Source organism: Lutibacter oceani (assembly GCF_003384935.1).
Lineage (GTDB): Bacteria > Bacteroidota > Bacteroidia > Flavobacteriales > Flavobacteriaceae > Lutibacter > Lutibacter oceani.
Window position 1 is genome coordinate 173,015 of sequence record NZ_QTTQ01000012.1, and the last position, 57,671, is coordinate 230,685.

Consider the following 57,671-nt stretch of genomic DNA (forward strand, 5'->3'; position numbering starts at 1 on the left):
GTGCACATATAGTTATTACTTCAAGAAATATTGAAAAACTAAACAATGCTAAAATTGAATTAGAAGAAAAAACTGGAGGAAAAGTTTTAGCTGTACAATGTGATGTTAGAAATTATAATGAAGTTGAGGTTGTTTTAGCTGAAACGCTTAAAGAATTTGGAAAAGTTGACGGACTTTTAAACAACGCTGCTGGTAATTTTATAAGTCCAACCGAACGTTTATCGGCAAATGCATTTGACACTATAATTGATATTGTTTTAAAAGGAAGTAAAAATTTCACCTTGGCTTTTGGTAAACATTGGATTAACACAAAACAAGAAAAAGCAACTATTTTAAATATTGTAACAACTTATGCCTGGACTGGCTCTGCTTATGTAGTTCCTTCTGCAACGGCAAAAGCTGGCGTATTAGCAATGACACGCTCCTTAGCTGTTGAATGGGCTAAATATGGAATTAGATCAAACGCAATTGCACCTGGTCCATTCCCAACTAAAGGTGCTTGGGATAGATTATTACCCGGAGATTTAAAAGATAAGTTTGATATGAAAAAGAAAGTTCCAGTTGGCAGAGTTGGTGTACATCAGGAATTAGCTAATTTAGCTGCTTATTTAATGAGTGATTTTTCGGCATATGTTAATGGTGAAGTAATTACCATAGATGGCGGTGAATGGCTAAAAGGTGCAGGTGAATTTAATATGCTTGAAGAAATCCCTCAACAAATGTGGGATATGTTGGAAGCTATGATACGGAACAAGAAAAAAAAGTAATAGCACTATTAATAAAAAGCTAACTTTAGTATAGTTTGATTAATAATAATTAAAACTAATTAGTTACTTTAATAAACAGCAAGCAAAGAGAAACTTGCTTTTAAAATACAATCGCAACACAATGAAATAAATGAATATAACACCCGTTAAATCCTATTTTTCAAAATATATACCCTTGAATGAAGATGAAATTACATTTTTAGAAACAGTACTTATACAAAAAAATGTAAAAAGAAGACAATTTATACTTCAGCAAGGAGATATCTGCAAATACAATTCATTTGTTGTTAAAGGTTGCTTTAGAATGTATATGATTGATGATTCTGGAAAAGAACATAACCTACAATTTGCAATTGAAAATTGGTGGATTTTGGAAATGGATAGCTTTTATTCTGAAGAGCCAAGTCGATTGAATATAGAAGCGCTTGAAAACTCAATAATTTACCAAATTAAAAAGGAAGACCAACTTAAACTATTTTTAAAATTCCCTAAGTTTAATCACATTTTCAGGGTTTTATGTGAAAATGCTTTAATAACAAGTCAAAGAAGGGTTTTACAAAATATAAGTTCAACCACAGAGGAACGATATTTAGATTTCATAAATCGCTATCCCTTACTTTCCAATCGCATTTCAAATGTACAAATTGCTTCTTACCTTGGTGTAACACCTGAATTTCTTAGTGTTATTCGAAAAAGATTAGCAAAATCTTAAACTACATTAATATTTTTTCTTAATCTACCTTATAGGTTTCACCCTTAAAAGTACGCTAAATTTGCGCTGAAATTAATTTTGATTTCAATATTAAACAATTTACAATGAAACAATTATCTTTTACTTCCTCAATCCTATTAAAACCCCTAAATATTTTTGTAATGAAAAAAATTCAATTAATATTCATATTGTTTTTTTGTTTTCATTACGGATACAGTCAAAACCTTGTGCTTAAGAAGCAAGCTTTTGAACTTCATAACGTTACAGGTGAAATAATTAAATTTAAGGGTAAAAAAGTATTAAAAATTGAAAGAGATTTAAATGCCATTCCTTTTGATGTTAATAATCTGGAAGCAACTGTTGATGAACCACATTATGCAAGACTTGTTGATTTAAATGACTTTGAAAATGGTACTATTGAAGTAAAAATGTACAGCCAAATTCAGAATCCACCTCCTTATTCTGGAGTAGCCGGATTTATTGGAGTTTTTTTTAGAGTTAATGAAGACGATACTGCTTTTGAGTCTATTTATCTTAGACCAAAAGTGGGACGAGTTGGTGACCAAAGACTTAGAAATCATACTGTTCAATATTTTTCCTATCCAAATGCTAAATTTGCAACCTTACGAAAATCAAACCCTGGCAAGTACGAAGGTTCAGCTCCGGTATCACTTAATGAGTGGATTACAATGCGGATTGAAGTAAATGGTGAAACCGCTGAAATGTTTATTAATAACTTAAAGTATTCTACTTTTATTGTAGATAAAATGTTAGGTAAAATTAAAAAGGGAGCTATTGGGCTTTATGTAGATATTGGTACAATAGGTTATTTTAGAGATTTAAAAGTTACCAAAAAACCATTAAAAGTTATTCAGGAAAATAGCGAAAAGGTAAATGACATTTAATCACGTTTAGAATAGAACACATTTATAAGTAGATTTCTTTATTTTTCAAGCATATTTAATCCTTCAAAATATAAAAATTTTGGAGGATTTTTTTTAAACTTCAAAAAAAGCAAACATTTAGTTTACCAAACTCTATAAAATAATATTTTAATAAAATTATTAAAACAAGTATTCAATTTAAAGCAATAATATATTCAAAATTAACCTCCCTATTCAAATTAAAGAAAAAAGGGTAAAAAAGCATATTTTTACACATAAATAGGTTAAATAATTACATATTTTAAAATTACTAATTTCTTAAATTAGCCGCTAATTTTGAAAACAAACAAAACTATGGTAAATGAATATAGCAAATGGCATCATCCATACAAGCCTGCCAAAAAATATGACAAAAAAGTAGCTTATTTTAGCATGGAGTTTGGTATTCACCAAGCTTTAAAAATTTATTCTGGTGGACTAGGATTTTTAGCTGGATCTCATATGCGATCTGCACATGAATTAAAGCAAAATATGATTGGTGTTGGGATGTTATGGAAATATGGATACTATGATCAGGCAAGAAATGAAGACCAAACACTAAGAACCGATTTCATAGAAAAAACTTATAACTTTTTAGAAGATACAGGAATTGAAGTTGAAGTACCTCTACACGATAATCCCGGAGTAAAAGTAAGAGCCTATATTTTAAAACCTGAAATTTTTGGTTGTGTACCAATGTATCTTTTAAGCACAGATGTTGAAGGTAACGATCATATATCAAGAACTATTACAAATCATTTATACGATGCAAACGAGCTTACAAGAGTGTCGCAAAGTATTATATTGGGTATTGGTGGTGCAAAAGTAGTTGAAGCATTAGGTGGTGCTGATGTATACCATTTAAATGAAGGTCATGGGCTTCCTGCTTTTTACTATTTAAGAGATCAAGGTGTAACAAAAGAGCAATTTGCTTTTACAACTCATACTCCTGAAAAAGCTGGAAATGAAGAACGTGACGCCAGACATTTAAACAGATGTGGCTTTTTTGGAAGAACACTTTCTGAAAATGAATTACGACAAGAAATGGTAAATGATGGTATGATTAATTATACTGTTTCCGCTTTAAGAATGGCTAAAAAATCGAATGCAGTATCAAAATTACATGCAGTAGTTTCAAATGATATGTGGAAAGGTTTTGAAGGAATTAGTGAAATTATTCCAATAACAAATGCACAAAATCAAAATTTCTGGCAAGATGATGAAATAAAGAAAGCCTGGAAAACTAAAAGTGCCAAGAAATTTAAAGACCGAAAAAAAGAGCTTAAAAATGACTTGTTTGATGTTGTACTGAATCAAACTCAAAAAAGATTTGATCCTAATGTAATAACAATTGTTTGGGCAAGACGCTTTGCTGGGTACAAAAGAGCCGATATGTTTTTATATGATCTTGAACGATTTGAAAAGTTGCTTTCTAATGAAAAATACCCAGTACAAATTATTTGGGCAGGAAAACCTTACCCTTACGATTTCTATGCAATTGATATTTTTAATCATTTAGTGAATTTTTCTAAAAACAGAAAAAACTTGGCGGTATTAACTGGTTATGAAATTGATTTATCTAAGAAGCTTAAATGTGGTTCAGATATTTGGTTAAACACACCAAGAATTACACGTGAAGCTTCAGGTACAAGTGGTATGACAGCTGCATTTAACGGCTCTGTAAACGTTTCAATTAATGATGGCTGGATTCCAGAATTTGAAAAAAATGGTAAAAACTGCTTCGTACTTCCTGAACTGGATTATAAACGACCTGTTTGGGAACAAGACGAAGAAGATTGTGCAAATCTTTTTGATATTCTTGAAAATAAAGTATTGCCAACTTATTACGAGAAACAAAAAAAATGGCAAGAAATTGTTTTCGATAGTATTACAGATGTAATTCCTGAATTTACTAGTCATAGAATGGCTGAACAATACTACAAAGAACTTTATTAAATGTAATACTATTTAATAAATTAGTAAACTAATATTAAAAAAGAGGCTGTTTTACAATTGTAAAATAGCCTCTTTTTTAATAAACACTTCTTAAAAAATTATTCTTCGTAATAGCGTCTTCTTGTAGGTGGGTTGTTAAATAAAACACCTCCTGCAGCTTCAAACTCTTTTTCAAGTTTTGGAATTTCAACTTCATATAAATTAGTTAATTCTGATATTTGACTATCAAAATCTTTAGTTGCAATATCAAATTGTTCTTTTTGAGCTCCTGTAATATCAACCTGTGCTGAATATGTAGTATATAAAGCGTATCTTAATCTACTCGCTACTGAATTTTTAGCTCCAAATCCACCAATAATTACTTTAGCAACAGCATCAACTTCATCTTGCAAACCATTAATTTTATTTACAAGTATATTTCCTTCAACAGGTGTATTTTCAAGTATTGTTTTCATACTTTTTAAACCCGTATTCATTGCATCTATTTTTCCTCTTACAGAAGTTACCTGGGCGTTTAAATCGTATACACCTTTTAAAAAATTAAAATTTGCTTCATAATTTGGTGTTCCAAGTGCATTTGGTAATGATTTAACAGTGAATTCCTGTGGATCAACCAACCTTGTAAAAACGCCATTCATATTTTTATCAATTGCTACTTTATAAGTTCCTGGCGGTACTTTTGTTCCTCGATTTGTTAAATAACTTAAATCCCAAGTTGTACTACCGTAACCTTTTTTTAGTGGAACTGAAATTTTTCTCATAATAGCACCATCGACGTTATAAATTGTAAAAATTAAATTTGGTTTTACTTCATTACCCTCAGCTAATAATTCTTCTTCAGTAGGATAAATAAATTTAGCACCTGCTTTTTCAGCAGCATCCATTCTTTTGATGCGTTTTTGTTTTAAACTTTCAAATCCGTTTTTAATAAAATATTCAAATTTTACAGCAGGGGTTGGATTTGGTGTTCTAAAGTAAACATCTCCCTGATAATTTAAATTGCTTGAAGGGAAGTATAACAAAGCTTCATTAACATCAAATAAATGTGCTTCTTTTTTTGAAATATCTTCACTTAAAGATCTTAATGAAGAATAATTATCTAACACATAAAAACCTCTACCAAAAGTTGCTACTACTAAATCATTTTCACGTTTTTGAATTGTTAATTCTTTAACCTGAATTGTTGGAATTCCTTTTTTAATCTGAACCCATTTTTTACCACCATCAATACTTGTCCAAACTCCCCATTCTGTTCCGATAAACAATATATTTGGATTTATATGATCTTCTTGAATACAATAAACTGTTCCTGAAGGAAGGTTTGAAGCAATAGAAGTCCACGTTTTTCCTTTATCAGTACTTTTTAATAAATAAGGTGTAAAATCACTGCTATTTTTTCTTCCATCGAAACAAGCATAAACAACATTTTCATTGTGTTGTGAAGGTGTAATATAATTTACAAATGTCATATTTGGCACAGTAGGAAAAGTATCAAAACGATCCCACTTTTCACCATCATTTTCAGAAACCCAAATTAATCCGTCATCAGTTCCAACATAAATTAAGCCTTGTTTTAATGGAGATTCTGTTAAAGCAAAAATATTTCCAAATTTTGAAGTTGACATGTTTTTAGCAACTGCTTCAGGTGGCCACATTTTACCCATCATAGGTAATGTATTTTGATCAATACCACGAGTCATATTTCCACTTACTTTTTTCCAAGTTCCACCCATATCAGTACTTTTTAATACATACTGACCACCAACATATAGTGTTTTTGAGTTGAATGGACTAATAAAATATGGTGTATTCCAGTTCCAGTTATATTCTTCATCTGTAGTAGGTTGTGGTTGAATAGAAATACTATTTCCAGTAGTTCTATCATAACGTCTTAAACCACAATACTGAGATTCACAATAATGAATATCTGGATTACTAGGATCTGGAATAGATAAATAACCATCACCACCAATTGTATATGTCCAATCTGAATTTACAAGTGATCGCCTATGCGTTTGAGAAGGTCCAAACCAAGAACCATTATCCTGAGCTCCTCCATAAACATTGTAAAAAGGATATTCATTATCAGTTCTTACGTGGTAGTATTGAGTTATTGGTAAATTACTTTTAAATTGCCACGTTTTAGCACTATCAAAAGTTTCATAAATTCCACCATCGCAACCTGCTATATAATGGTTTGTATCCGATGGATCTATCCATAAAGCGTGGTTATCAACGTGTTTATTACTTCCCTCAATATTTTCCCATGTTTTTCCTCCATCATTTGAACGTCCGTTATAGGTATCCATTAGAATTACCCTATCTTGGTTTATTGGGTCTGCATATACTTCATTATAATATTGTGGACTACTCGAAACCTTATCGCTTCTTTTTTCCCAACTCTCTCCCATATCAGTGGATCTATAAAACCCACCTTTATTACCTGGTAATTCAATAACTGCATAAATAATATTTGGATTAGCAGGAGAAAGCGCCAAACCTATTCTACCAACATCCCCTTTTGGCAATCCTTTTGTTTGCTTTTTCCAAGTTTTTCCGGCATCTTCAGATTTATAAATAGCCGATTCTGGCCCTCCATCAATTTTTGAATAAACTCTTCTTTCACGTTGATGTGAAGTAGCATATAAAATATCTGGATTTCTAGGATCCATTTCCATATCTGAAACACCTGTGTACTCACCAATTTCAAGAATTCTATTCCAAGTTTTCCCTCCATTAACTGTTTTATACAATCCACGTTCTCCTCCTGGCCCCCATGCTTGCCCTTGCGCAGCAATATAAACCACATTGCTATTTCTAGGGTCAATCATTATTTTGCCAATTTGAGAACTTGTTTTTAAGCCCATATTTGTAAAGGACTTACCACCATCAGTAGTTTTATAAACACCATCACCATAAGCTAAATTTCGCTGAGAATTATTTTCACCTGTACCCACCCAAACAACATTGGAATTATTTGGATCCATAGCTAAACAACCAATTGAATAAACTTTTTGGTCATCAAAAATTGGTTCAAATGTAGTACCGTGATTTATAGTTTTCCATAAACCACCTGAAGCCACTCCAACATAATATTCTGAAGTATTATCTGGGTTTACTGCTAAATCAGCAATACGTCCTGAATAAGCTGCTGGCCCAATACTTCTAAAGCTAAACATATTTAACATTTGATCATTCAACTCAAACTGTTTAGCATTTTTAGTTGATTTCTTTTTTTTACTTTGAGCAATTGTGTTTTGAGAAATAACCATAAAAAGTATGGTTAGGAAGGATACTAGAATCCGTCCATTTTTTTTTATTTTATACATGAAATTATATTTAAATTATTGAATTTGATAAGATTGTTAAAAATAAACATTTTTTTTAAAGATTTTCCATACTCAGTTAATATAGAATAATACTAAATTAATATAAACCTATAGAATATATACAAATTGAAAATAAAACTATATGGAACGGATCTTAACTATAAAAACGGACTCAAAATTTTGCTTATTAGAACAAAAATCATAGTATATTTACAGAAGCCTTGTATAAAAAGAATATTTAATTATTGTGAAAAAATCGATTGTTACTGCCAAATGGCTTCATAGAAATTTAAAAACCCCACATTTAATTATTCTTGATGCCAGTCAAACTGAAAATAAATCCAATCTTAAAACCAAACTTGAAGGTTTACAAATTAAAAATGCTCGTTTTTTTGATTTAAAAAATACTTTTAGTGATAAACATTCTAATTTACCAAATATGCTTCCACTTCCAAAAGAATTTGAAAAGGAATGCAGAAAACTTGGAATAAATAAATCAAGTAAAATAGTTGTTTATGATAATTTAGGAATATACACCAGCCCAAGAGTTTGGTGGATGTTTAAAATTATGGGACATAATAATATAGCTGTTTTAAATGGAGGACTTCCAGCTTGGAAAAATGAAGGTTTTGAATTAGAGCATATTCAAAATAAGGTATATAAATCTGGAGATTTTGAAGCCATTTTTAATCCAAATTTGGTTAGAAATATAGACGAAATAAAATCTAATTTAACAAAAAAAAATGAGCTAGTTGTTGATGCAAGATCCGAGGGAAGATTTAACGGTACAACTCCTGAGCCTAGAGAAAGTTTAAAAAGTGGGCATATTCCTAACTCTATAAATTTACCGTATACTACTGTTTTAAATAATGGTAAATTCAAATCAAAAGAAAAATTAACCGAAATTTTCAAAATTCCTGAAATTGCAAATAAACCTTTAATATTTACATGTGGTTCGGGCATTACAGCTTGTATATTAATGCTCGCAAGTGAAATGGTTATTGAAAATAAAAAATCTGTTTATGATGGTTTCTGGACTGAATGGGCAGCTACAAAAAACTTACCAATACATACAAAAATTTAAATATTAATATCATGAAAAAACTTAGCGCTATTTTAATTTTAATGCTTTTAACTTCTTCAATTTCTTTTTCGCAAAAAGGGAAAGTTTTTGACAATTTAACTTTAAAAAGTACAATTTTAAAATCTGAACGCAAATTTGCAATTTATTTACCACCAGATTATGAAACATCTGAAAGAAGTTACCCTGTTTTATATTTACTACACGGTATGGGAGATGACCAAACTGGCTGGGTTCAATTTGGAGAAGTTTTAAGAATTACAGATGAAGCAATTAAAAACGGAACTGCTACACCAATGATAATTGTAATGCCTGATGCAAATACTGAAAAAATAGGATATTTTAATACAATAGATGGTAATTGGAATTATGAAGATTTCTTTTTTAAAGAATTATTACCTTATGTTGAAAAAACATATCGTATAAAAAGTGAAAAAAGGTTTAGAGGAATTGCAGGTCTTTCTATGGGAGGTGGCGGATCTTTTATGTATGCTTTGCATCACCCTGAACTTTTCTCATCAGCCTGCCCTTTAAGCGCTTATGTTGGAGAACTTTCTATTGATAAATTTAAACAACGTTTTTTAAAAGGTACTAAAACTTACAAAGAAGAAACAATTCAGGAATATTTTGAAAATCACAATGCCATTTCATTAATTAATAAATTAGACAGTGAAAAAGCAAAAAGCGTAAGATGGTATATAGATTGTGGAGACGATGATTTTTTATTTGAAGGAAATAGCCTTGTTCATATAGCAATGACTAAGAAAGGTATTCCACACGAATATAGAGTTAGAGATGGAAGACATAGCTGGACTTATTGGCGAGCATCATTGCCAAAAGTATTGGCATTTGTTTCCGATGCATTTCATCAATATTAAAAGGCTAACCTGTTGAAAAATGCCTTATTAAAAAGTTGTTATTTCTTACTATTTATTAACTCCGTTTTTTGTTTTTCACAAGAGTGGAAAAATTTGAAAATTTACAAGAAAGAAACTGGAAATTTAATATTAAAAGAAGGTTGCTGGTTAAAAAAAGATAGAACTAAAAATACGACAACTTGGGAAAGTGCAAACAAATTTAATTTAAAAAATAACGCTTTCTCAAAATATAAAACTATTCATCAAATCCGTGATTTTTATCATTTTATGCAAATTGAACTTGATAAAAAGGGACATGAAATTAAATGGACTCATGCAGCCTTTTTAGTTGCAAATCAACTTTCAAAATTAGAAATTGATTTTATTCGTTTAGTTATTGTTAGAAATAAAGAAGTCGTTCAATTTGCACATGAAGGATCTAAAAAAGTATTTGAATATTCATTTCCAAAATTAAAAGAACTTTATTTTTCAAAAGAACTTTTAAAAGAATCTGAAGCTGAAAATTGGGATAAGAATCAAACGGTTATAGAGCAATGTGAAATATTGGATCCTTTGTATAATAATCTTTCAAAAAAGGCATTGAAAAAACTAAATAGAATGGCTAAGGGAAAAGGAATTTATAGTTTAGGTGTTGTTAAAGGAATAAGATATGAAGGTGAAATTATTAATTGTAATACGCGATATTATTATAGTATTAACAAATTAATTCCTTATTGTAATTCTACTAAATAGTTGGTTAATTATAAATATTTTCAATTAGTTTTATAGCCAAATTAACCTAAAACCGCTTTTTTAAGCTTCTTATTAGATTTATAAGTAATGAAATTAAATTTAAACTGTAATGTTGAATATTTAAAATCTTTTATTTCTGAAAAGGAAGCTAACAATTTGTATACGTATTTAGTCAATTTAAAAAAACTTAACACATTAGCAGAAATTGAAACTTTTTCTGGAGAAAAATTCTATCAAGATTATGGCAAATTAATGTTTATTACAAAAAACTTATTCGACAAAAATAAATTTGATGAACGTATTTGGGGAAATACAATGGTTTGGCCTAATGATTTATTATTTTTAAAAGAAAAAATAGAACATTTAACAAATATTAAATTTGATGTTGGTGTTTGTATTTTCTATCCAAATGGAAATTCTGGGGTAGATTACCACTCTGATTATATTGCCTTTGGAGATACAACCATTATTCCTTCAATTAGTTTAGGAGAAATTAGGCAATTTAATTTAAGAGAAAAACAAACCTTAAAAGAACATAAAATTAACTTAAATAACGGTAGTTTAATAATTATGGGAGAAAATTGTCAAGAGCTATATGAACATAGTTTACCTGTAAATGAAAACTACAAAAATGGACGTATAAATATTACTTTTAGAAAATATGGGTTTAATTAATTTTTTACAAGAAGCTAATAGTAACATTTATTTATAAAACTGAGTAAGTTTTAAATAAATTTTAATAAAACTTACTCAATTTTAAATTTAAACAACCTTTAAGTTTTAAATTAAACTTCAGCTTTTTCTTTACTTCTTTCTGTAACAATTTTTTCAACTAAGTCAGGTACTTTTTCAAATAATGCAGCTAGCCCGTGAGTTTTTCCTGCTTCAAGGAAAGAAATATGATCTCCTTTTGTTACTAAAAAACCAATTGGTTCTATACCAACTCCTGCTCCAGCACCTATACCTTCACCTTTTGCTTCTTTTTTAGTGCGAGTATCTCCACCACCAGATCCAAATCCCATACCTACTTTAATAACTGGTACACACTTAAATTCACCTAAATCAAATTGTTTACCAACAACAGTATCGGTATTCGCTTCAGTTTTCATAAAGTCTGTAATTTGTTTTAATAATTCTTCAAAATGTAATTCCATAATCTTGATTTTTAAATGTTAATAAATGATTTAATTATATTAAATGGCCTGTTCTGCATATACAATACCATTTGATTTCTACCTTCAAAATTGATACGAAAGTTTCCGAAATTATAATTTAATAATGCAAATACTGGGTATAATTTTGCGTTCATTATACAATCTCCGGTGTCAATTTCTACTACTATTTTTTTTACCTTAAATGATTTTAAAATCCGTATCCCCTTTTTTAAATTTCCTATCTTATTAGTTTTTGTATTTTTTTTTGTTTTAACGGTGCCTTTTTGCTTTATACTCTTTAATTTTAATGGGTAGAAATAAAAATTAAAAAAAAGCACATTCAATTTTAATTTTAAAATTTCCTTTTTATCACCTTCTATACTTGCCTTTGCCAAACCCAAAAACTGTATAAAATACTTATTTGTATTTGTGTTAATACAAAGCACTATTGGCATCCATAATAGATAAACAATAAAGAGTAAAAGCAATACAAAAAAAATAGTTAAACCCATTTTTTAATTTTATTTAAAGGAAAAAATAATTGGGTATTTATGCAATGATGTGCATCATTTAAAAGGATGTAACCTTCCAAAAAAATAATGATTTTAATCAGTTAAAAAATAATTTGTAGTCTATGATTTTTAGATTTTAACTTTTAAACATTATATAATTGTGAATTTTATAATTACACTGAAAAGGATAAACTAAAAAAAGTAGTAAAAATTTTAAAAATAAACCTCACTTATTTAGGCTATCTCAGTTATTGGCATCATCTTTGCAATTCAAAAGATAATTAATATAAAATTTTTAACATGAGTAAAGGAACAGTAAAATTCTTCAATGAAACTAAAGGTTTCGGATTTATAACAGAAGAAGGTTCAAACAAAGAACATTTTGTTCACATTTCTGGATTAATTGACGAAATTCGTGAAGGCGATGAAGTTGAATTTGATTTACAGGAAGGTAAAAAAGGATTAAACGCAGTAAATGTAAAAGTAATTTAATATATACTTCTTAATTTTTTACAAAAGCCTATCAATATTGATAGGCTTTTTTTATTTGAAAATTTAAAACATTATTTTACAACAAAATCAAAATATTGATTTTTAAAAGGCTCGTTAAAAAGTGTAAAATGCCACCATTCCTTCGGGTAACTTACAAAGCCAAAATTGTTCATCACAGTTTTTAACAGCATCCTATTTTCCTTTTGTTGCTTTGTAATTATGTTATGTGTTACCCAGGATTCCTATCCAAAATAATCATAGGAAGCATCTATAATAGTTGGGGTTTCATCAGTAATATAAACAAACTTTTCTACTAATGAAGCCTGAATATTTATTGTATTAAATAGAACAGGAGTAGTAATTCAATATTAAATTTAATGCTTTTTAATAATTGTTAATTAAAACAATAAAATACATTTTCAAAATCATTTTAGCTAAGATATTTCATTATAAATTGATATATATCATATTAATATCTTAATTTTATAAAGCATTAGCCATTAATTGTATACCCCTTTTTTTTATCCTTAACTAATTTTTTAAATGAAAACATTAATTAATAATTTTATAAAGCAACTTAAAGAAATTCAAGACGGACAAATTTGGTTAAATGTTAGTTTTAAAAAAAAACTGGATTTATTAGACGAGAAAGAAGTTTTTAAAAGGCCAATACCCAAATTACATAGTGTTGCAGAATTAATTTCACATTTAACTTTTTGGAGAAAAGAAGCAATTTTAAAAATTAAAACTAAAAAAGGTTTACTAACTGATGAAAGTGAAGAAAATTGGTTAACTATTGAACAATTAAAAAAAATTGGCTGGAAAAAAATTCAAGCTGATTATAATAATAGTTTAAGCGAAATAATTCTGCTACTTGAACAAAAAGATGACAGTTTTTTATATGAAACTTATTATGATAACGATTATAAAGATGATTATAAATATCTCTTTTTAATTGAAGGAATGTTACATCATGACATTTATCATTTAGGACAAATTGGAATGTTAACAAAATTGTTATCAGTTAGATAGTAATACCAACTAAAAACATCAAAATTGATTTATGAAACCATTTAAAAGAATTGTTTTAATTCTTATTACGCTTATTTTAGTATTTGTTATAAATATTTTTGTTTCAACAGGATTTTTTAAAACCATTGAAAATAAATTTGAAGGTGAAATTGTAAAAAAAATAAAGCTGCCAGGAGCTGAAGATATAACAGTTAGCACGCAAAATAATTTTGCATTAATTTCATCAACCAAACGAAGTAATTTTGGTTTAAATAAAGAAGATTCTGGTGGATTATTTTATATGGAATTAGAAAGTGGAGATTATAATATAACACCATTAACTACTAATTTTTCAAAACCTTTTGCACCACATGGTATTTCAATGTTTAAAGTTGACAATACATATAAGGTAATGGCTGTTAATCATACAGCAAAAGGACATTCATTTGAAGTTTTTAATTTAAACGATAAAATTTTAACCTTTCAAAAAACGATAGAAAATCCATTAATTATAAGTCCGAATGATGTTGTTTTAATAAATGAAAACCAATTTTATTTCACCAATGATCACAAATACACAAAAGGCTTAGGAAGATTGTTTGAAGATTATATTGGTCTATCATTATCAAATATAATTTACTTTGATGGTGAAAATTTTAAAGAAGTAGCTAGTGGAATAGCCTATGCAAATGGTATAAACTTTGATGCAAAACGCAACTTAATTTTTGTAGCGTCACCTAGAAAATTTTTGGTAAAAGTATATAAAAAGGCTAAAGATGGTTCATTAACTTTTATTGAAGATATTCCTTGTGGAACAGGCGTAGATAATATTGAATTAGATACAGAAGGAAATCTTTGGATTGGAGCACATCCAAATTTATTAAGATTTGCATCCTATGCAAAAGGCAAAAAAGAAACTTCACCTTCGGAAATTATAAAAATTAACTATCGTGGTAAAAATAATTATACAATCAAACAACTGTTTTTAGATGATGGTAAATTAATGTCCGCATCAACAGTAGCAGCTCCTTTTAAAAACTTAATTATAACTGGTAACGTAATGGATGCTAATTTTTTGATTCTAAAAAAAGAAAAATAACTGTACTAACCTTATTTAGAAAAATAACAGAATACCCCCTTTTTGGATGGTAAACCAATAAACCAAATTTATCCGCAGTTAGGTGTTTTAGTAAGCTATTGTTAAATTAACTTCTTTTATTGGGCTTTAAAGAATAAAGTTTAAGTAATTGAGCCTCTTTTTTTACTCTTATTTTTAATGAAATAGCTGCTAAAACAAAATAAATTAGGGTTAAAATCCATAAATGATTCCATTCATTTAGTACTTCCAAAAAAGAAGCTTCCATTTGTGTTAACCTAACAAATCCGTTAATTCCAGGTGTTGAAGGAATTAGTTTTGAAATTAATTGGTAAAATTCTGAAAATCCTTCAACAGGAAACGACAAACCACTTAACATTAAAGATGGAATAGAAAGCAACACTAAAAAAACAATAGAATCTTCTCTTCTTTTGAATAATGAACTAATTGTAATTCCTAAAAAAACTACAGAAAACACATACGGAATTATAAATACGTAAATTAAAAATAAAGAAGATCTAACTGGAATTGCAAATAAAGTATAAACTATTCCAACCTGAATAGGAATAATTACCATAAAAATTGCAGTGTACAAACAAGCTTTTGCCAACAAAACAGGAATTGTTCCTCCTTTATGTAACAACCTAGGAAAGTTTGTATGTGTAGTTATAGTTTCACGCCTCGATCCACTTAAAAGTCCGATTCCCATTAACAACACCAACTGCACAATTAAAGCGGTTAACATTGGTATCATATACGTTGCGTAACCAGATGTAGTATTGAATAAACTTGTAGAAATTGCTTGTATTGGAGTATAATTTTGTTGTGCTTGAGTTAACGAAACTCCTTTCGCCATTTCTTTTTTGATAAAAATTCCCGCACTAAAATAACCGTTAATAGTAGAAACATCACCTAACACTCTTTTATAAAAAACCATATTAGCAGCATCTGAAAAAGTAGTAATTGCAGTTTGTTTACCGCTTCTAATATTTTTCTCAAAATTCTTTGGAATGATAACAATTCCCTCAACTTTTTTTGAATAATAAGCTCTTTTTGCTTCTTGTAAATCTGTATAAGCCGTTATTGCTTTTGTGCCTTCTGTAGCATCTAACATTGCAATATAATCTCTACTCATTTTTGTAGCATCCTGATTTATAACAGCTACGGGCACTTCTTTAACTACTTGATTTGAATATATATACGTATAAACTACTAAAATAATTAGCGCTACTGAAAGAAAAGTGCTAAGAACTGCTTTATCCGATTTAATAGATTTCCATTCCGTTGAAAATGTATTCCAAAAAGAGATTTTTGCTTTATAATATAATTTAAATAAGTTCTTCATTATTAAATGCTATGATTAAACACTCCTTTTGAAAACAATTTTTTTAATTTAAACCAACCCAATGAAATAGGAACAATACTTAAAATCACTAAAATAATGATTGGTTTTAATGAATAAAATACTGGAAAACCTCTTTGAGATTGATCTAATAACAATTCAAAAAAATGCGTAAATGGAAAAATTTGACTTAACCACTGTAATATTGTTGGCATTCCGAAAATTGGGAAAGTTATTCCTGAAAATGATAAACTAACAGCCGCAAAACCAGCACCAATTGTTAGTGCTTCTCTAAAACTATTACTAAAAGCTATAAAAAATAATGCGTATGATTGATTTGCTATAATTAACAACAATAAACCAACTAATACAGCAAATTTATTTCCAAAAAAAGGAAAATCTTGCCAAACATACATGCTAAAAAGCATAATAATTCCTACTAGTAAAAACCAAACAGTATATGGCAATACTTTACCTAAAATTATTGCAGATAGATTTCCATCAGTAATATTTAATAATTTATTTCCCTTGCTGTATTTAAAATCTGCTCCAAAACAATAAATAGTAGTTAACATTACAAATATTTGGAAAAACATTGCCAAAAAACCTGTATTTAAATAGTATGAATAATTTGTATAAGGATTAGACAACACGCGATTATTAGAAACAATTGGTTGATAATTAACCATTGCTTGTTGTATTGAAACTCCTTGCTTACGCTGTTTTTCAATAGTTACACCAGCTGAAATAGTTCCTATTACCTTTCTAAAAGCTTTATATTCTAATCCGCCAGGTAACAGTAAATTACTGTTGTATTGATTGATAACATGCACTTGTTTACCGCTTTTTAAATCGGCTTCAAAATTTTGTGGAATTGTAATTAAACCGTACACTTTTCCTAAACGAACTAATTCCTCACCTTTTTGCTGATTTAAAGGAAAAAAGCCTACCTCAATTTCTGGAGCAGCACTTAGCTGGGAAATAACATTTCTTGAAATTGCAGAATGATCTAAATCTACCACAGCAACGGGTAAATTACGAGCTACACCTTTACTTAAAAGCGTATTAAAAAACAATATTGAAACAAATGGTAGCACAATTGCAAAAATAAATACAGACTTGCTATTAAATAACAATGCTATTTCTCGTTTTGCAATTCGTAAAGATGGTTTCATTTTACTCATTAAATTGAGAATAATCTATTAAAATGCTCATCCCAGGTCGTAATTCAACTTCTTTAGAAACAGGAGCTGCTTTAATTTCAAAAGTTCTAACATCAAAACCTCCTGTTGCTTTGGTTGCGTTCCAGGTTGCATAATCACCTAAAGCAGCTACATAATAAATTTTAAATTTCACTTTTTTATGTTTCAATGCCGGAATTGTCGCTTCAAAAATCCCCTCTTTTTTAAAATTGAATAAACTTGTTTCTTTAATGTTTAAAATTGCATAACTATTTGCTAAGTCTACCAAATGAACAACTGGATAACCAGCTCCAATTAATTCACCTTCTTCAGGTAAAAAATTAAGTATTTCGGCATCAATAGGAGAAATAATATTTCGTTCATTTTTATATCCTTCTAATTCATTTAAAGCGCCATTTGCTTGCTTTAGCAATGCTGTTGCAGCATCAATATCTTCGTTTCTAGCACCTTTCATTGCCATTTGGTACATACTTAATGCAGCTTCTTGATCTTTTAAAGCTACTTCCTTTTTTGCAAAAAATTCATCGCGTTGTTGCTCTGATATTACACCGTCTTTAAATAAATTCTCCATACGTATATAGGTTTTTATAAGCACATTTACTGCTGCAGTTGCCTTTTCGTATACACTTTTTGCTGCTCTTATTTCTTCAACTCTTGCACCGTTTTCGACCTTACTTTTTTGTGCTTTTGCAGCATCTCTTAAAGCTAGTGCCTGTTGCTCCTTTGCCATAATTTCTGGACTAAATAGCGTTGCTAATAATTGTCCTTTTGTTACATGCTCACCTTCTTTTACTTCAAAAGAATTGATACGTGTTGGTATTTTTGCAGCTAAATATATTTCTTTAGCTTCAATTCTACCTTGTAAAACAACTGCTTTTGGCTTTGTTATAAACCAAACACCTGTAAGCACTAAAATTGCTATAAATACAATGCTTATTAATGATTTTATAAATTTTGGATTTTTCATTTTAATTTTAATTTTGATTTAAGAAAAATACTGTTTTACCAGTAAGTACCATTAACTCCCCATAAGTTATATTGTACTCGTATAAGGCTTTTATTTTATGAATTTTAATTTCTGATAATTTTAAAGTTGCATCAATAACTTCTAATGAAGTTCCGGTTCCTTCTTCAAAAGCACGTGTACGCATAAATTTTAATTTATTAGCAAATGCTTCATCGGCATTTAAACTTTCGTATTGTTCTAGTTCCTTTTGCATGGTATTGTATAGTTTTTCAGTATACGTTATTAAATTTAATCGTGCTTGTTTATCAATTTCTTCAACCTGAGATATTTTATATTTTGATGCTTTTATTTTATGTTCTCTTTGAAAGCCATTAAACAATTCCCATTCAACACCTACACCTACAAACCATTTTGTATCTACCAATGATAAATTTTCTTTTCCCAGAATGTATTTCCCCATCATACCTATTTTAGGAAAATATTCGCTATTCTCAACTTTTACACCTACTTCTGCTAATTCATGATTTTTTTGAATAGTTTTTAACTGATTGTTTTCAGTTAACATATCATCTTGAAATTCTTTTAATGGTTTTACAATTTTTGGTTCTTTAAATTTGGTTGAAACTCCTTCAATAGAATTAATACCAATTAAATTTTTAACAGCTGTTGTTGCTAAAGCCACATCTTTTTTTGCAGCTAGTAATTCTCTATTAGCATTAGAGAGCGCTACCTTTGCATTTAGAGTTTCTACCTCAGGAATTAATCCATTTTCAAAAAGTTTAGCTGCTTGGTTGTTATGTAATAAAATTACATCAAACACTTCCTGTCTTAATTTTACTGCTTCTTCCGCTAATTTTAATTTAAAAAAGTAGTTTATTAAATTTATAGTTAACTCATTTTCTTCAATTTGATGTTTTGTTTCCGTTAACTCCAATTTAATTTCTGAAGCTTTGTTTGCTGCATTAATTTTCCCTCCAGCAAAAATTGGCATAGATACATTTGCTGTTGCAAATCCTAAGTTCTTTTCTTGTAAAGTAAAATTCCAATCACCTAATACAACAGCAGGATCTGGAATACTTAATAAACCTCCAACCATATTACGTTGCGTGTTTAAGTCTACATCAATATTTTCATCTAAATGCAAATAAGTTCCTGAAACACCAATTGTTGGTAACCGTAAGCCTCTGGTTGCTTTGTGTTCTTCTTCCATAGCTTTTACTTCAAAAGTTGATGCTTTTGCTTCACCATTTTCAGATAACATTAAGTTATAAGCTTGTTTTAAAGTAAGTTCTTGTGCATATGTAAATGTGGTAAATAAACCTAAAAAGAAGAGTAATTTCAATTCTATTCTACTAAATTTCATTAATTTATAATTTGTTATTATGTTCATTTATTTTAAAATTTTCAAAATATTTTCTGTCAAACTTTTTACGTCATTTATGGTAACCTCTTGTTCTCCAAAAATATTTTTTCGTGTAAAGTTTATATAATCTACGGCATACACCAAAATGTGATAATGCAATTGATACACTGTTGTATTTTGAGAAATTTCCCCTGATTTTACACCTATTTTTTTTATGCTTTCCATTAATTCAACACTTTTAAGTTTTATTTCATCAGACGCTAAAAAATTTTCATTATGAAGTAGTTGATAAAAAAACTTTGAAGCAATTGGTTCATTCAAAAAATAAACGATTCTATTCTGTATAAATGACTCAATTAAAGGTTTAACACTTGATTGGTTGAGTGCTAATAAAAACTCCAATTCTTTGTATAATGAATTTACTTTTTCATAATACAATTCATTTATTAAATCTTGTTTTCCTGCATATATTCTGTATAAATACCCTCCGCTAACTTTTGCATTTTTTGCTATCATAGCTATTGTAGTTGCCTCAATTCCATTTTCAACAATTGTTTGCATTGTAGCTTCTTTAATTCTTGCAATTTTATGTTCATCAATCTTACGTGCCATATGTTATATTTTAGTTTGCAAATGTATGAATAAATATTCATTCATTTATTATTTTAAATAAAAAATAACTAAAAATAATTGCTGTGGAATAATAAATAAGTAATTTTATACAATGAATTTACCTTATATTGAATCAAAAGAATTCACTGGAATTGATTACAATTTAGAGGCTTTTACAAAAGCTGAATATGACAATTGTACATTTATAAATTGCAATTTTTCTAACTTAGATCTATCTAACTATCAGTTTGTTGAATGTTCATTTATAGATTGTAATTTAAGCCTCTGTATTCTAAAAAATACCGGTTTAAAAGAATTACATTTTGAAAAATGCAAAATGGTAGGAATTAATTTTAACGAAGTTGACCCTTTTTTACTTCAATTAAAATTTACCAATTGCCAGTTAAACTTAGCTTCATTTTATAAATTAAAACTGAAAAATAGTGTATTCAAAAATTGTAGTTTAAATGAAACTGATTTTAATGAAACCGATTTAACAAATGCTTTATTTAACAACTGCGATTTTAAATTAGCAATTTTCGATAAAACTATTTTGGAAAAGGCCGATTTAAGTTCCTCTTTCCACTACGCTATTGATCCAGAAAAAAACAACATTAAAAAAGCAAAGTTTTCTAAAGAAGGTTTGGCTGGTTTATTAGAAAAACATCAACTTATAATAACCTAAATATGAGCACAACACATTTCAATCAAAAAGCAAAAGACTGGGATAAAGATCTTGAGAAAACAGCTAGAGCAAAACTTATTGCAGATGAAATGGTACAAATAATTAAACCAAATAAGGACTTAAATGCATTAGAATTTGGTTGTGGCACCGGTTTATTAAGTTTTGAGTTGCAAAATTATTTTAAAGAAATTACGTTGATTGATTATTCTGAAGGAATGATTAATGTGTTGAAAGAAAAAATTGAACAACAAAAAATAAAAAACTTCAAACCTTTATTAATTGACTTGATTAAAAATCCTTCAAAAATTGAAAAAACAGATGTAATTTATACGCTAATGACATTACATCATATTTATAATATTGAAGAAATATCCTCCATTTTTTATTCGTTACTAAACAGAAATGGTTATTTATGTATTGCTGATTTAGTTGAAGAAGATGGCACATTTCACCCAAAAGAACAAAACTTTGATGGTCACTTTGGATTCAACAAAAAAAATCTTGAAACAACACTCAAAAAATGTGGATTTAAAACAATATCTTATTCAACTCCATATATTATTGAAAAGAAAAACACATTAAAAAAATACCCTATATTTTTATTAATTGCACAAAAAAATTAGTTTTAATCTATTTCAATTACTAATTCATCATATGCTAAAAATACATTTTTTGGCAATGTTTTTTCAACTTCAGAATGAAACCCTAAATGATGGCTAATATGTGTTAAATAAGTTTTTTCAGGTTGCAATTCATCAATTAATTCTAGGGCTTCTTCTATGTTTAAGTGAGAATGATGTGGCTTGTGACGAATTGCATTTATTATAAGTACTTCTAAATTTTTAAGTTTTTCTTTTTCAACCGTAGTTATTGTTTTAACATCTGTTAAATAAGCAACATTATTAAATCTATAACCAAATATTTTTAATTCACCGTGCATTACTTCAATAGGTACTACTTTTAAATTACCAATAATAAATGGTTCATTTTTTATTAGAACACTTTCAACTTTAGGAGCACCAGGATATTTATTAGTATCATTAAAAATATATTGAAACCTATAAGCTAAATTATCCAAAACTCTTTTTTGTGCATAAATGGGAACTGCCCCCAATTGAAAACAAAATGGTCTTAAATCATCTAAACCAGCAATATGATCGGCGTGTTCATGAGTAATTAAAACACCTTCTATTTTACGAACATTTGCCCTTAACATTTGATATCTAAAATCCGGACCACAATCAACAACATAAGTATAATTATCCCATTCAACTAAAATAGAAACACGTAAACGTTTATCCCTTTTATCCTTTGATAAACAAACCGGGTGCATACTTGCAATTACCGGTATACCTTGTGAAGTTCCAGTACCTAAAAATGTAATTTTCAAAATATAGATTTTTTATAAAAATACAGTTATTCTTTAAAAATTTAACATTTATAAAATTATTTATGGTATTAAATTTTTTACCAAACACATTAAAAAAAATGTTTTTACAACCCCATTTTTGTAATAATTATTACATAATTCATAATATATCCTATAATTATTATCAATCAATTAAAAAAATGATTTATGTCAACTTTTTTGCATAATTTATTTTCTAACTTTACTAAGTTTAAATTAAACATTTACAATGAAGTTACATCATCCTCAAGCACTTAACTTTTTTAATGTATTAATTGTTATTACAACTATTAAACGTGCTTGTAAGGTTTTTTATAATATGCATGCAAATAAAACTGGCTTTTTTGCTGGTTTTCTTTTTTATACTCAATCACTAAAATACATTCAAGTTAATAACCTGAATACTTTAAATATTTTTAATCACCTTTTAAAAAACATAAATAAATGAAAATAGGCATATTAAAAGAAACTCAAAAAGGAGAAAAACGCGTTGCTATTTCACCAAATATTGCCAAAATGCTAATTGAAAAAGGGTTTGAAGTTTTTGTTGAAGAAGATGCTGGATCTTCTTGTTCATTTAAAAATTCAGATTATAGTAAAGTTGGTGCACCTATTAGAAGCAAATCTGATATTTTTAAAAACTGTGACGTTTTAATTAAAATTAACCCTTTTGATAATGACGAAATAGAACAGTTAAAAAAAGGTCAAATTATAATGGCTCAACTATTTCATAAATCACATCCAAATGATATGAAATTGATTGCAGCACGAGGTGCAACCGCATTTTCTATGGATGCTATGCCACGTATTTCAAGAGCGCAAGATATGGATGTTTTAAGTTCTCAAAGTAATTTAGCTGGTTATAAGGCTGTTATTTTAGGTGCTTATGAAATGACCAAAATATTTCCATTAATGATGACTGCTGCCGGTACAATAACCCCTTCTAGAGTATTAGTTTATGGTGTTGGTGTTGCAGGTTTGCAAGCAATTGCAACTGCAAAAAGATTGGGAGCTGTTGTTGAAGCTACCGATATTAGACCAGAAACTAAAGAGCAGACAGAATCTCTTGGAGCTAAGTTTATATCTGTTGATAATACTGGAGAAGAAAAAGCAGAAGGCGGCTATGCAAAAGCAGCATCTGAAGATTATATTCGCAGACAAAAAGAGGCTGTGAATAAATCATTATTTCAAGCAGATTTAGTAATAACTACAGCAATGGTTCCTGGTAGAAAATCTCCAATTTTAATAACAGAAGATCAAATAAAACAAATGAAAAATGGTGCTGTTATAATTGATTTAGCAGCTGCTCAAGGAGGAAATGTTGAAATTAGCAAACTAAATAAAACTGTAATTAAACACGGTGTAAAAATAATTGGAACTACAATTTCACCAGAAAGTGTTTCAACAAATGCCAGTGATTTATATGGTAAAAACATGTTTAACTTTATAAAACATTTAACTAAAGACAATGAGTTTAAATGGGAATTAGATGAAGAAATTACAGATGAAACTTTAATAGTTTACAATGGTAAAATTAGAAAAAACGGAAAAACTGAATAAATATGACTGAATTTATAGATTTTATTAGCAATAACCTTCAAATGATATATATCGTAATCCTTATGATATTTGTTGGAGTTGAAGTAATAGGACATGTTCCTGCTGTATTGCATACACCTTTAATGTCAGGTGCAAATGCCATTCATGGAGTGGTTATTATTGGTGCAATACTAGTAATGTTAGGTGCAGAACCAGATAATATTTTAGCATTATCACTGGGTTTTGTAGCTGTACTACTTGGAACTTTAAACGTGGTTGGAGGATTTGTAGTTACCGATCGCATGTTAGAAATGTTTAAAAAGAAAAAATAATGGAATATATCTTTAGTCTTGAATTTATATATTTAATAGCTTCAGTAACCTATATCTTAGGTTTAAAAATGTTAGGGCACCCTGAAACAGCTAGAAAAGGAAATTTAATAGCTGCAGCGGGTATGACTTTGGCAATTATTGGTACAATCTTTTTATATCAAGGAGAAGTTTCCTCTATTATTTACATTTTAATTGGAATTGCAATTCTTATTGGAACTATTATTGGTTGGTTGGTTGCTAAAAAAGTTGGTATGACAAAAATGCCTGAATTAGTTTCCTTATTTAACGGTATGGGCGGTGCAAGTGCTGCTTTAATTGGCTTAATTGAATTTCATCATTATATTGGAGATCAACTTTCTATATTAACAATTATTGCAGGAATGATAATTGGTAGTGTTTCTTTTTCAGGAAGTATGATTGCTTGGGCAAAACTGAATGGAACTTTAAACAAACCAATTCGATTACCAAAATATAATATTTTAAATAATGTATTTTTATTAGCAATACTTGGTTTTGGTGCATTTATAATTATAAGTGGTTCAGATAGTTCATTATTTTTATACCTACTTTTCTTTGCAGCTTTAGCCTATGGAATCCTATTTGTTTTACCAATTGGTGGTGCAGATATGCCAGTAGTAATTTCATTATTAAATTCATTTACAGGGTTAGCAGCTGCATTTGGCGGTTTCTTGTATGGAAATATGGTAATGTTAACTGGGGGTATTTTAGTTGGTTCAGCAGGTACAATCTTAACCTTAGCAATGTGTAAAGCAATGAACAGACCGCTTTCAAATGTAATATTTGGGGCTTTTGGTGAAGGTAGTAAAGCTGTTGCAGGTGATGGAAATAAAGTACAAGGTAACATAAAGGAAGCTTCAGCAAGTGATGTTGCAATTTTAATGAATTACTCAAACAAAGTTATTATTGTGCCTGGTTATGGTTTAGCAGTTGCACAAGCACAACATATTATTCATGAATTAGAACAACTACTTGAAAGCAAAGGTATAGATGTAAAATATGCAATTCATCCTGTAGCTGGTCGTATGCCAGGACACATGAATGTTCTTTTGGCGGAAACAAATGTTGACTATGACAAATTGGTGGAAATGGAAGACATTAATCCTGAATTTAAAAGCACCGATGTTGTTTTTGTTGTAGGAGCTAATGATGTTGTTAACCCAGCTGCACATAACGATCCTGCAAGTCCAATTTACGGAATGCCAATTTTAGATGTTGAAAATGCAAAACATATTATTGTAAATAAACGTAGTATGAAACCTGGTTATGCCGGTATTGAAAATGAATTATTTTACAATCAAAAAACATCAATGCTATTTGGTGATGCTAAACAAGCTTTAACCAAATTAGTAGCAGAACTTAAAAATATGTAAAAACATAAATCATTATTTTTTGAAATAGGGTAAAATTAAACTTTTACCCTATTTTTTTTTGACGAAAATTATTTCTTACTTTTGCCAAAAAGAAAAAGTGAATGGCTTTAAAATTAAAAGGAGATAAAGAGATTAACCAAGTATTATCTAGTAAGGATAAAGCCTTAAAAGTTAATCTTAATAAGCATACTTATGGTACATTCGCTGAAATTGGTGCTGGACAAGAAACTGTGCGTCATTTTTTTAGAGCTGGTGGTGCTTCAGGAACTATAGCAAAAGCCATGAGTGCATATGATAAAGATTTTTCAGATGCAATTTATGGTATTGAAGAAGATGGACGTTATGTAACTGAAAATCGACTAAAAAAAATGCTTACTTATGAAATTGAAGTAATTGAAGAAAGATTAAGCAGAAAAACACACCCCGATAAAATTTTCTTTTCGTACGCAAACACCGTTACAACTATTGATTTTGTTAAGAAATTTAAAGGACACGGTTGGGTTGGTATTAAATTTCAATTAGACCCTTTAGAAGATTATAGCGAAATAGTTTTACACGTTAGATTTAAAGAAACCGATGCAAAATTACAACAAGAAACATTAGGTATTCTTGGTGTAAACCTTATTTATGGTGCATTCTATTTAAATGATAAGCCAAAAGAATTATTAAAATCACTTTACGATAACTTACATCAGATTCAGTTAGAAATTGATATGATTAATTTTGCTGGACCTCGTTTTTCTTATGTAGATAATAGGTTAATGAGCTTGCTTTTAGTAAGAAATGGAATGACCAATGCAGTAATGTTTGGGCCTGACGGAAATAATTTATTACCTGCACAACAATTATATAAAGCAAATATTTTAGCGCTAAGAGGTAGTTTTAGACCTGTTACCAAAGTAAATATGGACATGTATAAATTGGCGCAACAAATGTTTTTAAATGAAAGTAAAGTTAAAGAAGAAAATGCTAAAATAATTTTTGAAATAACTTTAACAAATTTAAGTGCTGAAGGAGAAATTGATGAAAGGGACTTTTTAGATAGAGCAGAATTACTATGTTCTCTTGGTCAAAATGTAATGATTACCAATTTCCAAGAATATTATAAATTAGTTGAATACTTCTCTGAATTTACAAAAGAACGTATTGCATTGGCAATGGGTGTATATAGTTTTGTTCAAATTTTTGATGAAAAATATTACAGAAATTTAAGTGGTGGAATTTTAGAAGCATTTGGTAAATTATTCTTTAAAGATCTAAAAGTTTACTTATACCCTCTTAAAGATGAGCGCACTGGTGAAATTAAAACTAGTGAAAATCTTAAAGTTCATCCACGTATGAAAGAGCTTTACAAATTCTTTAAATACAATGGTAAAGTTATTGATATTGTAGATTTTAACCCTGAAATTTTAGAAGTATTCTCCAGAAAAGTATTAGACATGATTGCTAATGGAGTTCACGGCTGGGAAGAAATGCTCCCAAAAGGAATTGCTGAAACAATTAAAGATGAAAGATTATTTGGTTACTCAAGAAGAAAGTTCTTAAAAAAATAATTTTTTTGGTCATCAATTAAACCTTTCTTAATTTTAATCGTCTAATTACAAATATTAGTAAGTGAATGACGATAAATTATTAGTTGCTCAACTAAAAAATAAAAAAACGCAAGAACAGGCTTTTAGAAGTTTAATGTCTTTATACAAAGAACGTTTGTATTGGCATATCCGTAAAATTGTTTACCTGCATGATGATGCTGATGACGTACTGCAAAATACCTTTATAAAAGTTTTTAAAAATATTCATAACTTTAAAGAAGATAGTAAGTTATATTCTTGGATGTATCGCATTGCAACAAACGAAGCAATCACTTTTATAAATAAAAAGGCAGCAAAACAACAGGTTGATTTAACTGAACTACAACTAAATACAGTAAATAATTTAACTAATGATTTAGATTACACAGGTGATGAAATTCAATTAAAATTACAAAAAGCTATTGTAAGTTTACCCCATAAACAACAACTCGTTTTTAATATGAAATATTTTGATGAAATGAAGTATGCTGAAATGTCAGAAATTTTGGAAACCTCAGTTGGAGCTTTAAAAGCTTCTTATTTTCATGCTGTTAAAAAGATTGAAGAATTCTTAAAAACGCATTAAACCTTAATATCTAAAGTAAGTCTAATAATTAGAAATGAATAAAAATGAATTACATAATATAGCACCAATATTAAGTGAACTATCACTAAGAGAATCTGGATTTAAAGTTCCCGAAAATTATTTTAATTCTATTGAAAATGCTGTTTTTGCTGAAATATTAGCTTCAAAAATAAATGCTGAAAAGCCTAATTTTAATACTCCTGAAAATTACTTTAATACTTTTGAAGACTTAGTTATTGCTAAACTTAAAACTCAATCTTTACAGTTAGAGAATAATAATAATAATAATAATAATAATAATAATAATAATAATAATAATAATAATACAGTTCCTGAAAATTACTTTAATTCTTTAGAAGACAAGGTTATAGATAAAATAAATTCTAAACCTAAGGTAATATCACTTAAAAAAATAACAAAATATATTGCACCTATAGCAATTGCAGCATCATTTTTAATCATTTTTTTAATAAATAAAAATTCAGCTAATATCACTTTTGAATCCATAGATTCTTCAGAAATTGAAGAATTTATTGATCTTGGTAATATTGATTATGACGCAGAAAGTTTAGCCATTATTTTTCCTAATGTTGAATTAGATGATACTAATTTTATTTCATCATTATCAGATAGTGATGTTTTAGAATACTTAAATGAAAATAATTTGGAAGAATTGTTTTATGAAAATTAAATTTTACAAAATGAAGAAATTACTTATTATAACAACTTTAATTTTACTTGCATCGAGTTCTGTTTTTGCACAAAAAATGAATAGACAAAGAGTAAAATTATTAAAAACAGCATTTATTTCAGAAGCCATTGATTTGAAACCAAGTGAAGCTGAAAAATTTTGGCCAGTATTTAATTTATATTCAGATCAACTTCAAAATTTAAAATTTAAAATTGAAAGGGGAATGTTTCAAGAAATTCAATTAGCTGGTGGGATTGATGAAATTTCTGAAACTAAAGCTCAGGAATTATTAAATCAATTTGTTAATTTAGAAAAGGATATTTCTGAAACAAAAATTAAAATGATTGATGAACTTTCAAAAATTATTTCAGCACGTCAAATTGTAAAACTTCAAAAAGCTGAAAGAGATTTTAATAAAAGAATATTACAAGAATATGGCAGAAGAAACAGGAATGGTCAATAAAAAAGGGAGCAAATTGCTCCCTTTTTTATTATTTATACATTTTTTCTCTTAGTTCCTTAATTTTTGGATCTTCTAAATATTCATCAAAACTTGTATATCTGTCTATGACACCATTTGGTGTAATTTCAATAACTCTATTAGCTACAGTTTGAGCAAATTCGTGATCATGAGTACTAAATATAACCGTTCCTTTAAAATTACTTAAAGAGTTATTAAAAGCCTGTATAGTTTCTAAATCTAAATGGTTTGTTGGTTCATCTAACATTAAAACATTAGCTCTCATCATCATCATTCTACTCATCATACACCTAACTTTTTCTCCTCCAGAAAGCACATTACATTTTTTCAACGCCTCTTCCCCACTAAAAATCATTTTACCTAAAAATCCTCTTAAGTAAACTTCTTCTCTTTCTTCTTCAGTTTTTGCGTATTGACGTAACCAATCCACCAAATTTAAATTTGAATCGGTAAAAAACTCTGAATTATCTAATGGCAAATAAGATTGTGTAGTGGTGACACCCCACTGAAATTTACCACTATCAGCTTGTATATGATCATTCAAAATTTCGTAAAAAGCAGTAACTGCCCTAGAGTTTTTTGAAATCAATGCCACCTTATCTCCTCTATTTAAATTAAAGTGTATATCATTAAACAATATTTCTTCTTCTGTAGCTTTTGATAAATGCTCTACGTTTAGAATTTGATCTCCAGCTTCTCTTTCACGCTCAAAAATAATTGCAGGGTATCTTCTACTTGAAGGTTTTATTTCATCAACATTTAATCGTTCAATCATTTTTTTACGACTGGTTGCTTGTTTAGATTTTGCAACATTAGCTGAAAATCTACGAATAAATTCTTCTAATTCCTTCTTTTTATCTTCAGCCTTTTTACTTTGTTGAGCTCTTTGCTTTGCTGCTAATTGACTTGATTCATACCAAAAAGAATAGTTCCCCGAATAATGTGTTATTTTTCCAAAATCTATATCTGAAACGTGTGTACAAACTGCATCTAAAAAGTGACGGTCATGCGAAACCACAATTACCGTATTATCGTAATTTGCTAAAAAGTTTTCTAACCAACCAATAGTTTCAAAATCCAAATCGTTGGTTGGCTCATCCATAATTAAAACATCTGGATTTCCAAATAAAGCCTGAGCCAGCAATACTCTAACTTTAGATTTACCATCTAAATCAGCCATTAATGTATAATGCATATCTTCCTTTATTCCTAAAGAAGATAATAACGTAGCTGCTTCACTTTCTGCATTCCAACCACCCATTTCTTCAAATTCAGCACCTAGTTCACCAGCTTTTACACCATCAGCTTCAGAAAAATCTTCTTTAGCATAAATAGCATCCATTTCGTTTTTTATTTCATACAACTTTTTATTTCCCATCATTACTGTATCTAATACAGGGAATTCATCAAAAGCATAGTGATCCTGAGATAAAACAGACATACGTTTACCTGGCTCTAAATGAACTTGACCAGATGTAGGCTCAATTACACCTGAAATAATTTTTAAAAATGTTGATTTACCTGACCCATTTGCGCCAATTATTCCATAACAATTACCAATTGTAAATTTTGTGTTTACCTCATCAAACAAAACACGTTTACCGAATTGGACAGATAAATTTGATACTGAAAGCATTATATTTTAATTTTTTTAAATTGCGCTGCAAAAGTAATAAAATAGATTTACTAAAAGATATTTAATTCAACGTAAATAGTTTTATTAAAAAATTATGAAATTCATTTTTATATTTAACATCTCATTAACAAGCAAAACATAAAGTTGTATGTACTTTTGTTTGAATTCAATCTCAATGAAACACATTTTAGGTGCCATATTATTAATTTTAACTGTTGGTTGTAATACAACTAATAAGAGCAATGCTTTAACTTATTTTGGGGGGCAAATTATTAATCCAAGAACCAACTTTGTGCTTTTATTAAAGGATGATAAAGTAATAGACACCTTATCATTGCAAAACAATAATAAATTTATTGCATCTTATAAATCATTTTCAGAAGGCTTATATACTTTTAAACACGGCAACGAATTTCAATATATTTATATAGAACCAGCAGATAGTGTTTTAGTTAGGTTAAACACATGGGATTTTGATGAATCGCTTGTATTTAATGGAAAAGGAAGTAGTAAAAATGAATTTTTAATTAATTTATTTTTACAAAATGAAAAAGAAGAACAAGCAATGTATCAGTATTTTAATTTAAATGAAAAGGATTTTCAATTTAAAATAGATTCACTAGCTGTAGAAAGAGAAAATATTTACAATGATTTTTCCCAAAATGAAGTAAATATTACTGAAGGTTTTAAAAAATTAACAAATACAGCAATACATTTTCCATTGTATAGGTTAAAGGAAATTTATCCTTATTATTATAAAAAAGCACATAACTTATCTAAGTTTCCTGAAATTTCTAAAGATTTTTACAATTTCAGAAATAATATTAATTTAAATGAAAATAACCTGCTTTCATTTTATCCTTACAGAAATTATGTAATTAATTATTTATATAATGTTAGTTACCAAATTAAAGAAAAGGATAGTACAAAAAACAACATAACTGTAAACATTCTAAATGCTATTGTTGAAAATGTAAAGCTTGAAGAATTTAAAAACACCTTATTAAAAGGTATTGTTGTTGAGGATTTTTTAAAGAGTGAGTCTACATGTTCAATTAATAACGAAACATTAAATATTTTTTTAGCTAACTGTACTGATAAAGAATATGTTACACAGGTTAAAAATTTAGTGAACGACAGTAAATTTGTATTAAATAATGAGTTGCTTCCAGATTTTAAAATTGAAACTTTTTCTGACGAAGTACTAAGCATTAATGAAATTGCTAAAAATAATAATACCGTAATTTACTTTTGGTCTACAGAATATATGTCTTTAGATTACTTAACAAAAAGAATAAAATATTTAGAAAAAAATTATCCAAATATCTTATTTATTGGTATAAATACTCAACCTGAGGCTCAAAGTATACCAAGCAAAACTAATTTTTCTAACCTCAAAAAACAATTTAAATTAACAAAAGATAGTTATGCTCACCAATTTTTAACAAGCACCTATCCAAGAACTATAATGGTAAATAAAAATGGTATTGTTACCAACGGATTTACCTATTTAGACTCCAAAAAATTTAGTTCAGAATTAAGCAAATTAGAAAAAAACTAATTTTTATCCTGTTACTATAAATATAAGTGTACCTTTGCACGATTTTTAACCGGTTTATAGATGGGCGTCTGTAAATCAATAATTTATACAGAATGTCGACATTTAAAGAGCTAGGGCTTAATAAAAACATTATTAAGGCCTTAACCGATTTAGGATACGAAAATCCTACAGAAATTCAATTAAAAGCAATTCCACAAGTACTAGCAACAGATCAAGATTTAAAAGCTTTTGCACAAACAGGAACTGGAAAAACCGCTGCATTTAGCTTGCCAATTTTAGAACAAATTGACCTTGAAAGCAAAAATACACAAGCTATTATTTTATCTCCAACCCGTGAATTAGCACTACAAATAGCTAATAACATTGAAGAATTTTCAAAATATACCGATGGTTTTAGAACTGCAGCAGTATATGGTGGAGCTAATATTGAAGAACAAATTAGAAAACTTAAAAAAGGTGTACATATTGTAGTTGGTACTCCTGGTAGAACTGTTGATTTAATTAACAGAAAACAATTGAAACTAGATAACGTTAAATGGCTTGTTTTAGATGAGGCTGATGAAATGTTAAATATGGGTTTCAAGGATGAACTTGATAAAATTCTTGCTGTTACACCTAAAGAAAAACAAACATTATTGTTTTCAGCAACTTTCCCACAAGAAGTAGAAAGTATTGCACGTAACTATATGTACAAACCAGTTGAAATTACTTCTGGAGAAAAAAATAAAGGTTCCGATCAGGTTTCACATCAATACTATGTAGTATCTGAAAGAAACAGATATGCAGCACTTAAGCGTATTGCTGATGTTAACCCAGATATTTACAGTATTATTTTTTGTAGAACTCGTAGAGAAACACAAGAAATTGCAGATAAATTAATTAAAGACGGTTACAATGCCGATTCACTTCACGGAGATTTATCTCAAGCCCAGCGTGATAGTGTTATGGAAAAATTCAGAAAAAAACATTTACAATTATTAGTTGCAACTGATGTTGCAGCAAGAGGTTTAGATGTTACAGATTTAACACACGTAATAAACCATAAATTACCCGATCAGATAGAATCTTATACTCACCGTAGTGGTAGAACTGGTCGTGCTGGTAAAGAAGGAATATCTATAGCTATTGTAACTGGAAGAGAAAAAGGAAAGTTACACCCAATTGAAAGAAAAATTGGTAAAAAGTTTATTAGTACTCCTATACCAACTGGAAAAGAAATTTGTCAAAATCAGTTATTAAAATTAATTGATAAAGTTCACGATATTAAAGTTAATGATACTGAAATAAACGATTTTCTTCCTTCAATTTATGAAAAATTAGAAGGTTTAAATCGTGAAGAATTAATTAAAAGATTTGTTTCAATAGAATTTAATACATTCCTTTCTTATTACGAAAATGCTCCAGACTTAAATGACAGTGATCAAATGAGGAGAAATGATAGAGATAGTAGAGGAAAAAATAGAGATGATGAAAATATGACTCGTTTCTTTATAAATATTGGAAGAAAAGACAAGTTAAACCCTGCGAGGTTAATTGGTTTAATTAATGAGCAACAAATTGCCAAAAATATTGAAATTGGGCAGATTGAAATTTTAGATACTTTTTCATTTTTTGAATTAGATAAAAATTATACTGACGAAACAATTTCTGCTTTTCAAGAAGGAGATATTGATTTTGAAGGAAGAAATGTAAATGTTGAAATAACCGAAAAGAAACGTTCTGGAAGAGGAGGCGGAGGTGGCCGAAGAAGAAGAGATGATGGAGGCAAAAACGAAAACAGCCGAAGCGGTGGAGGAAGACGCAGAAGTAAAGATCGTAAATCTTCAGGATCTGGAGATTTTAGTGGTTTTGGAAGAAAACGTTCTGATAACAAAAGTGCTTTTGGCAATACCAAACCTTCAAAAAGAAGAAAAGCATAAAACATATTCTATAAAAAAAGCAGCCAATTGGCTGCTTTTTTTATTATAAATATTTTCAAAATATTAAAATTCTGAAATTGTTTTTGTAATTATTGAAACACAATCTAATAATTGCTCTTTGTCCATTACTAAAGGCGGAGCAAAACGAATAATATTTCCGTGAGTAGGTTTAGCTAATAAACCATTATCTCTTAATTTTATACAAATATCCCACGCAGTTGAACTAGCTTCACTATCATTAATAACAATTGCATTTAACAACCCTTTTCCTCTAACTAATTTTACCAAATCACATTTATCAACTAATCTATTTTGAATTTCTGATCTAAATAAATTACCTAGTTTTTCAGCATTTTCAGCAAGTGCTTCCTCCTTTACTACGTTTAAAGCTGCTATAGCAACTGCACAAGCTAACGGATTTCCTCCAAAAGTAGAACCGTGCTGACCAGGTTTAATTACATTCATTATTTCATCATTCGCAAAAACTGCTGAAACAGGATACACACCTCCACTTAAAGCTTTTCCTAAAATTAAAATATCCGGTTGTACATTTTCGTGGTTTACTGCTAATAATTTTCCGGTTCTTGCTACACCCGTTTGAACTTCATCAGCTATAAACAAAACATCATACTTTTCACAAAGTGCCTTTGCTTTTTTCAAATACCCTTCTGAAGGAACATAAACACCCGCCTCGCCCTGTATTGGTTCCACTAAAAATCCAGCAATATTATTACTCGATTTAAACGCTTCTTCTAAAGCTTGTAAATTATCGTACTCTATTTTAATAAAACCAGCCGTAAAGGGACCAAAGTTTTTGCGAGCATCTTCATCATTAGAAAAAGAGATAATTGTAGTTGTACGTCCGTGAAAATTGTTTTTACACACAATAATTTGCGCATCATTTTCAGCAATACCCTTTTTTTCATAAGCGTACTTTCTACATAATTTAATTGCTGTTTCAACTGCTTCTGCACCTGTATTCATTGGTAATACTTTTTCATAACCAAAAAACTCAGTTACAAATTTTTCATAACTTCCTAAAACATCATTATAAAATGCGCGTGATGTTAATGTTAATTTACTGGCTTGTTCTGTTAAGGCACTTATTATTTTTGGATGACAATGACCTTGATTAACTGCTGAATATGCTGATAAAAAATCGTAATAACGTTTTCCCTCAACATCCCACACATAAACGCCTTCTCCTCTGCTTAATACAACAGGTAATGGATGGTAATTATGAGCCCCATACTTGTTTTCTAAATCAATTGCTTGTTGTGATGATATTGTTTCTGAAACCATCTTTTAAAAAAGTTTAAAATTGAAAATAATCAATTCCTCGTTTGGGAGAGAAATCATCCCATTTGATAGTGCAAATTACAAATTATTTTGTGAATTTTTAATGCTTCAAAAAAGAAGTCTTAAACAAATTAAAAATGTTATAAAAATTACACAATGTTAAAATTAATTGAATAAATTTGTTATCAATATTTAATTAAATTCAAAAAAATGAAAAAATCTGTTTTAGTGTTAGGTTTAGCTGCTGTAATTTTTACAAGTTGCGGAGAAAAAAAGAAAGAAGAAGTTAAAAAAGAAGTTGAAACTCCGGTTGAAACTGTTAAAGAAGAAGTAAAAGAAGCCGTTGTTGACAATATTGAATTAGGAAAACAATTGTTTACAGATAAAACTTGTGCAACTTGCCACCAAGCAGATGCTAAAGTAATTGGTCCTTCTATAAAAGACATAAATAAAATATATGCTGAACAAAATGGCAATATTGTTACGTTTTTAAAAGGAGAATCTGCTGCAATTGTTGATACTGATCCAGGTCAGGTAGCAATTATGAAAGCTAACTTAGATGGTTTTGTAAAAGATCTTTCTGGCGACGAACTTGCTGCATTAGCAGCTTATATGCGTTCAGTAAAATAAATTTATAAGTAAAAATAATAAAAAGCATCTCTTAAATAGAGGTGCTTTTTTTATGCTAAAATGTTACATTTGCAAAATGGCAAGAAAAAAGAAACCACTTATTTTTGAAAACATTACAGTATTAGATGCTGGGGCAAGAGGAAAAACCGTTGCCAAAGCACCTGATGGACGTGTAATTTTCTTATCTAACACAGTACCCGGTGATGTTGTAGATATTAGAACAGGAAAAAAAAGGAAAGCATATTTTGAAGGAACTGCAATAAAATTTCATGAATATTCTAATAAAAGGGTCACTCCTGTTTGTGAACATTTTGAACATTGTGGTGGTTGCAAATGGCAGAATATGGGGTATCAACATCAATTAGCATATAAAGAAAAAGAGGTTACCAATAACTTAATTAGAATTGGGCATTTAGAATTACCTGAAATTACACCTATATTGGGCTGTGAAAAAACTTATTTTTACAGAAATAAAATGGAGTTTTCCTTCTCAAATAGCCGTTGGTTAACTTTGGAAGAAATAAATTCTGAAGAACAAATTGATGACAGAAATGCTTGTGGTTTTCATATTTCAGGAATGTGGGATAAAATTTTAGATGTTAAAAAATGTCATTTACAAGAAGACCCTTCTAACGATATTCGGAATTTTATTAAAAATTATGGAATAGAAAACGGATTGGAATTTTACAATCCGAGGGAACAATCTGGTTTATTAAGAACAATAATGCTTCGTATTTCTTCAACAGGAGAAATTATGGTTGTTATTCAATTTTTTAAAGAAGATAAACAAAAACGTGAAGGTTTATTAAATGCTTTATCAGAAAAATTTCCACAAATTACATCACTTCAATATGTAATTAACAGCAAAGGAAACGATACTTTATACGATCAAAATATTATGCTATTTAAAGGCAGAGATCATATTTTTGAAGAAATGGAAGGTTTAAAATTTAAAATTGGACCAAAATCATTTTATCAAACTAACTCTGCACAAGCGTACGAATTATATAAAATAACCCGAAATTTCGCCAACTTAACAGGAAATGAGGTAGTTTACGATTTTTACACAGGAACAGGAACCATTGCTCAATTTGTGGCAAAAAAGGCAAAAAAAGTTATTGGTGTTGAATCTGTACCTGAAGCTATTGATGATGCAAAGTTAAATGCACAATTAAATAACATTGAAAACGTTGAGTTTTATGCAGGAGATATGAAAGATGTTTTTAATAACAGTTTTATAAAAAAACACGGTCAGCCTGATGTTATAATAACAGATCCACCAAGAGATGGAATGCATAAAAATGTGGTGGCTAAAATATTAGAAATTGCACCTAAACGCATAGTATATGTAAGTTGTAATTCAGCAACCCAGGCTCGTGATTTAAGTTTAATGAAAGATCAGTATAACATTGTTAAAACACAAGCTGTTGATATGTTTCCACAAACACACCATGTTGAAAATGTGGTTCTTTTAGAATTAAAATAATTATGAAAAAATATTTTACATTAATAATTTTATCACTAATCTTAATAATAAGTTGTGAAAAAGATGATATTTGTTTAGAAAACACTACTCCAAATTTGGTGCTAAAATTTTATGATTTCGAAAATGACACACTGGTAAAAAGCATGTTAATAGATTCCATAAGAGCAATAGATAATGTTCTTATTGGAGATTACACCAAAAAAACACTCGATTCCATTTTAATTCCTTTAGATTTAAACGAGTTTAAAACTGTATATCAAATTTCATCTGGAGGAACATCAGATACCATTTATTTTAGTTATGGTAGAAACGATGTATTTGTATCAAGATCTTGTGGTTATAAAACAATTTTCGAAAATTTAGCTATAGATAGTACAACAAACAACTGGATTAAATCATATAATATTAATAATACAATTATTGACAATGATACAACGGCACATATTAATATTTATCATTAGTGTTTTAATTCACTTTACTACAAGTGCTCAAAAACAGGAGAACAAACAAGAACAGGATTCTGTTAAAACTAAAGTTAGTTATGGTCTTAGGCTAGGCGTTGATATTAGTAAACCTATTATTTCTTTTTTAGAAGAAAACACAAAAGGATTAGAAATAACTGGAGATATACGCATTTCAAACAATTACTATGCCGCTGCTGAATTAGGGTATGAAGACGTTTTAAAAACTGAAGATTATTTAAATTACACAACCAAAGGTTCTTTTATTAAACTTGGAATTAATTACAATGCCTACGAAAATTGGAAAGGTATGAACAACCAAATTTATATAGGTGGACGCTATGGTTTTAGTGTTTTTGAACAAACCTTAAACAGTTACACGCCAAATGCAAAAGGCACTTATTTTATTGCAAATACAATTGAAGCTGGTACAAATTTTAAAGATTTAAACGCACATTGGTTAGAATTCCTGTTTGGTATGAAAATTGAAACTTTATCAAATTTATATTTAGGTGTACAGTTAAGTGTAAAAAAAATGATTTCAACCAAAGAACCTGAAAACTTCAAAAACTTGTATATTCCTGGTTTTAACAGAGTTTTTTCTAATGATTTAGGAGTTGGTTTTAATTATACCGTTAGCTATAATATACCTATTATTAACAAGTATAAATAATTTTATTATTTTTAAATGATTAAATAATTTTTTACGAAACGAGCATGCTAAAAAGTTTATCATACTACGAAATGACTAATAGCGAACAGCATGTAACCTTTAAAAAACAATAATATAGACACATGAAAAATATACCAAGTGTAGATTTATCAGATTTTTTATCTGGTGATTCCAAAAGAAAGGAAAAATTTATAAAAGAAATTGGTGAAGCTTATGAAGAAATAGGTTTTGTTGCTCTAAAAGGTCATTTTTTATCAGATGAACTAACTGATAGCTTATATAACGAAGTTAAAAGTTTTTTTGAACTTCCAGAAGAAATTAAAGAATCATACGAAATTGATGGAATTGGAGGGCAACGAGGTTATACCTCTTTTGGAAAAGAAAGTGCAAAAGGTAAAAAAGAAGGCGATTTAAAAGAGTTTTGGCATTTTGGACAAGAAGTAATTGGAAATGATAAATTAAAAGCTGAATATCCAAAAAATGTATATGTAAATGAAATTCCTAATTTTAACAAAACAGGAATGGAAGCTTATAAAATGTTAGAAAAAACAGCCATTTATGTATTAAGAGCGTTGGCTTTGTATATAGGTTTAGATGAACAATATTTTGACCAATATGTAACTAACGGAAATAGTATTTTACGTCCAATACACTACCCTCCTATTCAAGGTGAACCAAAAGGTGCAGTTAGAGCGGCTGCACATGGTGATATTAATTTAATAACCTTGTTAATGGGAGCTTCTGCATCTGGTTTAGAAGTGCAAAACAAACAAGGAGCATGGATTCCTGTTACTGCTCTTCCTGAACAACTAGTAATTAATGTGGGAGATATGTTAGAACGTCTTACAAATAATAAGTTACGTTCAACAATCCATAGAGTTGTAAATCCACCAAGAGAAGAATGGGGAAAACCAAGATATTCAATCCCATTTTTTACACATCCAATTAGTGAAATGTCTTTAAATTGTTTACCTGAATGTATTTCTAAAACACATCCAAAAGCTTATGAAGACATTACAGCAGGAGAATTTTTAAATGAGCGTTTAAGAGAATTAGGTTTATTAAAATGATTTCAAAAAAAGTAATTTCATTTTTTACGTTTGGGGTATTTTTAATTATTGCAGGTGCCATATTAAAAATTTCAAAAAATCCTCAAGCAAGTTTAATTTTAGGAATTGGTTTGGTTTTTGAACTTTTTGCTACCTTACTTTTTATTTGGAATAAACTTAAAAAATAATTCTAATTTAATTAAATTTACATCAATAATTTCAGCATTAAAAATGGGAAAAAAGAAATTAAGTAGTTTAGAAGATTTAGGTGGTTTTGTATTTTCAACAAACGATAATTTTGAATATGAAAATGAAGAAAATACAGCAACTTTACCTGTAAATAAACAATACTTAGAAGCTCATTTTTCAAACAAGGGAAGAGGCGGAAAAACAGTTACTGTAATTACTGGATTTGAAGGTAGTGATGCCGACTTAAAAGCTTTAGGAAAAATGTTAAAGCAAAAATGCGGTGTGGGAGGAAGTATTAAAGATGGTGAAATTATTATTCAAGGAAATTATAGAGATAAAATAATGGAAATCCTTAAAAAGGATGGCTATAACATAAAACGCGTAGGCGGATAACATATGAACAAAATTGCAGCTTCAGAGCTAATTTTAAATCCTGATGGTAGTATTTATCATTTAAATTTAAAACCCGAAAACATTGCTCACAATATTATTTTTGTGGGTGATCAAAATAGAGTACCAAAAATTACACAACATTTTGATTCAATTGAATTTGAAACTCAAAAAAGAGAATTCAGAACAATTACAGGAACATACAAAGGAACCCGAATGTCTGTTATTTCAACAGGTATTGGTCCAGACAATATAGACATAGTGATAAACGAGTTGGATGCATTGGTAAATATTGATTTGGAAAAAAGAACCGTAAAAAAAGAACACGTACAATTAAATATTGTTAGGATAGGAACTTCAGGTTCTTTACAAAAAGATATTCCTGTAGATAGTTTTGTTTTAGCAAAATACGGGTTGGGTTTTGATGGTATGCTTCACTCTTATGCCTGTGAACATGTTTTAGAAGCAGATTTTGAAGACGCTTTTATTAAGCATACAAATTGGAGTTCCAGAAAAGCAAGACCTTATATTGTAAAAAATAGTGAAACTCTTGAAGAAAAACTTGCTAGTGATAAAGTTTTTATTGGAGTAACAGCAACTGCAGTAGGCTTTTACGGACCACAAGGAAGAATTTTAAGATTGCCTATTCAAGACCCTAAATTAAATAGTAAAATTGATAATTTTGAATATAATGGAGTTCGAATTACTAATTTGGAAATGGAAACATCAGCAATTTATGGTTTAGCTAAATTATTAGGTCATAATGCGTGTTCAATGAATGCAATTATTGCAAACAGGGCAAATGGAACTTTTAGTAAAGACCCTTATAAACCGATAGACGAACTTATTTTGTATACCCTAAATAAATTGTGCTTATAAAATAATTTGTATATTTCATCGTTGAAAATTAATAAAACCCCTATTAATATGAAAAAATTAATTACTTCTTTATTGGCAATAACTTTTATGTTGCTTTTATTTACTTCTTGCGGATCTTCTAAAAAAGGATGCGGATTAACTTCAGACGCTTCCCTAATTCAAAAATCTGCAACATCAGAAATTGTTGTTGTTGCTGAGGCAGATTAATCTCTTAATCTTATTTTTTAACAAAAAATAGGACTTTTTAACATATAAAAAATAGTAACTTTAAAGTTTATTTGAAAATCATTGATTTGCCAACTCAAACTTTATTTTATGAAATTTTTAAAATCACTTTGTAGTGTACTAATACTATGCATTACTTTTATTAGTTATTCTCAATCAAAAGACATTTATTTTACTTTAAACCCAACATTAACTCCCAATGCTGAATTTATTATATTTAGTTATAATGGCGATTTATGGAAAGTTAAAACCGAAGGTGGTGATGCACATAGAATAACCGCAATGCAAGGAGATGAAATAAATCCTAGTGTATCTCCAGATGGTAAATGGGTTGCTTTTTCAAGCAATCAATATGGAAATAATGATGTTTATGTAATGCCTATAAATGGTGGGGATATTAAACAATTAACATTTCATGATGGTGGAGATAATGTTAGTTCTTGGAGTTGGGACAGCTCAAAAATTTATTTCACTTCCGGAAGGTATAATTCATTTACAACTTACAGTATAAATAAATCTGGTGGAACTCCTCAAAGATTATTCAAGCATTATTTTAATACAGTTCATAATGTTATTGAAAATCCTTTGAATGATGAAATTTATTTTAATGAAAGTTGGGAAAGTGGACGTTTTGCACACAGAAAAAGATACAAAGGAGATTATAATCCAGATATAAAATCTTTCAATTTAAAAACTAAAGAATATACAAAACACACAACTTATAGAGGTAAAGATTTTGGTGTAACCTTTGATAAAAACGGAACATTGTATTTTAAATCTGATGAAGCTAACGGAGAATACAATTTATACACCCTACAAAATGGAGAAAAAAAACAACTTACAACATTTGAAACTTCATTAATGTGGCCAAAGGTAAGTGCCAACGGTAAAAAAGTAGTTTTTAGAAAAGATTACCAAATTAATGTATACGATGTTGCTTCTGGTAAAACCTCAAAACCAACAATTAATATTATAAAAAATAATACTTTAGAAAAAGAACAATCTTATGCTATAAAAGGAAAAATAAGTTATTTTGATATTTCTCCAGATGAGAAAAAAATTGCTTTTATTTCTAGAGGAAAATTATTTATTTCAGACATTAAAGGGAAATTTGTAAAAGAAATTAATACAAATACTAGTGAAGCTGTTCAGGAAGTTAAATGGTTAAAAAACAACAAATCATTAATTTATTCACAATCATATAAAGGGTATTACAATTGGTTTTCAATAGATGTTGATGTTGCATCTAAAGAAAAACAACTTACAAGAGTTACAATGAACAACCGCCAAATTACTTTTAATAGTGATCGTTCTAAAGGGGTTTATTTAAGAGGAAGGAATGAGATTTGTTTAATTAATTTGAACACTTTTAAAAGTGAAATTATTGTAAATGATGAACTTTGGGGGTTCTATAACTCTAACCCATATTTTTCACCAGATGATAAATATATAATTTACAATGCTTATAGAGATTTTGAAACCGATATTTTTACGTACAACATCGAATCTAAAAAAATAACTAATTTAACAAATACAAAGGTTTCTGAATCTGAACCAATTTGGTCTCCGGATGGGAAATACGTGTATTTTTCTTCAGATAAATTACAACCAGGATATCCTTTTGGAACTACTAATTCTAAAATATATCAAATGTCTTTAGATAAATTTGAAGCACCTTTTAAATTGGATGAAATTTCAAAATTATTTAAAGAAGAAGAAAAGAAAGATTCAAAAGAAAAAAAAGAGAACGATGAAAAAGCAAGCCCTAAAAAAGAACTTCCTAAAGTAACAATTAATCCAAATGGGTTAATGAAACGTTTGACTCAAATTAGTCCTAATTTTGGTCAACAAGAAAATCCTTCAATCATTCAAAAAGATGAAAAAACATATGTAATATATATTTCAGATCATAATGAAGGTAAATCACAACTTTGGAAAACAAAGCTTGAGCCTTTTGAAAAAAAGAAAACAGAGCAAATAAGCGATAAAACCATTCGAAATTATCAATTGTTTCAGTCAGAAAAAAACAATTATTTATTATTTGACGGAAATATAAATACGTTAGATATTTCAGAAAACAAACTAAAAGAAATTGAAATTGAGGCTCGTTTTGAAAAGTCTTTATCAAACGAATTTACTCAAATGTATTTTGAAGCTTGGGCTGGTATGGAAGAGAATTTTTATAATGAAAATTTTCATGGGCAAGATTGGCAAAAGTTAAGAGATCAATACGCAAATTACTTACCTTATATTACTAGTAGATCAGAATTAAGACTTATTTTTAATGATATGCTTGGGGAACTAAATACCTCCCATTTTGGTTTTAATTCAAATGGAAAAGAGGAAGATATCTACTACGGAACACGTTCCTTAGCCACAGGAATTTTATTTGACAACAACAATCCGTTTGAAGTAAGTAGTATTATAAAAGATAGTCCATCAGATATTTCGGAAAAAAACCTTAGAAAAGGAGATAAACTTATTGCCGTAAATGGAGAAAAAGTAAATACTCATGAAAATAGAGAAAAATATTTTTCGGCACCTTCTTTTTCAGATGAAATAACCTTAACATTTGAAAGAAATGGTACTGAATTTAATGTAAATATTCACCCATCCTCTAGCGGAAACATAAGAAATTTATTATACGATGAATGGCAAGATGAAAATCAGAATTATGTAGATTCTAAATCTAAAAACCGTATTGCTTATGTACATATGAAAAATATGACAGGAGGCGAGTTACAGAAATTTAAAGAAGATTTAGTTACAAGTAAAGAAGCAGATAAGGATGCTTTAATTTTAGATTTACGCTACAATACTGGTGGAAATGTACACGATGAAGTGTTGCGTTTTTTAAGTCAGAGAACATATTTAAACTGGAAATATAGAGAAGGTAAACTGGCAAAACAATCTAATTTTGGCTATGCAGACAAGCCAATTGTATTGCTTGTTAACGAGCAATCGTTATCAGATGCAGAAATGACGGCAGCAGGTTTTAAGGAATTAGAACTTGGTATGATTATTGGTACGGAAACATATAGATGGATAATTTTTACTTCAGGAAAAGGCTTGGTTGATGGTTCTTTTTATAGATTACCATCTTGGGGATGTTATACTTTAGATGGCAAAAATTTAGAAACAGAAGGTGTAAGTCCTGATATTTATGTAGGTGAAAGTTTTAAAGACCGTTTAACTGGTAACCAACCACAATTAGATAAAGCTATTGAAGTAATTTTAAATGAGTTGAATAAGTAAGGGTAATACTTTTATTATAAATGAAAGCATGTATCTTTGCACTTTATAAAAAATAAGAAAATGAATAACGGATTATACGCAAAATTTAACACCTCAAAAGGTGCTATTTTAGTAAACTTAGAATTTGAAAAAACTCCTGGAACAGTTGGTAACTTTGTTGCATTAGCCGAAGGGAATTTAGAAAACAATTCAAAACCACAAGGAACACCTTATTATAATGGATTAAAATTTCATAGAGTTATTGCTGATTTTATGATACAAGGAGGATGTCCTTTAGGAACTGGAGCTGGTTCTCCAGGATACAGTTTTGACGATGAATTTCATCCTGATTTAAAACACAATGCTCCTGGAATATTATCAATGGCAAACTCTGGCCCTGCTTCTAATGGAAGTCAGTTTTTTATTACACATGTTGCAACTCCTTGGTTAGATAATAAACATACGGTGTTTGGAAATGTTGTTGAAGGACAAGATGTTGTGGATGCTGTTGCACAAAATGATATGTTAGAATCTATTGAAATTATTAGAGTTGGTGAAGCTGCTGAAAATTTTAATGCTGTTGAAGCATTCAGAGTTTTTGAAGGTTCCAGAGCTAAAAGAGAAGAGGCTGCAAAACAAGCAATGAAAGCGCAAATGGATAAAATTGCAGCTGGTTATGATGAAACTCCAAGTGGATTACGCTATAAAATTTTACAAGAAGGTTCTGGTAAAAAAGCTGAAAAAGGTAATATGGTTTCTGTACACTATAAAGGACAATTATTAGATGGTCAGGTATTTGATTCTTCTTACTCTAGAAAACAACCAATTGATTTTACTATTGGGGTTGGACAAGTAATTCCTGGTTGGGATGAAGGTATTCAATTATTAAAAGTAGGAGACAAAGCGCGTTTAGTTATTCCTTCAGATTTAGCATATGGAAGTCAAGGTGCTGGTGGTGTTATTCCTCCAGATGCAACCTTAATTTTTGATGTAGAATTAGTGGATGTAAAATAACAAACACAAATATTTTTTAAAACAAAAAGCATTGATTAATAATCAATGCTTTTTTTTATATATAATGTATAAGGCTTAGCCTTTATTATTTTTTTTAAACATAAAATACAAACCAACTAAAATTAAAGGAATACTTAAAACCTGCCCTGTATTTAATCCAAAAATCCAATCTTCACGCCCTTCTACTTGTGCTTCTTTAAAGAATTCTACAAAAAACCGAACCGTCCAAAGTAACACAAAAAACAGTCCGAATAAATATCCTGACCTTTGTTTTTTATCAGTTTTCCAATATACAAACATTAAAATTCCAAAAATTACTAAATAACTAATTGCTTCATATAATTGAGCTGGGTGACGTGGAAAATCTTCTCCTAATCTTTTAAAAACAAAACCATAATTACTATTTGTAGGCTTTCCAATAATTTCAGAATTCATTAAATTACCTAATCTAACAAACATTGCACCTAAAGCTACAGGCACCACAATTCTATCTAAAATAAATAGTATTGGCTTTTTTAAAACCTTTTTACTGTATAAATACATAGCAATTATAACTCCTATTGCTGCTCCATGACTTGCTAAACCGGCAAAGCCAGTAAACTCAAATTTTGGAGAAAATCTAAATGGTAAAATTACTTCCAATGGTTTTCTAATTAAAAATTCAGGATCATAAAACAAAAAATGTCCTAAACGTGCACCAATCAAGGTTGCAACAACTGTATAAATAAATAATGAGTCTAATTTTTCAATTTGAATTTTTTCATTAATAAATATTTTTTTCATTAAATACAACCCCAGCATAAATGCAAAAACAAACATTAAACTATAATAACGTATTGCAAATGAACCAATTTTAAAAATTTCCGGTGCTGGATTCCAATCTATTTGAAGTATAGTCATTGTTAAATGTATAAAATTTAATTTTATTAATTGTTTTTCTCTTTTTTAGTGTTTTTTTCTGGAACAGGATCATAACCACTTCCACCCCACGGATGACAGCTACCTATGCGTTTAATAGCTAGCCAACCACCTTTAAAAATACCATGAACTTTTAAAGCTTCTAATGTATAACTGGAACACGTTGGTGTATACCTGCAAGCAGATGGTGTATAAGGTGAAATTGCGGCTTGGTAAAAACGTACCAACCAAATAAACGGAATTGCTAATATTTTAGTAATACTTTTCAATATTAATTTACAGAAAAAGTAGTTCCTTCTTTTCCATCTTTTAATTGAATTCCTAACCCTGCTAAGTCATCTCTTATCTTATCAGAAAGTGCCCAATCTTTATTATCACGAGCTGCTTTACGCATACCAATCAACATTTCAACAACACCTGATAATTTATCTGAACTATCTTCTTGCAACTCATTTCTTAAACCTAAAACGTCAAAAACAAAAGCGTTAATTGTTGTTTTAAAATCTTGTAAATCTTCCTCAGATATAGTTGCTTTCTTTTCAATTAATAAGTTCACATACTTTACAGCTTCAAACAAATTAGCAATTAAAACAGGTGTATTAAAATCATCGTTCATCGCATCATAACATTTTTGTTTCCATGCTTTAATGTCAATTGATGACACTTTGTCAAGATCAATTTTATCAATACTATTAACAGCTTCCATTAATTTTATATAGCCTTTTTCGGAAGCTTCCAAACCTGTACTTGTAAAATCTAAAATACTGCGGTAATTAGCTTGCAACATAAAAAATCGTGTTGCACTTGGTGAAAATGCTTTACTTAATATTTTATTGTTTCCAGAAAATATTTCGTTAGGTAAAATATAATTACCTGTTGATTTTGCCATTTTTTGACCGTTTAAAATCAACATATTTGCGTGCATCCAATAATTTACAGGGTTTACACCATTTTTGGTTTTAGATTGTGCAATTTCACATTCGTGATGTGGAAATTTTAAATCCATTCCTCCTCCGTGAATATCAAAAGTTTCACCTAAATATTTTGTACTCATTGCTGAACATTCTAAATGCCAACCCGGAAAACCATCGCTCCAAGGCGATGGCCAACGCATAATATGGCGTTCATCTGCTTTTTTCCAAAGTGCGAAATCTTGTGGGTTTTTCTTTTCAGATTGTCCATCAAGTTCTCGTGTGTTATGAATTGAATCTTCAATATTTCTACCGGAAAGAATTCCATAATGTTCAGTTTCATTGTATTTTAATACATCAAAATATACTGATCCATTAATTTCATAAGCCAAACCTTTTGCTAAAATATCCTTAATAATTTCTATTTGTTCCACAATATGCCCCGTAGCAGTTGGCTCAATACTTGGTGGTAAATTATTAATTTTTTGAAGTGTTTCATGAAAATCTACGGTGTAGCGTTGTACTACTTCCATAGGCTCAATTTCTTCTAAACGGGCTTTTTTAGCAATACGATCTTCACCTGCATCCGCATCATTTTCTAAATGCCCAGCATCAGTAATATTACGCACATAGCGCACTTTATAACCCAAATGTTTTAGATAACGGAAAATCATATCAAAAGACATGAAGGTTCTAACATTACCTAAATGCACATTGCTATATACGGTTGGACCGCAAACATACATTCCTACTTTACCTTCTATAACTGGTTTAAATAGTTCCTTAGTTTTACTTAAAGAATTGTATATTTTTAGCTGATTTGATTTGTATAATTCCATTAATAATAAATTGTTTTTGAATTTGTAAAGATAATAACAATTATGTAATGGAAAAATTTATACTACTGAGGATTTTGTAGTATTTAAAATAAAGTAAAATGGAATTTTAATCTAAAATAATTGTACTATAAACACCTGTTAAAAACAATTTGTTTAAGGTTGATTTATCCAGGTAATAACCTTCCATAATTTGAACACCATCATTTCTGTTAGTTGTTTTATTTGTTGTTAATTTTTTATTCAAACTAATAGTAGATTTTTTACCATTTATTTGAAAAGCATATTTTGCGTTAGACAAGTTAATGTTTGCTTTTGAATAGTCTAAAATTAGGTTAAACACTTCAAAATCAGTAACTATATTCGATATTTCTAAATTTCCAAATTTTTGGCTTAATGCAACATTACTTCCAATTTTCTCTATAGAAACATCTGATGAGTTGGAAAATAAATTACTATTTTCAAATGTTCCAAACTTGGCGTTTGGAACATTTTTTAATGTAATATTACTTGCATTTAAGGTTTCAATTTCAACCGGAGAATTGGAAAATGATAATTCATTTTTTGACCCTGTAATTAATCCCCCAACAAAATTACTGTATGACATATTAGCGGACATTTTTTTATTAGACTCCGGAATATTCACTTTACCATGTCGTACATTTAAATCGAAAGTTGCTTTTTTAGGAACTTTAATCTTTAAATATTTTTTAATTTTAACCTTAGAATTTTTATTGGTACTATTGAGAAAATAAACGTTTTCAGTGTAATTATGTAACGAATCTAATATATTTTCGCGGTAATTATGTAATGAATCAAATTTTCCATTCTTCTTCAATCGTTTAAGTTCAGCCATAGCTGCTTTGTTAGCTTCCTTAGCCATTTTAACCTGTTCTAAAATTTCATCTCTATTTTCAAGAACATGTATTTTGGCTTCTTCAGCTACTCTTTTAGCCTCCTCTAAAGAGTGCTTAAATGCTTCTGAATTTTGGAGTTCTTTCATCTCCTTTGCTATTTCTTTTGCAGCTTTTTTGTATTCTTCTACCTGTTTTTTAAATTCGTGTGAGTTTCTCACAGAATCCAATTGTTTTTTCCAATTACTGTTCTTAAATTTTTCAACACCTTCTGACACCCTCATTTTATAGTTTTTCAAGTAGGTAGAATCACTTTTATATAGCTGGTAATCAAATTCAAATTCGGGCATTTCAGGCATTTCGGGCATTTCAGGAAAGGGAATTTCAGGGAAATCAAAATCCATATCAGGAATTTCAAAATGAGGAATTTCAAAATCCATACCTGGAAAATCGAAATCGCTGTCAAATTCAAAGTGCATATTATCTGATAATGATGAAATTTTCACTTTACTTTTATTTCCTAAAGCTTCAAATTTCCATTGTTTTAATATTTTTTTAGCTTCGTTTTCTTCAACCCCTTCAACTTCCATAACTGCTTCTACAGAAACTTCGTTTCTATTCCAAGTTTCAATATCAACATCCATAAAGGCTGCATTTATAACAATTTCAACATCTGAATTTACTTTAAAATTCTCTTTAATTTTTTTATCAAAAGTTTGTGCGTTTAAAGCAACAGAAAATAGCAATAAAAAAGCTGTTATATTATATGTGTATGTTTTCATTTTCTGATTTGTTAAGATTTTTTAATTCGTTTAATTGTTCTTTAAGTTGATACAATAGTTTTAAGCGTAATTGTAAATTATCAATTAAAGCATTAATTGTTTTTTCATTTAAACCTTGCGTATTTAGCTCTTGAGTTAACAACTTATAATCAGCAGTTAATTCACTTATTTTTTCAAAATAACCATCTAATAACTCTTTATTTTCTTTTGTTTCTTCTAAGCTGGAAATTTCTGTATTTATACTTGCTAAATAGTAATTCTCAATTTTTTTTAACTCAGGAGAAATACTTCCTAAACTTTCTATTTTGGCTGTTTCAACAGTTTTTACAGAAGTACTACCTGAAAAATAAAATATTGAACCTAACCCAATAATAACTATAAATGAAGCCGCTATTTTTAAAAATGGATAACTTACCTTTTTTGAAGCGTGTAATTCTTTTTGCAATTTAACCTCAAATTTAGCCCTGTGATTTTTAGAGAGCTTTTCCGTATGAATTTGTTTATCCTGTAACATTTTTTTTAAATCTTTAGGCATAATTATACGTTTTTAATTGACTTTTTAATTTGTTTTTACCACGCATTAACTGTGATCTGGAAGTAACCTCAGTAATGTTTAAAATTTGTGCAATTTCTTGGTGATCGTAGCCTTCAATTAAATATAAGTTTAAAACAACTTTGTATTTTTCAGGTAACTTGTTAATAGCTGAAGTAACAATATTTATGTTTACTTCTTCATTAACGGTCCAATCACTTTCATCTGCAATTGCAATATTGTTTTCTTCAATAGCAACCAATTCAATTCTTTTCTTTTTCAAATAATCAATGCATTGATTAATTACAATTTTTTTTATCCAGGCGCCGATAGTAACTTCACCTTTAAACTTTTTAATATTTTTAAACACTTTTATAAATGCATCTTGCATTATGTCTTCAGCTACAAAGTTATCTTTAACATATCGCTGCGCTATTATAAACATGGCATCGCAATACATATCATATAATTGCATTTGCGCTTTTGCTTTATTTAGCTTGCAATCATTTACAATTTTACTGTTTAAAAGAATTGTTTTACTCATTCAGTTGGTTACTTCTATTATTAAAGACGAAACATTATTTTGTGCGTTGCATTTTTATCAAAATAAATATTTTAAATTTACAACTTTAAATAAAGTGATCTAAATGACTTACGAATTTACTATAATAGTACCTGTTTATAACGAGGCAGCTAATTTAAAACGTGTTGAGCAAGAACTTTCAAACTATATTAAAATTGCATCAAAAAAAACAAAAATTTTATTTGTAAATGACGGAAGCAAAGACAAAAGTCAAGAGTTAATTGAAGAAATTTGTGCAAATAACCTAGATTTTACTTTTATACAATTTAAAGAGAATTGTGGATTAAGTGCTGCTATTACTGCCGGATTTAAAAATGTTGATACCGAATTGGTTGGATATATAGATTCTGATTTGCAAACAGCTCCTGAAGATTTCAACTTATTATTAAAAGAAATTGGAGCGTACGATTTGGTTACTGGTGTTAGAGCAAACAGAAAAGATTCCTTTGTAAAAAATATGTCTTCAACCATTGCAAATGGAATTAGAAGAAGTTTTACGCATGATGGAATGGATGATACAGGTTGCCCCTTAAAAGTTATAAAAACTGAATATGCCAAAAAAATACCAATGTTTAAAGGATTGCATCGTTTTTTACCTGCAATGATTTTATTACAAAATGGTAAAATAAAACAAATTCCTGTTCAACATTTTCCTCGGATTGCAGGTGAAGCAAAATATGGTTTATGGAATCGCCTTTTAGGTCCATTAATGGATTGTTTCGCTTATTTATGGATGAAAAAGAAATATATTAATTACAAAATTGTTAAAAAAGGTTAATGAGCAATTGGATAATTTATACCGTTGGATTTATTGCCCAGCTATTATTTTCAGGCAGGCTAATATTGCAATGGATTTTATCTGAAAAAAGTAAAAAAGTATTAACTCCATCATTATTTTGGAAACTAAGTTTAATTGCATCTTTTCTTTTATTTGTATATGGCTATTTAAGAGATGATTTTTCAATTATGTTAGGGCAAGCCCTCACCTATTTTATTTACATACGAAATTTACAATTACAAGGTGAATGGCAAAAAGCACCAAAACCTCTGCGATTATATTTGTACATTTTTCCGGTGCTTTTAGTTATTTATTCTTATAACAATAACACGTACGATATTGATAAATTATTTAGAAACGATGCAATACCGGTTTGGTTACTTGTTTGGGGAAGCATTGCACAAATAATATTTACTTTAAGATTTGTGTATCAATGGTTGTATTCAGAAAAAAATAAAGAATCTTCTTTACCATTTGGTTTTTGGCTTTTAAGTTTAATTGGCTCAATTATGATATTATTTTATGCCATATTAAGAAAAGATCCCGTACTTTTAATAGGTCATTTAATGGGATCTGTAATTTATTTTAGAAATATTCTAATTTTAAAAAAGCAGGTTTAATTAGTTTTCATTTTATTATGAAAAGCAAATTATACATTTTACTAGGTATTCTTTTTTTGCTGCTAATTTTTAAGCTTGGAAATTGGGGTTTAACTGAAAGCAGTGAGGCAAGATATGCTGAAATTGCAAGAGAAATGGTTGTAAGTGGCGATTACATAAATCCAACTTTACTTGGTATTAAGCACTTGCACAAACCTCCGGTAACTTATTATTTAACTGCACTTGGATATAAAATATTTGGAATCAATGAATTTGGCGCACGTTTTTTTATGCAATTAGCATTGGTTTTACAACTGGTTTTAGTTTTTAAAATAACCTTACAATTGTTTAAAAGCGAAAAAATTGCATTAGCAGCTTTATTAATTTATTTTTCATTTCCAATAACAATTATTGCAGTACGAACATTAACTACAGATGCTTATTTAACTACATTTATTTTAGCTTCCATTTATTTTTGGCTACAATACAAATCAAATTTAAAACCATACAATCTCTATTTATTTTACTTTTTTTTGGCATTAATCTTTGAAACAAAAGGTCCTGTAGGATTTATGATTCCGGTTACTTTTGTAGTAACCCATAAAATTTTAAATAAAGAAAAAATTGAATTCAATATGCATCAATATTTAGGATTCATTTTATTTCTGTTTGTTTCTTCTGCCTGGTATATTATTGTGATGTACAAAAATGATGGATTATTTGATTACTTTATTAACAACCAACTAGTTGAAAGAGTTACTAAAAATAACTTTAAAAGAGGAAAACCATTTTGGTATTACCTGTTTTTAATGCCTTTAATTGGTATGCCATGGCTGTTTTATTTTGTTTTTTATTTTAAAAAAAATATTAAAAATATTATTCAGCATAAAAAAACCGACTTTTTATTAATTATTACTTTTTTAACCTTATTTATTTTACTTTCAATTTCAACATCTAAATTAATTTTATATGTATTGCCATTGTATTTTATTTTAGCAATTTTTTCTGCCAGATACTTAAGTTTATGTTCTGAAAAAACAATTAAAAAAATATCTAATTTATATTTTATCTTAATAATAATTGTTACTTCAGGTTTTTTTATTGCATCATTCCTAAATTTAGAATTAAAAATAAACCGAATTTATGCATTTATAATTCTTGTGGTTTTTAGTGTTTTTGGAGCCATTTCAAACAATAAAATAGTAAACACTAATTTTATAAAACCTGCTTTTTTGGGTGCCTTATTTATTATTTCTATAATTATATCTTCAAACTATATTTTTTCCAAAAATGAATTAAAAATAAATTCTGTGAAACCACTTGCTGAATTTATTAAAAACGATTCCCAATCAGAAAATGAAGTATTAATTTATAATTATTTGCTGCCATCCTTGTCTTTTTACTTAAATAAAAATATTACTACAATTAATCACGGAAAATACACAACAACCAGGGAAGTGCAATTTGAAACCACAGATGTCTGGAAAAAAAATTTAATAAATTATTTTGACCCAAACGAACGAGAACGATTATTAAAAATTTCAAACTCTAAACCAACCTATTTAATTAAAAGAAAAAAGGATGTTTTCCCAGATACGTTAAAGGTTTTGGTGAAAACATTAAATCGCAAAAAGAATTTTGATAAATTTGAAGTTTATTACTAAAAACCAAATAAGAAAATATTAACTGTATATTTGTTGCTGTACATTATATTAAATATTTAGTGTATTCCAATTTATAAAAACTGTGTTTTAACTACCAAATTAGAATGACTGAAAAATTTAAGTTGTGTATTGTAATTCCATGTTATAATGAAGAAAAAAGATTAAATACAGCAAATATTTCCTCTTTTTTAAAGTCACAAAAAAACGTTTTATTATGTTTTGTTAACGATGGTTCTAATGATAATACGTTAACAATACTTCATAAAATTAAAGACGATTTCCCTAACAATGTGGAAGTAATTTCAATGGATAAAAATTCTGGAAAAGCTGAAACTGTCAGGTTTGGTGTACAACATTGCAATACAAACTTTACTATTGAAAAAATTGCCTATTTAGATGCAGATTTTGCAACTACATTAGAGGAATGTTTTGAAATTAGCGAACTGGTAAATGATGAGATTGTGTTTGCATTTGGTTCAAGAATTTCAAAAATTGACAACAATATTCAACGAAAAAAATTCCGACATTTAATTGGTCGAATAATAGCTACTTTTATTTCAAATCAATTAAAATTAACAGTTTACGACACACAATGTGGCTGTAAAATATTTAATGCTGAACTTTCTAAAAGTCTTTTTTCTGAAAAATTCATTTCAAAATGGTTGTTTGATGTAGAAATTTTTAATAGAATGATTGTACTCTTTGGCCGAAAAAAAATGGTTTCAATATGTAAAGAAGTTCCTTTAAAAACCTGGATAGATTATGACGAATCTAAAGTTAAAATAACTTATTTCTTTAAACTTTGGCTCGATTTATACCAAATAGGAAAAACTTATAAAACTAGAAAAAATCATTTGCATTAATTATGAAATTATTTTCTAAAAAAATATCACCATATACTTTTTGGGTTGTTTTACTAATTTTAATTAGAGCTTTTTTAAATTATGCCATTCCATTAATGGATAAAACCGAGGCACGCTATTCTGAAATTGCCAGAATAATGGCAGAAACAAATAACTGGACCACCTTACAAATTGATTATGGTGTTCCTTTTTGGGCAAAACCTCCTTTATCCACTTGGCTTTCTGCAATAAGTTTTAACATATTTGGAGTAAATGAATTTGCTGTTAGGTTTCCATATTTACTGCTAAATATTTTGGTTATTTTACTAGTTGGAAAATATGCAAAACGCAAAGGATTGGATTTTTTACTACCAGCTTTAATTTTACTTACAATTCCAGAATTCCTATTGCATACTGGAGTAGTATCCACAGATACCGCTTTGGCATTTTGTGTAACTTTAGTAATGATTTCTTTTTGGGAAGGTATACATAATAAAGAGCAAACTTTTTGGAAATACCTCTTTTTTGCAGGATTAGGATTGGGGTTATTAGCAAAAGGCCCTATAATAATTATACTAACAGCTCCTCCAGTTTTTGTTTGGATGGTGCTTTTTAAACAATACAAAACCGTTTGGAAAAAACTCCCTTGGATTGTAGGAATAATTATAACAGCTATAATTGCAATACCGTGGTATTATTTAGCTGAACAAAAAACACCCGGATTTATAGATTACTTTATTGTAGGTGAACACTTTAAACGCTTTTTAAGTTCTGGTTGGAAAGGCGACAAATATGGTTTCCCTAAATCGCAACCACTAGGAATGATTTGGGTATTTTTATTTGTTTTTGCCATTCCTTGGATTCAAATATTAATAAGTAAACTCTGGAAGAACAAATCAATTTTATTTAAAAATAAATGGGTTTCTTTTTTACTTTTTTGGCTTTTATGGACTCCTTTATTTTTTACGGTTTCTAAAAGTTTAATTCACCCATATATTATGCCAATTATGGTTCCAATTGCACTTTTAATAACCTATTGGTGGGAAGATCTTAAATACCCAAAAAGAATTATTGACATCGGTTTGGTATTTCCAATTTTAGCTCTTGTAGTATATATTGCGATATCATTTACTTCAAAAAAAGATTTTTATATTAATTCGGACAAGTATTTTATTGAACAACATATAAATGATAACCTCCCAATTTTTCATTGGGAAACTAAAAGTTATTCTGGTCAATTTTATTCAAAAGGAAAATTAAAAGCGATGGAAAATGCTCAAGCCTTAACAGAACAGCTTTCATTAAAAAAACCGTTTCTACTAATTATTCCTCATAAAAAAATTAAAAATATTGATGAGAATACTATGAGCCAATTAAAAGAGTTAGCGTCAAATTATAAGAAAAGTATCTATATTTTCAACTAAAAAGAAATGATAAAAATTATAGAAAAATATCCAATTGCAACCTTATCTATTGTAATTATCTTAATGCTTTTGGTACACTTAGACATTCCAAATGTTACCATTATGGAAGCGCGTAATTTTATCACCGCACGCGAAATGGTACAAGATAACAACTGGTTACTAACCACCATGAATGGTGAACCACGTTATCAAAAACCACCATTACCAACTTGGTTTACAGCTGTTTCAGGGTTAATTTTTGGAATAAATAACCTTTTTGCATTAAGACTTCCAGCAGCGTTAATGGTTTTATTTTTAGGGATTTTTAGTTATTATTTTTCTTTAAAATTAAATGTATCAAAAAAGCATAGTTTTCGAAATAGTTTAATTTTAGTAACATCATTTTATGTTTTTGCAATTTTAAATGAAGCCCCATGGGATATTTATTCACACGGCTTTATGTTGGCTGGTTTGTATTTTCTTTTTCAGTTTTTTGATAAAAAAAAGTTTGTTTGGAAAAACATAATACTTTCTGCAATTTTTATTGGACTCTCAATTATGAGCAAAGGTCCAGTTTCTTTATATGCTGTATTTTTACCTTTTTTAATTTCCTATGGAATTGTTTTTAAATTTAAAAACCTAAAAACAAAATTATTACCACTTTTAAGTTTTATAGTTCTTTTTATACTTATTGGCGGATGGTGGTTTGTATATGTAAGAATTGTAGATTCTCAGGCATTTTTAGAAATAGCAACCAAAGAAACTGGAAATTGGAGTAGTTATAATGTAAAACCCTTTTATTATTACTGGAGCTTTTTTACACAATCGGGCTTATGGACAATTCCCGCATTTATTAGTTTATTATATCCTTATTTAATAAATCGTATAGAGAATAAAAAAGCTTATAAGTTTACATTTTGGTGGACAATTAGTGCTTTTATTTTACTTTCAATAATTCCAGAAAAAAAAGCACGTTATTTAATGCCTGTATTAATTCCGTTAGCTTTAAATACTGGGTTTTATATACAATATTTAATAAAACATTTTTCAAAATTAACATCAAAAAAGGAAACTTTTCCTGTTTATTTTAACTTCGGATTAATTGGATTAATTGCAATTAGTTTGCCAATTGGTTTGTATATTGTTTTAAAGAATAACTTCCAAACATATTTAGTAAACTATATCTTAATTTCAATAGCAACAATAGGTATTGGTGTGTTTATTTTTATTTTTTTAATAAAAAGGAAATTTATAAATGTGTTCTATTTAACCATCCTTTTTATGGTTTCCGTATTTTTATTTGGATTGCCAATTTCAAAATATTTCAATAAAAACAAAGATTTTAAAGCTATAAATTCATTACATTTATTAGAGAAAGAAAACACTGTTAAAACATACTCCATCGGGGAAATTACACCAGAATTACTTTGGGATTATAACGGGAAATTGAAAGATATTTACAAAAATGAAACTTTAGAAATCCCTTCTGAAGATAATTTTGGATTGTTACT

56 protein-coding genes (2 of these 56 running past the window's edge) are annotated in these 57,671 nt (G+C 28.7%); 39 read left to right on the top strand and 17 right to left on the bottom strand.

The window, feature by feature from the left end:
* The 4 genes from BX611_RS13675 to glgP all read left to right on the top strand — a co-directional run.
* Positions 1-767 carry the 3' portion of an SDR family oxidoreductase gene (locus BX611_RS13675; protein ID WP_115882332.1) on the top strand. It extends 112 nt beyond the left edge of the window, so 767 of the gene's 879 nt are visible here — the last part of the coding sequence; the start codon falls outside the window, past its left edge; the stop codon is at positions 765-767.
* Positions 768-897: 130 nt separating this feature from the next.
* A complete protein-coding gene (locus BX611_RS13680; protein ID WP_115882334.1) occupies positions 898-1,479 on the top strand; it encodes a Crp/Fnr family transcriptional regulator in 582 nt (193 codons plus the stop codon).
* A 161-nt stretch (positions 1,480-1,640) separates the two neighbouring features.
* Positions 1,641-2,384: a family 16 glycoside hydrolase gene (locus BX611_RS13685; protein WP_115882336.1), complete on the top strand. Its 744-nt coding sequence runs from the start codon at positions 1,641-1,643 to the stop codon at positions 2,382-2,384.
* A gap of 333 nt (positions 2,385-2,717) precedes the next feature.
* Complete coding sequence (glgP, locus tag BX611_RS13690; protein WP_115882338.1) at positions 2,718-4,358, top strand: alpha-glucan family phosphorylase; 1,641 nt, start codon at positions 2,718-2,720, stop codon at positions 4,356-4,358.
* 98 nt (positions 4,359-4,456) lie between these two features.
* Here the strand turns inward: glgP and BX611_RS13695 are convergent, their stop codons facing one another.
* Positions 4,457-7,687: a WD40/YVTN/BNR-like repeat-containing protein gene (locus BX611_RS13695; RefSeq protein ID WP_147296429.1), complete on the bottom strand. Its 3,231-nt coding sequence runs from the start codon at positions 7,685-7,687 to the stop codon at positions 4,457-4,459.
* A 247-nt stretch (positions 7,688-7,934) separates the two neighbouring features.
* On the opposite strand from BX611_RS13695, the gene BX611_RS13700 reads away from it, so the two are divergent.
* From BX611_RS13700 to BX611_RS13715, 4 genes are all read left to right on the top strand, one after another.
* Positions 7,935-8,771 (top strand): sulfurtransferase, encoded by an 837-nt coding sequence (locus BX611_RS13700; protein ID WP_115882343.1) that lies wholly within the window; start codon positions 7,935-7,937, stop codon positions 8,769-8,771.
* An 11-nt stretch (positions 8,772-8,782) separates the two neighbouring features.
* Positions 8,783-9,646 carry an alpha/beta hydrolase gene (locus tag BX611_RS13705; RefSeq protein WP_115882663.1) on the top strand — a complete coding sequence of 288 codons (864 nt, stop codon included), beginning with the start codon at positions 8,783-8,785 and terminating at the stop codon, positions 9,644-9,646.
* Between the two features lie 93 nt (positions 9,647-9,739).
* Entirely contained in the window at positions 9,740-10,378 is a 639-nt protein-coding gene (locus BX611_RS13710) for a hypothetical protein (RefSeq protein ID WP_115882345.1), read from the top strand.
* An 87-nt stretch (positions 10,379-10,465) separates the two neighbouring features.
* A complete protein-coding gene (locus BX611_RS13715; RefSeq protein ID WP_115882347.1) occupies positions 10,466-11,053 on the top strand; it encodes an alpha-ketoglutarate-dependent dioxygenase AlkB in 588 nt (195 codons plus the stop codon).
* A gap of 110 nt (positions 11,054-11,163) precedes the next feature.
* Here the strand turns inward: BX611_RS13715 and BX611_RS13720 are convergent, their stop codons facing one another.
* Positions 11,164-11,532 (bottom strand): GerW family sporulation protein, encoded by a 369-nt coding sequence (locus BX611_RS13720; protein ID WP_115882349.1) that lies wholly within the window; start codon positions 11,530-11,532, stop codon positions 11,164-11,166.
* A gap of 812 nt (positions 11,533-12,344) precedes the next feature.
* Between BX611_RS13720 and BX611_RS13730 the strand changes: the two genes are divergently transcribed.
* Positions 12,345-12,536 carry a cold-shock protein gene (locus BX611_RS13730; RefSeq protein WP_115882354.1) on the top strand — a complete coding sequence of 64 codons (192 nt, stop codon included), beginning with the start codon at positions 12,345-12,347 and terminating at the stop codon, positions 12,534-12,536.
* A 71-nt stretch (positions 12,537-12,607) separates the two neighbouring features.
* On the opposite strand, the gene BX611_RS13735 is transcribed toward BX611_RS13730, so the two are convergent.
* Positions 12,608-12,757, bottom strand: a complete 150-nt coding sequence (locus BX611_RS13735) for a M15 family metallopeptidase (protein ID WP_317047908.1) — start codon at positions 12,755-12,757, stop codon at positions 12,608-12,610.
* 322 nt (positions 12,758-13,079) lie between these two features.
* Here BX611_RS13735 and BX611_RS13740 point away from each other — a divergent pair, with 322 nt between their 5' ends.
* Both BX611_RS13740 and BX611_RS13745 read left to right on the top strand, forming a co-directional pair.
* Complete coding sequence (locus BX611_RS13740) at positions 13,080-13,568, top strand: DinB family protein (RefSeq protein WP_115882358.1); 489 nt, start codon at positions 13,080-13,082, stop codon at positions 13,566-13,568.
* Positions 13,569-13,599: 31 nt separating this feature from the next.
* The gene (locus BX611_RS13745; protein WP_115882360.1) at positions 13,600-14,646 is read left to right on the top strand and encodes an SMP-30/gluconolactonase/LRE family protein; all 1,047 of its coding nucleotides are present in this window, start codon (positions 13,600-13,602) and stop codon (positions 14,644-14,646) included.
* A 106-nt stretch (positions 14,647-14,752) separates the two neighbouring features.
* On the opposite strand, the gene BX611_RS13750 is transcribed toward BX611_RS13745, so the two are convergent.
* Genes BX611_RS13750 through BX611_RS13770 form a run of 5 tightly spaced genes read right to left on the bottom strand, consistent with a single transcriptional unit; the run spans position 14,753 to position 20,129 of the window.
* A complete protein-coding gene (locus tag BX611_RS13750; RefSeq protein WP_115882362.1) occupies positions 14,753-15,988 on the bottom strand; it encodes an ABC transporter permease in 1,236 nt (411 codons plus the stop codon).
* Between the two features lie 2 nt (positions 15,989-15,990).
* A complete protein-coding gene (locus BX611_RS13755) occupies positions 15,991-17,160 on the bottom strand; it encodes an ABC transporter permease (RefSeq protein ID WP_162880043.1) in 1,170 nt (389 codons plus the stop codon).
* A gap of 1 nt (position 17,161) precedes the next feature.
* Positions 17,162-18,154, bottom strand: coding sequence for an HlyD family secretion protein (locus BX611_RS13760; RefSeq protein ID WP_115882367.1), 993 nt, complete (start codon positions 18,152-18,154; stop codon positions 17,162-17,164).
* Positions 18,155-18,161: 7 nt separating this feature from the next.
* Entirely contained in the window at positions 18,162-19,544 is a 1,383-nt protein-coding gene (locus BX611_RS13765; protein WP_115882369.1) for a TolC family protein, read from the bottom strand.
* A complete protein-coding gene (locus tag BX611_RS13770; protein ID WP_115882371.1) occupies positions 19,545-20,129 on the bottom strand; it encodes a TetR/AcrR family transcriptional regulator in 585 nt (194 codons plus the stop codon).
* Positions 20,130-20,241: 112 nt separating this feature from the next.
* Here BX611_RS13770 and BX611_RS13775 point away from each other — a divergent pair, with 112 nt between their 5' ends.
* Positions 20,242-20,814 carry a pentapeptide repeat-containing protein gene (locus BX611_RS13775; RefSeq protein WP_115882373.1) on the top strand — a complete coding sequence of 191 codons (573 nt, stop codon included), beginning with the start codon at positions 20,242-20,244 and terminating at the stop codon, positions 20,812-20,814.
* A gap of 2 nt (positions 20,815-20,816) precedes the next feature.
* Entirely contained in the window at positions 20,817-21,437 is a 621-nt protein-coding gene (locus tag BX611_RS13780) for a class I SAM-dependent DNA methyltransferase (protein ID WP_115882375.1), read from the top strand.
* A 2-nt stretch (positions 21,438-21,439) separates the two neighbouring features.
* On the opposite strand, the gene BX611_RS13785 is transcribed toward BX611_RS13780, so the two are convergent.
* Entirely contained in the window at positions 21,440-22,204 is a 765-nt protein-coding gene (locus BX611_RS13785) for an MBL fold metallo-hydrolase (protein WP_115882377.1), read from the bottom strand.
* A 462-nt stretch (positions 22,205-22,666) separates the two neighbouring features.
* Here BX611_RS13785 and BX611_RS13795 point away from each other — a divergent pair, with 462 nt between their 5' ends.
* The 7 genes from BX611_RS13795 to BX611_RS13825 all read left to right on the top strand — a co-directional run bounded on the left by BX611_RS13795 (position 22,667) and on the right by BX611_RS13825 (position 28,795).
* A complete protein-coding gene (locus BX611_RS13795; protein WP_115882381.1) occupies positions 22,667-23,782 on the top strand; it encodes a Re/Si-specific NAD(P)(+) transhydrogenase subunit alpha in 1,116 nt (371 codons plus the stop codon).
* A gap of 2 nt (positions 23,783-23,784) precedes the next feature.
* On the top strand, positions 23,785-24,093 hold the full coding sequence (locus tag BX611_RS13800) for an NAD(P) transhydrogenase subunit alpha (RefSeq protein WP_115882383.1): 309 nt from the start codon (positions 23,785-23,787) through the stop codon (positions 24,091-24,093).
* Entirely contained in the window at positions 24,093-25,484 is a 1,392-nt protein-coding gene (locus tag BX611_RS13805; protein ID WP_115882385.1) for an NAD(P)(+) transhydrogenase (Re/Si-specific) subunit beta, read from the top strand. Before BX611_RS13800 ends, BX611_RS13805 begins: the two co-directional genes overlap by 1 nt.
* A gap of 101 nt (positions 25,485-25,585) precedes the next feature.
* On the top strand, positions 25,586-27,037 hold the full coding sequence (locus tag BX611_RS13810) for a TonB-dependent receptor (protein WP_115882387.1): 1,452 nt from the start codon (positions 25,586-25,588) through the stop codon (positions 27,035-27,037).
* Positions 27,038-27,098: 61 nt separating this feature from the next.
* Positions 27,099-27,641 (top strand): RNA polymerase sigma factor, encoded by a 543-nt coding sequence (locus BX611_RS13815; protein WP_240324988.1) that lies wholly within the window; start codon positions 27,099-27,101, stop codon positions 27,639-27,641.
* A gap of 34 nt (positions 27,642-27,675) precedes the next feature.
* On the top strand, positions 27,676-28,332 hold the full coding sequence (locus BX611_RS13820; RefSeq protein ID WP_115882389.1) for a hypothetical protein: 657 nt from the start codon (positions 27,676-27,678) through the stop codon (positions 28,330-28,332).
* Between the two features lie 10 nt (positions 28,333-28,342).
* The gene (locus BX611_RS13825) at positions 28,343-28,795 is read left to right on the top strand and encodes a hypothetical protein (protein WP_147296430.1); all 453 of its coding nucleotides are present in this window, start codon (positions 28,343-28,345) and stop codon (positions 28,793-28,795) included.
* Positions 28,796-28,823: 28 nt separating this feature from the next.
* Here the strand turns inward: BX611_RS13825 and BX611_RS13830 are convergent, their stop codons facing one another.
* The gene (locus BX611_RS13830; protein ID WP_115882394.1) at positions 28,824-30,449 is read right to left on the bottom strand and encodes an ABC-F family ATP-binding cassette domain-containing protein; all 1,626 of its coding nucleotides are present in this window, start codon (positions 30,447-30,449) and stop codon (positions 28,824-28,826) included.
* Positions 30,450-30,624: 175 nt separating this feature from the next.
* On the opposite strand from BX611_RS13830, the gene BX611_RS13835 reads away from it, so the two are divergent.
* Both BX611_RS13835 and BX611_RS13840 read left to right on the top strand, forming a co-directional pair.
* Positions 30,625-32,010: a TlpA family protein disulfide reductase gene (locus BX611_RS13835; protein ID WP_115882396.1), complete on the top strand. Its 1,386-nt coding sequence runs from the start codon at positions 30,625-30,627 to the stop codon at positions 32,008-32,010.
* A 92-nt stretch (positions 32,011-32,102) separates the two neighbouring features.
* Positions 32,103-33,929: a DEAD/DEAH box helicase gene (locus tag BX611_RS13840; protein ID WP_115882398.1), complete on the top strand. Its 1,827-nt coding sequence runs from the start codon at positions 32,103-32,105 to the stop codon at positions 33,927-33,929.
* Between the two features lie 63 nt (positions 33,930-33,992).
* On the opposite strand, the gene rocD is transcribed toward BX611_RS13840, so the two are convergent.
* Positions 33,993-35,231 carry an ornithine--oxo-acid transaminase gene (rocD, locus tag BX611_RS13845; RefSeq protein WP_115882400.1) on the bottom strand — a complete coding sequence of 413 codons (1,239 nt, stop codon included), beginning with the start codon at positions 35,229-35,231 and terminating at the stop codon, positions 33,993-33,995.
* Between the two features lie 207 nt (positions 35,232-35,438).
* Between rocD and BX611_RS13850 the strand changes: the two genes are divergently transcribed.
* From BX611_RS13850 to BX611_RS13895, 11 genes are all read left to right on the top strand, one after another.
* Complete coding sequence (locus BX611_RS13850; RefSeq protein ID WP_115882402.1) at positions 35,439-35,858, top strand: c-type cytochrome; 420 nt, start codon at positions 35,439-35,441, stop codon at positions 35,856-35,858.
* 76 nt (positions 35,859-35,934) lie between these two features.
* A complete protein-coding gene (gene rlmD / locus BX611_RS13855; protein WP_115882404.1) occupies positions 35,935-37,344 on the top strand; it encodes a 23S rRNA (uracil(1939)-C(5))-methyltransferase RlmD in 1,410 nt (469 codons plus the stop codon).
* A 2-nt stretch (positions 37,345-37,346) separates the two neighbouring features.
* Positions 37,347-37,805, top strand: coding sequence for a DUF6452 family protein (locus tag BX611_RS13860; protein ID WP_115882406.1), 459 nt, complete (start codon positions 37,347-37,349; stop codon positions 37,803-37,805).
* Complete coding sequence (locus BX611_RS13865) at positions 37,771-38,478, top strand: DUF6048 family protein (protein WP_115882408.1); 708 nt, start codon at positions 37,771-37,773, stop codon at positions 38,476-38,478. The genes BX611_RS13860 and BX611_RS13865 overlap by 35 nt, the downstream gene beginning before the upstream one ends.
* 122 nt (positions 38,479-38,600) lie before the next feature.
* Positions 38,601-39,548, top strand: coding sequence for an isopenicillin N synthase family dioxygenase (locus BX611_RS13870; RefSeq protein WP_115882410.1), 948 nt, complete (start codon positions 38,601-38,603; stop codon positions 39,546-39,548).
* Positions 39,545-39,715 (top strand): hypothetical protein, encoded by a 171-nt coding sequence (locus tag BX611_RS15085; protein ID WP_162880042.1) that lies wholly within the window; start codon positions 39,545-39,547, stop codon positions 39,713-39,715. Before BX611_RS13870 ends, BX611_RS15085 begins: the two co-directional genes overlap by 4 nt.
* 43 nt (positions 39,716-39,758) lie before the next feature.
* The gene (locus tag BX611_RS13875; RefSeq protein ID WP_115882667.1) at positions 39,759-40,109 is read left to right on the top strand and encodes a translation initiation factor; all 351 of its coding nucleotides are present in this window, start codon (positions 39,759-39,761) and stop codon (positions 40,107-40,109) included.
* Positions 40,110-40,112: 3 nt separating this feature from the next.
* Positions 40,113-40,985, top strand: coding sequence for a nucleoside phosphorylase (locus BX611_RS13880; protein WP_115882412.1), 873 nt, complete (start codon positions 40,113-40,115; stop codon positions 40,983-40,985).
* A gap of 48 nt (positions 40,986-41,033) precedes the next feature.
* Positions 41,034-41,192, top strand: a complete 159-nt coding sequence (locus tag BX611_RS15090; RefSeq protein ID WP_162880041.1) for a hypothetical protein — start codon at positions 41,034-41,036, stop codon at positions 41,190-41,192.
* Positions 41,193-41,300: 108 nt separating this feature from the next.
* Positions 41,301-44,465 (top strand): S41 family peptidase, encoded by a 3,165-nt coding sequence (locus BX611_RS13890; RefSeq protein WP_115882417.1) that lies wholly within the window; start codon positions 41,301-41,303, stop codon positions 44,463-44,465.
* Positions 44,466-44,525: 60 nt separating this feature from the next.
* Positions 44,526-45,458, top strand: coding sequence for a peptidylprolyl isomerase (locus BX611_RS13895; protein ID WP_115882419.1), 933 nt, complete (start codon positions 44,526-44,528; stop codon positions 45,456-45,458).
* A 75-nt stretch (positions 45,459-45,533) separates the two neighbouring features.
* On the opposite strand, the gene lgt is transcribed toward BX611_RS13895, so the two are convergent.
* The 6 genes from lgt to BX611_RS13925 form a co-directional block, all read right to left on the bottom strand.
* Positions 45,534-46,358 carry a prolipoprotein diacylglyceryl transferase gene (lgt, locus tag BX611_RS13900; protein WP_115882421.1) on the bottom strand — a complete coding sequence of 275 codons (825 nt, stop codon included), beginning with the start codon at positions 46,356-46,358 and terminating at the stop codon, positions 45,534-45,536.
* A 26-nt stretch (positions 46,359-46,384) separates the two neighbouring features.
* Complete coding sequence (gene yidD, locus BX611_RS13905; protein ID WP_240324987.1) at positions 46,385-46,645, bottom strand: membrane protein insertion efficiency factor YidD; 261 nt, start codon at positions 46,643-46,645, stop codon at positions 46,385-46,387.
* A 2-nt stretch (positions 46,646-46,647) separates the two neighbouring features.
* Positions 46,648-48,126, bottom strand: coding sequence for a cysteine--tRNA ligase (cysS, locus tag BX611_RS13910; RefSeq protein WP_115882423.1), 1,479 nt, complete (start codon positions 48,124-48,126; stop codon positions 46,648-46,650).
* 106 nt (positions 48,127-48,232) lie between these two features.
* Complete coding sequence (locus tag BX611_RS13915; protein ID WP_115882425.1) at positions 48,233-49,759, bottom strand: hypothetical protein; 1,527 nt, start codon at positions 49,757-49,759, stop codon at positions 48,233-48,235.
* The gene (locus BX611_RS13920; protein WP_115882427.1) at positions 49,740-50,294 is read right to left on the bottom strand and encodes a hypothetical protein; all 555 of its coding nucleotides are present in this window, start codon (positions 50,292-50,294) and stop codon (positions 49,740-49,742) included. Before BX611_RS13920 ends, BX611_RS13915 begins: the two co-directional genes overlap by 20 nt.
* Positions 50,287-50,835, bottom strand: coding sequence for an RNA polymerase sigma factor (locus tag BX611_RS13925; RefSeq protein ID WP_115882429.1), 549 nt, complete (start codon positions 50,833-50,835; stop codon positions 50,287-50,289). The genes BX611_RS13920 and BX611_RS13925 overlap by 8 nt, the downstream gene beginning before the upstream one ends.
* A gap of 103 nt (positions 50,836-50,938) precedes the next feature.
* Here BX611_RS13925 and BX611_RS13930 point away from each other — a divergent pair, with 103 nt between their 5' ends.
* From BX611_RS13930 to BX611_RS13955, 6 genes are all read left to right on the top strand, one after another.
* A complete protein-coding gene (locus BX611_RS13930) occupies positions 50,939-51,652 on the top strand; it encodes a glycosyltransferase (RefSeq protein ID WP_115882431.1) in 714 nt (237 codons plus the stop codon).
* A complete protein-coding gene (locus BX611_RS13935) occupies positions 51,652-52,272 on the top strand; it encodes a lipid-A-disaccharide synthase N-terminal domain-containing protein (RefSeq protein WP_115882433.1) in 621 nt (206 codons plus the stop codon). Before BX611_RS13930 ends, BX611_RS13935 begins: the two co-directional genes overlap by 1 nt.
* A 17-nt stretch (positions 52,273-52,289) precedes the next feature.
* Entirely contained in the window at positions 52,290-53,915 is a 1,626-nt protein-coding gene (locus tag BX611_RS13940) for an ArnT family glycosyltransferase (RefSeq protein WP_115882435.1), read from the top strand.
* A gap of 104 nt (positions 53,916-54,019) precedes the next feature.
* Positions 54,020-54,778, top strand: coding sequence for a glycosyltransferase (locus BX611_RS13945; RefSeq protein WP_115882437.1), 759 nt, complete (start codon positions 54,020-54,022; stop codon positions 54,776-54,778).
* 2 nt (positions 54,779-54,780) lie between these two features.
* Complete coding sequence (locus BX611_RS13950) at positions 54,781-56,181, top strand: ArnT family glycosyltransferase (RefSeq protein ID WP_115882439.1); 1,401 nt, start codon at positions 54,781-54,783, stop codon at positions 56,179-56,181.
* Between the two features lie 6 nt (positions 56,182-56,187).
* A protein-coding gene (locus BX611_RS13955) for an ArnT family glycosyltransferase (protein WP_115882441.1) crosses the window boundary here: on the top strand, positions 56,188-57,671 show its 5' portion. The gene runs 142 nt beyond the window's last position; the window shows 1,484 of its 1,626 coding nt (coding positions 1-1,484); it begins with the start codon at positions 56,188-56,190; the stop codon falls past the right edge of the window.

Bases quoted from the DNA above. Each gene is read 5' to 3' on its own strand.
- BX611_RS13715 (WP_115882347.1), top strand. From the start codon at position 10,466: ATGAAATTAAATTTAAACTGTAATGTTGAATATTTAAAATCTTTTATT.
- BX611_RS13765 (WP_115882369.1), bottom strand. From the start codon at position 19,544: ATGAACATAATAACAAATTATAAATTAATGAAATTTAGTAGAATAGAA.
- rocD (WP_115882400.1), bottom strand. From the start codon at position 35,231: ATGGTTTCAGAAACAATATCATCACAACAAGCAATTGATTTAGAAAAC.
- BX611_RS13740 (WP_115882358.1), top strand. From the start codon at position 13,080: ATGAAAACATTAATTAATAATTTTATAAAGCAACTTAAAGAAATTCAA.
- BX611_RS15090 (WP_162880041.1), top strand. From the start codon at position 41,034: ATGAAAAAATTAATTACTTCTTTATTGGCAATAACTTTTATGTTGCTT.
- BX611_RS13870 (WP_115882410.1), top strand. From the start codon at position 38,601: ATGAAAAATATACCAAGTGTAGATTTATCAGATTTTTTATCTGGTGAT.
- BX611_RS13685 (WP_115882336.1), top strand. From the start codon at position 1,641: ATGAAAAAAATTCAATTAATATTCATATTGTTTTTTTGTTTTCATTAC.
- BX611_RS13805 (WP_115882385.1), top strand. From the start codon at position 24,093: ATGGAATATATCTTTAGTCTTGAATTTATATATTTAATAGCTTCAGTA.
- BX611_RS13810 (WP_115882387.1), top strand. From the start codon at position 25,586: ATGGCTTTAAAATTAAAAGGAGATAAAGAGATTAACCAAGTATTATCT.
- BX611_RS13775 (WP_115882373.1), top strand. From the start codon at position 20,242: ATGAATTTACCTTATATTGAATCAAAAGAATTCACTGGAATTGATTAC.
- BX611_RS13890 (WP_115882417.1), top strand. From the start codon at position 41,301: ATGAAATTTTTAAAATCACTTTGTAGTGTACTAATACTATGCATTACT.
- BX611_RS13935 (WP_115882433.1), top strand. From the start codon at position 51,652: ATGAGCAATTGGATAATTTATACCGTTGGATTTATTGCCCAGCTATTA.
- BX611_RS13850 (WP_115882402.1), top strand. From the start codon at position 35,439: ATGAAAAAATCTGTTTTAGTGTTAGGTTTAGCTGCTGTAATTTTTACA.
- BX611_RS13945 (WP_115882437.1), top strand. From the start codon at position 54,020: ATGACTGAAAAATTTAAGTTGTGTATTGTAATTCCATGTTATAATGAA.
- BX611_RS13865 (WP_115882408.1), top strand. From the start codon at position 37,771: ATGATACAACGGCACATATTAATATTTATCATTAGTGTTTTAATTCAC.
- BX611_RS13940 (WP_115882435.1), top strand. From the start codon at position 52,290: ATGAAAAGCAAATTATACATTTTACTAGGTATTCTTTTTTTGCTGCTA.
- BX611_RS13860 (WP_115882406.1), top strand. From the start codon at position 37,347: ATGAAAAAATATTTTACATTAATAATTTTATCACTAATCTTAATAATA.
- BX611_RS13930 (WP_115882431.1), top strand. From the start codon at position 50,939: ATGACTTACGAATTTACTATAATAGTACCTGTTTATAACGAGGCAGCT.
- BX611_RS13800 (WP_115882383.1), top strand. From the start codon at position 23,785: ATGACTGAATTTATAGATTTTATTAGCAATAACCTTCAAATGATATAT.
- BX611_RS13840 (WP_115882398.1), top strand. From the start codon at position 32,103: ATGTCGACATTTAAAGAGCTAGGGCTTAATAAAAACATTATTAAGGCC.
- BX611_RS13780 (WP_115882375.1), top strand. From the start codon at position 20,817: ATGAGCACAACACATTTCAATCAAAAAGCAAAAGACTGGGATAAAGAT.
- BX611_RS13745 (WP_115882360.1), top strand. From the start codon at position 13,600: ATGAAACCATTTAAAAGAATTGTTTTAATTCTTATTACGCTTATTTTA.
- BX611_RS15085 (WP_162880042.1), top strand. From the start codon at position 39,545: ATGATTTCAAAAAAAGTAATTTCATTTTTTACGTTTGGGGTATTTTTA.
- BX611_RS13760 (WP_115882367.1), bottom strand. From the start codon at position 18,154: ATGAAAAATCCAAAATTTATAAAATCATTAATAAGCATTGTATTTATA.
- BX611_RS13825 (WP_147296430.1), top strand. From the start codon at position 28,343: ATGAAGAAATTACTTATTATAACAACTTTAATTTTACTTGCATCGAGT.
- BX611_RS13895 (WP_115882419.1), top strand. From the start codon at position 44,526: ATGAATAACGGATTATACGCAAAATTTAACACCTCAAAAGGTGCTATT.
- BX611_RS13835 (WP_115882396.1), top strand. From the start codon at position 30,625: ATGAAACACATTTTAGGTGCCATATTATTAATTTTAACTGTTGGTTGT.
- BX611_RS13755 (WP_162880043.1), bottom strand. From the start codon at position 17,160: ATGAAACCATCTTTACGAATTGCAAAACGAGAAATAGCATTGTTATTT.
- BX611_RS13695 (WP_147296429.1), bottom strand. From the start codon at position 7,687: ATGTATAAAATAAAAAAAAATGGACGGATTCTAGTATCCTTCCTAACC.
- BX611_RS13875 (WP_115882667.1), top strand. From the start codon at position 39,759: ATGGGAAAAAAGAAATTAAGTAGTTTAGAAGATTTAGGTGGTTTTGTA.
- lgt (WP_115882421.1), bottom strand. From the start codon at position 46,358: ATGACTATACTTCAAATAGATTGGAATCCAGCACCGGAAATTTTTAAA.
- BX611_RS13915 (WP_115882425.1), bottom strand. From the start codon at position 49,759: ATGAAAACATACACATATAATATAACAGCTTTTTTATTGCTATTTTCT.
- cysS (WP_115882423.1), bottom strand. From the start codon at position 48,126: ATGGAATTATACAAATCAAATCAGCTAAAAATATACAATTCTTTAAGT.
- BX611_RS13720 (WP_115882349.1), bottom strand. From the start codon at position 11,532: ATGGAATTACATTTTGAAGAATTATTAAAACAAATTACAGACTTTATG.
- BX611_RS13830 (WP_115882394.1), bottom strand. From the start codon at position 30,449: ATGCTTTCAGTATCAAATTTATCTGTCCAATTCGGTAAACGTGTTTTG.
- glgP (WP_115882338.1), top strand. From the start codon at position 2,718: ATGGTAAATGAATATAGCAAATGGCATCATCCATACAAGCCTGCCAAA.
- rlmD (WP_115882404.1), top strand. From the start codon at position 35,935: ATGGCAAGAAAAAAGAAACCACTTATTTTTGAAAACATTACAGTATTA.
- BX611_RS13770 (WP_115882371.1), bottom strand. From the start codon at position 20,129: ATGGCACGTAAGATTGATGAACATAAAATTGCAAGAATTAAAGAAGCT.
- BX611_RS13680 (WP_115882334.1), top strand. From the start codon at position 898: ATGAATATAACACCCGTTAAATCCTATTTTTCAAAATATATACCCTTG.
- BX611_RS13705 (WP_115882663.1), top strand. From the start codon at position 8,783: ATGAAAAAACTTAGCGCTATTTTAATTTTAATGCTTTTAACTTCTTCA.
- BX611_RS13730 (WP_115882354.1), top strand. From the start codon at position 12,345: ATGAGTAAAGGAACAGTAAAATTCTTCAATGAAACTAAAGGTTTCGGA.
- BX611_RS13920 (WP_115882427.1), bottom strand. From the start codon at position 50,294: ATGCCTAAAGATTTAAAAAAAATGTTACAGGATAAACAAATTCATACG.
- BX611_RS13750 (WP_115882362.1), bottom strand. From the start codon at position 15,988: ATGAAGAACTTATTTAAATTATATTATAAAGCAAAAATCTCTTTTTGG.
- BX611_RS13795 (WP_115882381.1), top strand. From the start codon at position 22,667: ATGAAAATAGGCATATTAAAAGAAACTCAAAAAGGAGAAAAACGCGTT.
- BX611_RS13950 (WP_115882439.1), top strand. From the start codon at position 54,781: ATGAAATTATTTTCTAAAAAAATATCACCATATACTTTTTGGGTTGTT.
- BX611_RS13925 (WP_115882429.1), bottom strand. From the start codon at position 50,835: ATGAGTAAAACAATTCTTTTAAACAGTAAAATTGTAAATGATTGCAAG.
- BX611_RS13820 (WP_115882389.1), top strand. From the start codon at position 27,676: ATGAATAAAAATGAATTACATAATATAGCACCAATATTAAGTGAACTA.
- BX611_RS13880 (WP_115882412.1), top strand. From the start codon at position 40,113: ATGAACAAAATTGCAGCTTCAGAGCTAATTTTAAATCCTGATGGTAGT.